The organism is Chryseobacterium sp. MEBOG07 (genome assembly GCF_021869745.1).
GTDB lineage: Bacteria > Bacteroidota > Bacteroidia > Flavobacteriales > Weeksellaceae > Chryseobacterium > Chryseobacterium viscerum.
The window spans coordinates 5,072,918-5,130,588 of sequence record NZ_CP084579.1; the positions used below are offsets into that span (position 1 = coordinate 5,072,918).

The 57,671-nt window shown below is 36.3% G+C and carries 45 protein-coding genes and 2 pseudogenes (2 of these 47 running past the window's edge); 36 read left to right on the plus strand and 11 right to left on the minus strand.

Features of this window, described 5'->3' with window-relative positions:
* The 3 genes from LF886_RS23410 to LF886_RS23420 form a co-directional block, all read left to right on the plus strand.
* On the plus strand, positions 1–660 hold the 3' portion of the coding sequence (locus LF886_RS23410; protein ID WP_236852025.1) for a glycosyltransferase. The gene continues 489 nt to the left of window position 1, outside the view; only the last 660 of its 1,149 coding nucleotides appear in the window; the start codon falls outside the window, past its left edge; the stop codon is at positions 658–660.
* An 11-nt stretch (positions 661–671) separates the two neighbouring features.
* The gene (locus tag LF886_RS23415; RefSeq protein WP_236852026.1) at positions 672–1,226 is read left to right on the plus strand and encodes a serine O-acetyltransferase; all 555 of its coding nucleotides are present in this window, start codon (positions 672–674) and stop codon (positions 1,224–1,226) included.
* Positions 1,227–1,762: 536 nt separating this feature from the next.
* The gene (locus LF886_RS23420) at positions 1,763–3,256 is read left to right on the plus strand and encodes a phosphoethanolamine transferase (RefSeq protein WP_236852027.1); all 1,494 of its coding nucleotides are present in this window, start codon (positions 1,763–1,765) and stop codon (positions 3,254–3,256) included.
* A gap of 7 nt (positions 3,257–3,263) precedes the next feature.
* Here the strand turns inward: LF886_RS23420 and LF886_RS23425 are convergent, their stop codons facing one another.
* The gene (locus LF886_RS23425; protein WP_236852028.1) at positions 3,264–3,875 is read right to left on the minus strand and encodes a DUF2306 domain-containing protein; all 612 of its coding nucleotides are present in this window, start codon (positions 3,873–3,875) and stop codon (positions 3,264–3,266) included.
* 121 nt (positions 3,876–3,996) lie between these two features.
* Positions 3,997–5,025 carry an AraC family transcriptional regulator gene (locus LF886_RS23430; protein ID WP_236852029.1) on the minus strand — a complete coding sequence of 343 codons (1,029 nt, stop codon included), beginning with the start codon at positions 5,023–5,025 and terminating at the stop codon, positions 3,997–3,999.
* 488 nt (positions 5,026–5,513) lie between these two features.
* Here LF886_RS23430 and LF886_RS23435 point away from each other — a divergent pair, with 488 nt between their 5' ends.
* The 7 genes from LF886_RS23435 to LF886_RS23465 all read left to right on the plus strand — a co-directional run bounded on the left by LF886_RS23435 (position 5,514) and on the right by LF886_RS23465 (position 17,156).
* Positions 5,514–6,182: a carbonic anhydrase gene (locus LF886_RS23435; RefSeq protein WP_124532389.1), complete on the plus strand. Its 669-nt coding sequence runs from the start codon at positions 5,514–5,516 to the stop codon at positions 6,180–6,182.
* Between the two features lie 21 nt (positions 6,183–6,203).
* On the plus strand, positions 6,204–6,503 hold the full coding sequence (locus LF886_RS23440) for a hypothetical protein (RefSeq protein WP_236852030.1): 300 nt from the start codon (positions 6,204–6,206) through the stop codon (positions 6,501–6,503).
* Positions 6,504–6,649: 146 nt separating this feature from the next.
* The gene (locus LF886_RS23445) at positions 6,650–8,242 is read left to right on the plus strand and encodes a SulP family inorganic anion transporter (RefSeq protein ID WP_236852031.1); all 1,593 of its coding nucleotides are present in this window, start codon (positions 6,650–6,652) and stop codon (positions 8,240–8,242) included.
* 51 nt (positions 8,243–8,293) lie between these two features.
* Complete coding sequence (locus LF886_RS23450) at positions 8,294–8,929, plus strand: carbonic anhydrase (RefSeq protein ID WP_236852032.1); 636 nt, start codon at positions 8,294–8,296, stop codon at positions 8,927–8,929.
* 800 nt (positions 8,930–9,729) lie between these two features.
* A complete protein-coding gene (locus LF886_RS23455; RefSeq protein WP_236852033.1) occupies positions 9,730–10,251 on the plus strand; it encodes a hypothetical protein in 522 nt (173 codons plus the stop codon).
* Between the two features lie 6 nt (positions 10,252–10,257).
* Positions 10,258–16,623: an RHS repeat-associated core domain-containing protein gene (locus tag LF886_RS23460; RefSeq protein ID WP_236852034.1), complete on the plus strand. Its 6,366-nt coding sequence runs from the start codon at positions 10,258–10,260 to the stop codon at positions 16,621–16,623.
* An 11-nt stretch (positions 16,624–16,634) separates the two neighbouring features.
* On the plus strand, positions 16,635–17,156 hold the full coding sequence (locus LF886_RS23465) for a hypothetical protein (protein WP_236852035.1): 522 nt from the start codon (positions 16,635–16,637) through the stop codon (positions 17,154–17,156).
* A 127-nt stretch (positions 17,157–17,283) separates the two neighbouring features.
* On the opposite strand, the gene pth is transcribed toward LF886_RS23465, so the two are convergent.
* The 7 genes and pseudogenes from pth to mfd all read right to left on the minus strand — a co-directional run bounded on the left by pth (position 17,284) and on the right by mfd (position 26,142).
* Entirely contained in the window at positions 17,284–17,847 is a 564-nt protein-coding gene (gene pth / locus LF886_RS23470; protein ID WP_236852036.1) for an aminoacyl-tRNA hydrolase, read from the minus strand.
* 87 nt (positions 17,848–17,934) lie between these two features.
* The gene (locus LF886_RS23475) at positions 17,935–18,876 is read right to left on the minus strand and encodes a hypothetical protein (protein ID WP_236852037.1); all 942 of its coding nucleotides are present in this window, start codon (positions 18,874–18,876) and stop codon (positions 17,935–17,937) included.
* A 98-nt stretch (positions 18,877–18,974) separates the two neighbouring features.
* Positions 18,975–19,850 carry a hypothetical protein gene (locus LF886_RS23480; RefSeq protein ID WP_236852038.1) on the minus strand — a complete coding sequence of 292 codons (876 nt, stop codon included), beginning with the start codon at positions 19,848–19,850 and terminating at the stop codon, positions 18,975–18,977.
* A 151-nt stretch (positions 19,851–20,001) separates the two neighbouring features.
* Complete coding sequence (locus LF886_RS23485; protein ID WP_236852039.1) at positions 20,002–20,739, minus strand: hypothetical protein; 738 nt, start codon at positions 20,737–20,739, stop codon at positions 20,002–20,004.
* Between the two features lie 7 nt (positions 20,740–20,746).
* The gene (locus tag LF886_RS23490) at positions 20,747–21,577 is read right to left on the minus strand and encodes a hypothetical protein (protein ID WP_236852040.1); all 831 of its coding nucleotides are present in this window, start codon (positions 21,575–21,577) and stop codon (positions 20,747–20,749) included.
* 4 nt (positions 21,578–21,581) lie between these two features.
* A complete protein-coding gene (locus LF886_RS23495) occupies positions 21,582–22,400 on the minus strand; it encodes a hypothetical protein (protein WP_236852041.1) in 819 nt (272 codons plus the stop codon).
* A 374-nt stretch (positions 22,401–22,774) separates the two neighbouring features.
* A pseudogene (mfd, locus tag LF886_RS23500) lies at positions 22,775–26,142 on the minus strand (transcription-repair coupling factor).
* Between the two features lie 244 nt (positions 26,143–26,386).
* Between mfd and LF886_RS23505 the strand changes: the two are divergent.
* From LF886_RS23505 to LF886_RS23600, 20 genes are all read left to right on the plus strand, one after another.
* Entirely contained in the window at positions 26,387–26,782 is a 396-nt protein-coding gene (locus tag LF886_RS23505; protein WP_236852042.1) for a hypothetical protein, read from the plus strand.
* Between the two features lie 181 nt (positions 26,783–26,963).
* Entirely contained in the window at positions 26,964–27,257 is a 294-nt protein-coding gene (locus tag LF886_RS23510) for a hypothetical protein (RefSeq protein WP_124532414.1), read from the plus strand.
* Between the two features lie 135 nt (positions 27,258–27,392).
* Positions 27,393–28,892 (plus strand): GH3 auxin-responsive promoter family protein, encoded by a 1,500-nt coding sequence (locus LF886_RS23515; RefSeq protein ID WP_236852043.1) that lies wholly within the window; start codon positions 27,393–27,395, stop codon positions 28,890–28,892.
* A 69-nt stretch (positions 28,893–28,961) separates the two neighbouring features.
* Positions 28,962–29,324 (plus strand): hypothetical protein, encoded by a 363-nt coding sequence (locus tag LF886_RS23520; RefSeq protein ID WP_236852044.1) that lies wholly within the window; start codon positions 28,962–28,964, stop codon positions 29,322–29,324.
* 92 nt (positions 29,325–29,416) lie between these two features.
* The gene (locus tag LF886_RS23525) at positions 29,417–30,652 is read left to right on the plus strand and encodes an MFS transporter (protein ID WP_236852045.1); all 1,236 of its coding nucleotides are present in this window, start codon (positions 29,417–29,419) and stop codon (positions 30,650–30,652) included.
* Between the two features lie 299 nt (positions 30,653–30,951).
* Entirely contained in the window at positions 30,952–31,554 is a 603-nt protein-coding gene (locus tag LF886_RS23530; protein ID WP_236852046.1) for a hypothetical protein, read from the plus strand.
* A 103-nt stretch (positions 31,555–31,657) separates the two neighbouring features.
* Positions 31,658–33,727 (plus strand): T9SS type B sorting domain-containing protein, encoded by a 2,070-nt coding sequence (locus tag LF886_RS23535; RefSeq protein ID WP_236852047.1) that lies wholly within the window; start codon positions 31,658–31,660, stop codon positions 33,725–33,727.
* Between the two features lie 98 nt (positions 33,728–33,825).
* Complete coding sequence (locus LF886_RS23540) at positions 33,826–35,973, plus strand: T9SS type B sorting domain-containing protein (protein ID WP_236852048.1); 2,148 nt, start codon at positions 33,826–33,828, stop codon at positions 35,971–35,973.
* 155 nt (positions 35,974–36,128) lie between these two features.
* A complete protein-coding gene (gene dnaB / locus LF886_RS23545; RefSeq protein WP_236852049.1) occupies positions 36,129–37,718 on the plus strand; it encodes a replicative DNA helicase in 1,590 nt (529 codons plus the stop codon).
* Positions 37,719–37,784: 66 nt separating this feature from the next.
* Positions 37,785–38,261: a ribonuclease HI gene (gene rnhA / locus LF886_RS23550; protein WP_236852050.1), complete on the plus strand. Its 477-nt coding sequence runs from the start codon at positions 37,785–37,787 to the stop codon at positions 38,259–38,261.
* A gap of 164 nt (positions 38,262–38,425) precedes the next feature.
* Positions 38,426–40,684 (plus strand): lectin-like domain-containing protein, encoded by a 2,259-nt coding sequence (locus tag LF886_RS23555; RefSeq protein ID WP_236852051.1) that lies wholly within the window; start codon positions 38,426–38,428, stop codon positions 40,682–40,684.
* 160 nt (positions 40,685–40,844) lie between these two features.
* On the plus strand, positions 40,845–43,103 hold the full coding sequence (locus LF886_RS23560) for a gliding motility-associated C-terminal domain-containing protein (RefSeq protein WP_236852052.1): 2,259 nt from the start codon (positions 40,845–40,847) through the stop codon (positions 43,101–43,103).
* A gap of 121 nt (positions 43,104–43,224) precedes the next feature.
* Positions 43,225–43,851, plus strand: a complete 627-nt coding sequence (locus LF886_RS23565; RefSeq protein WP_236852053.1) for an NAD(P)H-dependent oxidoreductase — start codon at positions 43,225–43,227, stop codon at positions 43,849–43,851.
* Positions 43,852–43,882: 31 nt separating this feature from the next.
* A complete protein-coding gene (nadB, locus tag LF886_RS23570) occupies positions 43,883–45,454 on the plus strand; it encodes an L-aspartate oxidase (protein WP_103232002.1) in 1,572 nt (523 codons plus the stop codon).
* 14 nt (positions 45,455–45,468) lie between these two features.
* A complete protein-coding gene (locus LF886_RS23575; protein WP_236852054.1) occupies positions 45,469–46,101 on the plus strand; it encodes a hypothetical protein in 633 nt (210 codons plus the stop codon).
* Between the two features lie 10 nt (positions 46,102–46,111).
* Positions 46,112–46,972 carry a carboxylating nicotinate-nucleotide diphosphorylase gene (gene nadC / locus LF886_RS23580; protein WP_236852055.1) on the plus strand — a complete coding sequence of 287 codons (861 nt, stop codon included), beginning with the start codon at positions 46,112–46,114 and terminating at the stop codon, positions 46,970–46,972.
* Positions 46,973–47,180: 208 nt separating this feature from the next.
* Positions 47,181–49,721: a TonB-dependent receptor gene (locus tag LF886_RS23585; protein ID WP_236852056.1), complete on the plus strand. Its 2,541-nt coding sequence runs from the start codon at positions 47,181–47,183 to the stop codon at positions 49,719–49,721.
* Positions 49,722–49,807: 86 nt separating this feature from the next.
* Positions 49,808–50,248, plus strand: a complete 441-nt coding sequence (locus LF886_RS23590; protein ID WP_109737796.1) for a hypothetical protein — start codon at positions 49,808–49,810, stop codon at positions 50,246–50,248.
* A 67-nt stretch (positions 50,249–50,315) separates the two neighbouring features.
* A complete protein-coding gene (locus LF886_RS23595) occupies positions 50,316–51,308 on the plus strand; it encodes an aspartate-semialdehyde dehydrogenase (protein WP_103231998.1) in 993 nt (330 codons plus the stop codon).
* Between the two features lie 56 nt (positions 51,309–51,364).
* The gene (locus LF886_RS23600) at positions 51,365–52,363 is read left to right on the plus strand and encodes a cation diffusion facilitator family transporter (protein WP_236852057.1); all 999 of its coding nucleotides are present in this window, start codon (positions 51,365–51,367) and stop codon (positions 52,361–52,363) included.
* An 18-nt stretch (positions 52,364–52,381) separates the two neighbouring features.
* Here the strand turns inward: LF886_RS23600 and LF886_RS23605 are convergent, their stop codons facing one another.
* Both LF886_RS23605 and xrtF read right to left on the minus strand, forming a co-directional pair.
* The gene (locus LF886_RS23605; RefSeq protein ID WP_236852058.1) at positions 52,382–52,819 is read right to left on the minus strand and encodes an exosortase F system-associated membrane protein; all 438 of its coding nucleotides are present in this window, start codon (positions 52,817–52,819) and stop codon (positions 52,382–52,384) included.
* Positions 52,806–53,336 (minus strand): exosortase family protein XrtF, encoded by a 531-nt coding sequence (gene xrtF, locus LF886_RS23610; RefSeq protein ID WP_236852059.1) that lies wholly within the window; start codon positions 53,334–53,336, stop codon positions 52,806–52,808. Before xrtF ends, LF886_RS23605 begins: the two co-directional genes overlap by 14 nt.
* 241 nt (positions 53,337–53,577) lie before the next feature.
* Here xrtF and LF886_RS23615 point away from each other — a divergent pair, with 241 nt between their 5' ends.
* The 6 genes and pseudogenes from LF886_RS23615 to LF886_RS23640 all read left to right on the plus strand — a co-directional run.
* Positions 53,578–54,597 (plus strand): aminoglycoside phosphotransferase family protein, encoded by a 1,020-nt coding sequence (locus tag LF886_RS23615; protein ID WP_236852060.1) that lies wholly within the window; start codon positions 53,578–53,580, stop codon positions 54,595–54,597.
* 106 nt (positions 54,598–54,703) lie between these two features.
* Positions 54,704–55,111: an RNase adapter RapZ gene (locus LF886_RS23620; RefSeq protein ID WP_236852061.1), complete on the plus strand. Its 408-nt coding sequence runs from the start codon at positions 54,704–54,706 to the stop codon at positions 55,109–55,111.
* A 93-nt stretch (positions 55,112–55,204) separates the two neighbouring features.
* Positions 55,205–55,917: pseudogene (locus LF886_RS23625) on the plus strand (nucleotidyltransferase family protein).
* Between the two features lie 9 nt (positions 55,918–55,926).
* Positions 55,927–56,679 (plus strand): TIGR00730 family Rossman fold protein, encoded by a 753-nt coding sequence (locus LF886_RS23630; protein ID WP_124532449.1) that lies wholly within the window; start codon positions 55,927–55,929, stop codon positions 56,677–56,679.
* A gap of 58 nt (positions 56,680–56,737) precedes the next feature.
* The gene (locus tag LF886_RS23635) at positions 56,738–57,208 is read left to right on the plus strand and encodes a DUF6702 family protein (protein ID WP_228447802.1); all 471 of its coding nucleotides are present in this window, start codon (positions 56,738–56,740) and stop codon (positions 57,206–57,208) included.
* Between the two features lie 275 nt (positions 57,209–57,483).
* On the plus strand, positions 57,484–57,671 hold the beginning of the coding sequence (locus LF886_RS23640; protein ID WP_236852062.1) for an inclusion body family protein. It continues 364 nt past the right edge of the window; only the first 188 of its 552 coding nucleotides appear in the window; its start codon is at positions 57,484–57,486; its stop codon lies off the right edge, out of view.

Sequence of the window (57,671 nt, forward strand, 5' to 3'; positions counted from 1 at the left end):
CAGGAAGGTATGCACAACTTGGCCAAAAACGAAGCTGAAAAGGAGTCTGTCATCAAGATCTTTAATCCGATTGATAAGAATGATACCTTAAGGAAAGCGGATATTGAAATTAATGATTACCCGTTCAACACGGATCTTCCCACTTTTGTAACGGTAGGCACTGTATATCCGCAGAAGGGCTACGACCGGCTTTTAAATGTTCATAAAAAACTGATTGATGAGGGATTGAAACATCAGCTTCTGATCATTGGTGATGGTTATGATTTTAACAATATTCAGGATCAGCTTAATCAACTTGGGCTTCAGGATACCGCAAAAATGCTGGGTTTCAGCAGTAATCCGTATCCTTACATGAAAAAAGCAGATTTTTATATTATGTCTTCACGCCATGAAGGGTTCCCTACCATCATTGCCGAAGCACTTATTCTCAACAAACCTATTTCTGCAACGGATATTTCCGGGATCAGAGATCTTCTGCAGGACGGAAGACTTGGAAATATCACCCCAAATTCCGAAGAAGGAATCTATGAAGGAATGAAAAAGTTTCTTACCGATAAAAATATATCTGAAGGGTACAAAAAAGAGATCTCAGAAACTGAACTTCCGTTTGTTTTAGAGAAATCTGTAGAGCATCTTCAGAAAATAATTGATGAAGTATAAAAATAGTTACGATGGCCAATTATTCTATTATTCAAAAAGACTTTTACCGAGAAAGCGGAAAGTGGCTTTCAAAGTTTGAAATCTGGAAAAAGTGCATTAATCCTAATCTTCATTTTGTATATGTCTTAAGAATGGCTCAGAAATATCAGAAGAGCCCTGTTTTGAATACTTTTTGGAGAATTGTATTAAGACATTATCAAATCAAATACGGCTTTCAGATTTATCCTGAGACCCAAATCGGGGAAGGTTTTTATCTGGGCCACTGGGGAAGTCTTGTCATCAACCCAAAAACCATTATTGGAAAAAACTGTAATATCGCACAGGGAGTCACTATAGGCCAGCAAAACCGTGGGAAAAATGCAGGTTCTCCTGTTATTGGCGATGAAGTATGGATAGGCACCAATGCAGTAATTGTAGGGGGTATCACAATTGGCGACAACGTATTGATCGTTCCAAATTCCTATGTCAATTTTGATGTTCCTTCCCATTCTGTTGTCATAGGAAACCCCGCTAAAATTATCCCTACAGAGAATGCCACAATGGATTATATCAACCGTAAAGTGTAGTAAATCCAACAGTTATAGTAAAAGTTCTACTTGCATTTATCGGTAATTTCGTTTACATTTGTAAAAAAAGTATTGTTTGGCTATGAAATAGCAACATAATCATCTGATTTTATAAAAAATATAATGTTTTAGAACTCAGCTGACATCAATCCCTCAATACTGCTATTTCTGAAAAAAAACCACTTAATATTAAAAACACAACCCAGCTCTTATTATTAATTTTAAAAAATAATTTTTGATGAAAAAAATACATCTTTACCCCTCCCATTCTTTATCTGCATTATCAACTCTATAATTAGATTTTCTACAGTAACTTAAAGTCTGGCGGAAAAAGCAGCTCTCCACACGAAACTGTAACACCCCCTCTTTAAAAGTTTTCTTTTTGAGTTGATATCATACTCCAACCTTTAGAATGAGTATCTTATATAAATTCTTTTCATGCAATACATGATTATGATATTCGGCAGACTCTTATCCGGAGGACTTTTGGGAAAGATTATTTAAAAAATTTATCTTAACAGAAAGCACATACAAATATGTTCAAAAAAATAATTCCTATTCTTCTCATTATAATATACCTCACAGGTTTTCTACTTTCTTTCCCTTATATTTTTGATAATCTGTTCGGAGCGGAAAAACTGGACAGCATCCGAAATATTATTGAATACGGGATTATGTTTTGTTCTTTTCTTGTATTTAATGCCCTTCTTTTTAAGAATAAATTTACTTCCGTCATCGCTGTTGTTCTCTGTTTGTTATTGAGTATTAACTTTCTGATATCAGCATCCTGTTTTCTCATCTACCATTCCGGGTTTAATGTAGGAATGGCCATCAGTATTCTTGAATCTAATCCAGATGAAGCAATGAGCATGTCTTATATGTTTATTCTTCCTGGTATTTTATTTTTTGTTTTTCTGGGAATGCTACTATACTCCGTGAATTACCTTAAAAAAGAGGTAGTAAAATTCGATGCTAAATTTATCATTATCGCTTTATTATGGCTTATTTTACCATTTGGATATCATCTAAAACACAAATACATAAGTAATAAAGGAGGAGGAAAAATGATTAAAAATGTATATTATCATTTATCCGATTTCAATACTGCATTGAATATACAGAGAGATATTAACGCAATTAAAAAGAATATCCCTGTTTTCAACATTAAAAAAATACAGCCAGGGATAGAAAATGTAATTCTGATCATCGGAGAATCAGAAAGAAAACAGAATATGTCATTGTATGGATATTCTAAAAAAACTACTCCTTTTACGGATCAGCAAGCTGAAAATATGATGATTTTTGATCATGCTGTTTCACCTGCGGGAATCACCAATCTAAGTGTTCCTCTAATGCTGTCGAGCATCCATCCGGATGAATTCAGATACCGTTATGACAAACTCTCCGACAATGTTATCAACATGGCTAATCAAGCCGGCTACAATTCTTTCTGGCTGAGTACACAAGCAAGTGCCAGAGGAATAACCGCTATGGCTTCCCTATCCAAAAATAAAAAATGGGTAAACGGCTATGATGAAGAAATTGTTCCTGAACTCAAAAAAGTCATTCAGAACCAAGGAGATAAATTTGTGGTTCTTCATATCATGGGAAGCCATCCCAATCCTTGCAACAGGCTCCCTCCTAATTGGAATTCTGAAGGCCTGAACTGCTATGACAGCTCTATCAAATATACAGATTATGTCTTCAAAAATATTTTCAGCACACTGAAAAATACCAATTCTGTAGTCATCTACGCATCAGATCATGGACTGAAGATACAAGGAGACAAACTATTGCATGTGGACTCAAAAGAATCTACCCAGGTTCCATTTTTTATATGGTATGGTGATAAAGTCCCGGCAGATTACAGAGTTACCGGACATGAAACCAAGCAAACCCAAACCACTTATGTGTATCCTCTCATCATGAAATATATGGGTCTTGAACCTCCTCAGCATTATAAAAATGAAGGCAAGAAATATTTAAACTTAGAAATGAAGAGTATGGAATATGATAAATTGCCTGAGTAAATAGCCGTTAAATTTGTATTGCTGCCTTTTTTCTATTGATAAAATAGGCAAACAGCAGATTAGGAACCCAGCAAAGCCATGCTACGGCAATATAAGAGTTATCAGGATCTCCGGTAATGCTTTTTAGTAAAGGATACCACAGCCTAAGGGTCACCGCTGCAAAGGTACAGGCATAACTATAAGTCATCAATTGCTGATGCTGGATAATATTCTTTTGTTTAATCTGTGCCACTGCGGCAAGAGTTGTCATGAGCCAGATGCATCCCAAACAGATAAACCCTATTGCTGAAACCAGTCCTCCATTGGCATAAAAACCCATATAAATAGCTGAAATAGAGCTTATGATCACAGCGATTACATAAAGAGCTCCTATTTTCCGGTGTATTCTTATATATTTATTTCTAAATGAGCTTCCAAACTGGCGCCAGCCTATAAAAAGTGCCAGCCCGCCAAAAATAATATGTGCAAAAAATGCTGTTTTCCAAATGATATTATGAAGTACTTCAGCAGATTTTGAACCCAGAAAAGTATATTTATGTTCGACGAAGGCATAAAGAAGAGGATAGGCTCCGATAAGCAATGCCAAAATACACATGATTACAAATAATAATTTTTTCATAGTGACTGATTAATTTTTTTGTAAAAATGAGGATTTTAAAAGCTCCAACTGTTCCAACATGAAAGGTGGAACCTATTTATAAGTTACTAAAATACAACAAACTACAAAACACCAAGCCAAATTATTCCATATTAATAGTAATGCTTTGGCTTTTTAGAAATTCTCTTGGTGAGCAGTTCATGTACTTTTTAAAATTTCGGTTAAATGAAGTTTTTGAATTGAATCCGCTCTCAAATGCCAGTGAAAGAATGGTAAACTTTTCGTTTTCGGGAAGCACTGCTATCCTTTTGAATTCATCAATCCGCTGACGATTGATATAATCATAAAAGTTTTTATTTTCTATTGAATTAATTGCCTGAGACAATACATTAGGGTGAACGTCTAATAGTGCCGCAGTATAATTCAGATTCAGCTCTGGATCCTTATAAAGCTTTTCCTTCTCCATCTTATCAACAAGCTTTTCATAAATAGTCATTATAGCATCCTCTCCGGGGGAATTTTTCTGATACTTCACCGTCTCTTCATCAGCTGCTTTTCCATGTATGGCCTCTGCTGCAATAGGCAAATCCAGAATCCCGACACGACTTATTCCAAAGTAAGCAGCCACTACAATAAAAAGAACCACGATGGAAAAAATAAGAATATCATTTCTAATAATCACGGCAACCCATATCAACGCTATCCCGGCAATAAGATAATACAACCAGTTAAGATTAATTTTCTCAGTGTTGGAATATTGGTTGGAAATTCTTTTCGTGTATTTTCTAACAGCAAAAAGGCTTAAAGCAACATATACTATTCCCGATAGGATCATCATGTATTTGAGAACCTTACTTATGAATGCATACTCTTTGTTTCCGCTTTGATAAACGGAAAGCTTATCCCAGGGAGATAAAATCAACAGTCTAAAAAGCATCAAAAAGACAATCAAAACAGGAATAAAATGCAGCAACCAGATCTTTTTTCCCGGATTTCTCCCTGTAACGCACAAAACATATACATACAACATAGGCCCATGGATAAATGGAAAGATAACTTCATAGCCCAGGAAATGAGGAAACTTCACATAGCTACCCGAAAAAAATAAGATGAATAAGATAAGGTGCAGTCCTATAATCAGAAACCATGCTGCCAGTACGTAATCAGCCATTATTTTTCTACGTTTCCCCATAATCAGAAATGAAGAAAAACAGGCAATAAAAATTCCTGACAGATAAAATACCGAGGATAAAGATTGCAGACCAAAATCAGACATTAGATGGATAGATTAATCAGGTGGTTAAATTATTCATTTTTCGACATATCTACGGCCTTTTTAATTAATTCTCGTGAGGTAAATCTCTTCTCTGGTAAATAATTAAGAATATTTTAATTCTCAAATCTCAAATTTTAATTTATACTTCGTAATTTTATCTTAGCTTTTAAACGTTTGGATTGCCATATAGATCTCAATAACAGCATAGCAAATCATATCGAAATACGAATATGATTTTAAGCATATTTTAATATTAAACTTTGTTAAAAGTGATTGAATCTTTAACAAATATTATATTTTTGCATAATTATTGATTTAGTCTATTGATTTTGGAAATAATTTAAACGAAATAAATAATTATAAACTTTTAAAAATTTAAAATTATGTCACAATCGTACGAGGTTATTTTTGAAAACAATAGAAAATGGGTAGAGTCCAAAGTAGCAGAAGATCCAAACTTCTTTCAGGAACTTGCAAAAACTCAGCATCCAGAATATCTGTACATCGGATGTTCGGACAGTAGAGCCACTGCAGAAGAATTGATGGGAGCAAAACCTGGAGAAGTATTTGTTCACAGAAACATTGCTAATGTTATTAATACTTTAGATATGAGTTCCACAGCGGTTATCCAATATGCTGTAGAACATCTGAAAGTAAAACACATTATTGTTTGCGGGCATTACAACTGTGGCGGTGTAAAAGCAGCGATGACTCCTCAGGATTTAGGATTATTAAATCCATGGCTGAGAAACATTCGTGACGTTTACAGGCTGCATCAGGTGGAACTGGATTCTCTTCAGGACGAAAACAAGCGTTATGACAGACTTGTAGAACTTAATGTTCAGGAGCAGTGCATCAACGTGATCAAAATGGCCTGCGTACAGGAAAGGTATATTTTAGAAGAACAACCTATTGTACACGGCTGGGTATTTGACCTTAGAACAGGTAAGATCATTGATCTGGAGATTGATTTTGAGAAAATCTTAAAAGACATCCAAAAGATCTACAACCTTACGGGTTCTGATTGGGTAATGAGCAGAAAGACTGAATAGTTTTTCTAAAAAGAAGGTAAGATGAAATTCTGGAGTATTATTGTATTAACGTTTTTTCTCAATTTTACAGCGCTGCCAAGCATTGCTGCGGTAGCAGGCTGGGATATTGCAAGAACGAATATAATAATCAATGAAGAAGAACCCCATTCTCACCCAACCTCATTTATTGTTTACGAAAAGACGATTCCGAAACCTTTGGATGTTTTCGATTATCTGAAGTTTTCTGAACCTGATGTTCAGGGTGTATCTTTTGTACTGATCGATGATTCTTTTCATCTGTCACCTTTACTTACTATATTTTCTCCCCCTCCGGAAGCGTAACTCCTATAGTTAGATTTTTTTGATACTTATTCCATATCATTTTTGATATCGGATACGCACGTACTTTAAAAATTATTTTTTTCAACTTCTTTGTAATTGACTTATTTAAAAACAAATAAGCCGGTTATACTTTACAGCTTCACATTATGAAAAAGACATCATTAATAGGAGGAATCAAGGAGAATTTTCCTTCAGGACTCGTGGTATTTTTAGTAGCACTTCCGTTGTGTTTAGGAATTGCTTTAGCATCAGGTGCTCCCCCATTATCCGGTATTATTTCCGGTATTGTAGGCGGCCTGGTAGTAGGAACATTGAGTAATTCAAATATTTCAGTTTCCGGACCTGCTGCAGGTTTAACGGCAATTGTTTTAACAGCTATCACTGATCTTGGCGCATTTGAACTCTTCCTTTGTGCGGGGATCATCGCAGGACTTATTCAATTGGTTTTAGGGTTTGTAAGGGCTGGAAGTATTTCCAACTATTTCCCCAACAACGTTATTGAAGGAATGCTTGCTGCCATTGGGATCATTATTATTTTAAAACAGATTCCGCATGCTTTAGGATTCGATAAAGATTATGAAGGTCATGAATCCATCTTTGATAATGGCTTGAATTTCGGATATTTTGCAGAATTATTTGGGGCAATCCATCCGGGAGCCATCGTTATCACTTTGATTTCTGTAGCAGTTCTTATTGCATGGGATAAAATACACGTACTGAAAAGGATGAAACTGCTTCCAGGAGCATTGGTTGCAGTAATTATAAGTATCCTTTTAAACCAACTTTTTAAAATGTCCGGAAGTTCTCTGGCTATTGAAACCCAGCATTTGGTTTCTTTACCTATTCCAAAGACTTTTGATGATTTTAAAAACCTGATTACAACTCCAGATTTTAATGGTTTTACCAATCCTAAAGTATGGATTGTAGGAGCTACGATTGCTATTGTAGCATCTATTGAAACGTTACTTTGTATTGAAGCATCAGACCGATTAGACAGACAAAGAAGAATTACGGATACCAATCTTGAGCTTAAAGCCCAGGGAATAGGAAATCTTATCAGTTCATTTATTGGTGGTCTTCCAATGACCTCTGTTGTGGTAAGAAGTTCTGCTAATGCTAATGCAGGAGCAACCTCTAAAATATCAGCTATCATTCACGGGATATTCTTATTGATCTGTGTACTTTCTATTCCTGTTATTTTAAATTTAATTCCTCTGGCTACTTTAGCTGCGGTATTAATTTTAGTTGGGTACAAGCTGGCAAAACCGGCTACGTTCAAACATTTCTGGCATTTGGGTAAATTCCAGTTTATACCGTTTGTAGCAACAGTTGCAGCAGTTGTAGCAACAGACTTATTAAAAGGAGTAGGAATTGGTCTTGCCATTTCTGTTTTCTATATTCTTCAGGGAAATATGAAAAGAGCGTATTATTTAAGCAGAGAAAGACTGGATAATGCAGATGGAATCAACATCAAGCTGGCTGAAGAAGTATCATTTTTAAATAAAGCAGCTATCAAAAAAACACTTAAAAATATAAAACCAAATTCTACGGTTATCATTGATGCCCGAAACACTTCATACATTGCAACAGATGTACTGGAAATGATTCAGGATTTTGCCAATATCAGGGCAAAGGAACAAGACATCAATGTTGAACTACTAGGCTTTAAAACTTCATACCGAGATTACGAAAGAAGTGAGGACTCTCATATTTTAGTTACTCACAATAGAGCCATGTAATCTCATTCATCAATAATTTTTTTAACTTTAAATTCGAAAACAATACATTATATGAAAGCACATACATACGAAACTCAATCTACTATTACACCTGAGAAAGCTTTAGAATTCTTACAAGAAGGGAACCAGAGATTTGTAAACAACCTTAAGGCAAACAGAGATCTTCTTGAGCAAGTGAATGCTACCCGTGAAGGGCAGTGGCCTTTTGCTGTAGTTTTAAGCTGTATAGACAGCCGTACTTCTGCAGAACTTATCTTTGATCAGGGATTAGGAGATGTTTTCAGTATCAGAATTGCAGGTAATTTTGTGAACCAGGACATTCTTGGATCAATGGAATTTGGCTGTAATGTTGCTGGTTCTAAACTTATCGTAGTTTTAGGTCACACGAAATGCGGAGCCTTAAAAGGAGGTCTTGACGCTGCGCAGATTGAAGGTCTGGGAATGGATAACCTGAACCACCTTATCAATCATTTTGACCCAATCATCAATGAGATTATCGAAGAGAATGAAGAGCGTTCATCTAAAAACAGCTCACTTCTTGAAAGACTCAATCAGCAGAACGTAAGAAGCGCGATTGAAGACATCCGTAAACAAAGTTCAACACTTAGAAACCTTGAAACTGAAGGTAAAATTAAAATTGTTGGAGCTAACTATGATGTTGAAACAGGTGCAGTAAGCTGGTTATAAAAAGTAAAACTCATTAAATTTCAATTATAATTTACAGAAAATGCCATCGAATTTCGGTGGCATTTATTTTTTGTTATTTTTTGCTCTAAATAAAGTAAATAATAAATCTATTGATCTGTTAAGATGCTAAAAATAATGAAATATTTCATTTTGAGGAGATTTATTTTTCATTATCAAACATTAATTATATATTGGCATTATTATTTTTTAACAATACAAAAGTTTTCTATATCAGATTGGCACTACAAAACAATAAATATAGATTCAATCAAAGTTCTTGTTTTTGCACATTCCTTTTTGTGTAAAGAGAAAAAAGATACGACATGATTTGTCGCTATGAAATTATAGTTTTGTTATTGAGAAAGAAACTAAAAAAAATATTTCAAAAATAAAAGAATATGAATATAACCTGAAGTTCTTGTTGCAAAAAAGACAAATTTAAAATACCAAATTTATGGGGTGTAGGATTATTACAGAGAATGTAAGCCCACCCAAAAAAAAACTATAACATATGAATAAAAGAAATTATGTTTCTATACCTAATTTCTTATATGCACAATTTAAAGATTCTCCTTATATCTTTATGTGCAGGGCTTATAAAGCCTAAAGTCTACCAGACTACTTATTTTAATACCCTGATTTCCGTCGGGTTATATTCCTACACCCTAAAAACAAATTGTATGAAAAAATTCTATCTATCAGGATAACAATTTCCTGTCGCAAAAAATACCGTTAAATATGGCGGTAATTTCCATTCATTGGGATAGCCAAATCTACTTTTAACTTTAAAACAAAAAACAATGAAAAAACATTATTTGAGTACATCTTCAGGGTGTACCACTCCGTGCATGTCGGCCCGGAAAATCAGATTACAAAGGAAAATCTGTCCTTTGTTTTGCCTCCTGATCGGATTTTGGGGATATTCCCAAACTGAAGTCTATTTCAAATATGATGAAGCAGGCAATCAGAAATACCGTGGTCCTGAAGACCTTGCCGGAAAAGCTTCAAAACAGCTTAAAACCGCCTCTCTGACCCAAACTCCGGTGTTGGATGAAAAGAATTTTTGGAAACAGGTACGGTTGTATCCGGTTCCGGTCAATGATGTTTTAACCATTGATTGGACCGAGGAAACAGACAAACTTATAGAGTATGCTTCTCTTTATCAACATAGCACGGTACATTGGAAATTCCAGCAGCAGAATATTCCCGGACTTAACAGACAGTTAAAAATTAACATGACTGGATATGATTGGGGAGTATATATCCTTCGCTTTACGCTGAAAGACGGAAGAATTTTCAGTAAAAACATTACTAAAAGATAATGCATCATGAAAAAGTACAATCACAAGAAAATACAAATATTTTCATCGCTCGTATTATCTTTCTTTTCAATATTCTCCATTGCCCAGAACTTCCATGATACTAAAGGAAATATTGAAGTCAACAGAGTTGGGCAGCTTCAGTTTTCTTTACCCATAGATTTTCCTCCGGGAGTAAAATCAGTATCACCACAGCTGAGTTTGGTTTACAACAGTGAATCAGGCAATGGTATAGCTGGATATGGATGGAGTATCTCAGGAATAACCACTATCAGCAGAACAGCTAAAAACATAGAAAATACTGGAGAGGTAAAGGGACTTCAGATGGACTTCTCTGATTATTATAGTTTTAATGGTAAAAGACTGGTACTGAAATCAGGAGAATATGGTAAAGACGGTGCAGAATATGTAACGGAAAAATATTCCAACACGAAATTCAAATCTATAGGAACTGCCGCTGGATGGTATGGCCCGGAATATTGGGAAGTGACTTTTGAGGATGGTTCCCAGGCATGGTATGGCCGTGGTGCAGATGCCAGAATTCCAAATGAGTATAATATAAGTGAATGGAAAGATCCACAAGGAAATTACATTTCATACAGCTATGTACAGGGAACCCGTACTGCCATGATAAGCAGTATAAGCTGGGGTGGTAATAAGGATATGAATACACCTTATATGAACACCATACAGTTTTCCTATAATGACAGAGACTTAAAAGAAGAATCTTATGTACAAGGACTTAAATCTTACCAAAACAAGATTCTTTCAGAGGTAAAGGTACTTACTAATAACAATCAATTTAAGCGATACAGTATAGAATATACAGGCAATGGAACCAATTATCAGTTTGTGGGGAAGATTACCGAATATAATGCCAATAATGAAACTGCCAATCCTGTTACCTTCACGTATCCGGCCATGGTAAATTCTTCTTATGCAGAATATACGGCAGAGCCTGAGCCATTTAATGACGTTAAATTGGTTGGGGATTTTAATGGGGACTCTTATCTGGATTTCCTGATGAATAATGGCACAGTAAAGCTTGGTGCTTTTAATGAGACTTTTTCAACCGTTTCTACAGGTAAAGTTTTTGCAGGTAATGCCAAAGTAGTCAGTACATTATTAGACGAAGAAGGTCAAGTGTATAACGGAAATGGAATAGTAGAAATTAAAAATAGTAGAGTCTATGGCTATATTTTTAGAAATAATGATTTTGTAAAGGTATTTGATAAAAGTCTGGGTAATACAGTTTTTTATGGACAAGATGATAATATTATCCTTGAAGTAGGAGACTTCAATGGAGACGGCATACCAGATGCTTTTCTTGATGATGGAGCTCCGGTTGGATTTAATTCAAAAGGTATAATAGACCTTAAAAATCCGACTATTCCTTTAATTAGTCTGCTCCTTGATGCTGGAATTAATGAAAATGATTATAAGGAACGTAAGTTCATGGATATAGATGGGGATGGAAAGGTAGAAATTATTAATGTATCGGGTACGCAGTATACTGTTTTTGAATTTGTAAAATACGATGCCATACAATACCTGCAGAAAATAAGATTTTCAGGAAACCTTATGGAAACAAAAGATCCCGAATTTCCGGTATTATTTGGTGATTATAATGGAGACGGAAAACTTGACTTCGCAATTCCTATTACCGATTATGCGATAGGAAAACCTGACGACTGGAGATTTTACATGGGAACAGACAAAGGGTTTATCCATTTTCTAAAGCAAGAATTTTTCACCTATAGAAAGTTTCAGAAAGAAATGACGGGGAATTATGCCAAATTTGCCAAACAATATTTCTTTTCGGTTACGGATATGAACAAGGATGGGAAATCTGATATTGTTCAGGTATTCTCCTATAACCAGATCAATATGTTCAACGCAGGCGGCTCAAGAGATTTCGGTTATGTTGTAAGTGCAAAGATGGCTAATGGATCAGATGTTAATGGAACGCCGAACTTTACTCCCAACTGGTTATTTCAAAGCCCGTCATATAGCACACAGGATCTGCTTGATCTTACTCTCTTTACTCCGATTACCAATTCTATAAAATCCGGGAATAATTATTATAATGTCTTTTTATACTGGAAGCAGTTCCTGAAAAAAATAAAAGGACCTACTTCTGTTTCTGAATTGGCCAGAATGACTTCTATTACACAAGGAGGAGTGACTACCAATGTAAAATACCTGGAAGTAGTTCCTGGCAATACCACAACTCCTGATTTCTACAAGAAAGAAAAGAAAGAAATTTATCCTAACTATGCCATGGCAAGGGTAGATCAGGCATATGCCGTATCACAACTTATAGAAGAAGGAAGAAAGCAAGATTTCCGTTATAGAGGACTTGTAGGAAACCTGCAGGGTAAAAAATTATTAGGCTTTCATCAGATAGCCCGTTCTTCATGGTATGCCGATGGTTTTGAAAATACGAAAATATGGTCGGGATCACAAATAGATCCAAAATTAGATGGTGCGCCAGTAAAAGAATGGAGCATCAGAACCAATAATGAAAATAGTATTTTTCCGACAGATATTTCAGAGAACAATACCCACCTGTTAAGCTTTGAATCTGTAGACTATAAGGCAGATAAGCTTCTGAACGGCCAAGTAGTTACCTCTGTACCTCCGGGATATCAATCCAAAATTGTTACGGCCATTGTTCCTAATTTTACTAAAACAAAAGATTTTTTAACCGGAACATTCGTCCAGAAAGTAACTACGTATGAAAACTATTATCTGCCTTCTAAAATAGAAATCAATAGCAATTACGGTTACGGTGTATCTACCACTGAGTTTGACTATACCCATAATATCTGGGGAACAGGAAAAGATTATTATGTGGGCAGGCCCACCAACAAGGCTGAAAAAATAGAAGCTTACGGTGATATACAAAATATCTTCACCACCTATACCTATGAAAACAACCTTTTAAAAAATAGTCAGTTTTTCCCGGGAAATAATACTACACAAGCTATAACGGAAGAATATTCATATGATGGCTTTGGGAATATTATATTCAAAAAAACCGCCTCTGGTATTGACGGGAATTCAAAGGCTCAGAAAGATGCGTATGATCCAACAGGAAGGTTTGTTATTAAAAAAACTGATAATCTAGGACGAGAAACACAGTTTACCTACAACAGTCTGGGACAGATTTTGACCCAAACGGATACCGATGGCAATACTCTTACCAATACCTTTGATGTATGGGGTAAGCCTCTAAGCTCTGCTTCCAGCCTTACAGGTGCTACAACTTACCTGTATGAAAAGGATAACCTGTACAATGAGACCATTACCCGTAATGACCCTGATGGAGATGTTGCAAAAGTTTTTATCAATAAGCTGGGACAGGAATATAAAACATCATCCAAAGCTTTTGCACAGGGAAAGTATGTGTCTAAAGACGCTCAGTATGATGTCCTGGGTAGGAAGATAAAGGAATCTGAACCTTATTTCGAAGGACAAAGTGTCAACCAGTGGAATACCTTTGTTTATGATGATACTGTATTTCCTGCTAAGGTAAAAGCTACAGCATTTACCGGAAAGCAGACAGAAACTATTATATCAGGCTTTACCACAACGTTGAAAGAAACCAGTCCATTGGATTATGGCAGGATAAATTCCCAGACGCTGGATGCTTTAGGAAATGTGATATCAACTACCGATAAGGGAGGTACAGTACAGTTTTCTTACAATGCATCGGGTCAACAGATCCAAGCCAAATATGCAGAGCATATTGTGACCACTATGTATGATGACTGGGGAAATAAAATACGGGTAGAAGATCCTTCTACCGGAGTATATGAATATCAATACCTTGGCTATATGGGGGCTCTGTCAAGAGTAATAAGCCCAAAGGGTGAGAAAAGATATCAGTATAACAACCTTGGGCAGCTTGTAATTCAGAATGAAAAATCCACTACAGGAAACGAAACGGATAAAGCAATAAGCTTCTTCTATAACAATAAAGGAAGGCTTACTGAAAAAACAGGAATATCCAATGGAAAGAGTTATACATATAATATAAACTATGACCCTCAGGGAAGAAACACTTCTTCTTTCCAGGATACTCCTGACGCTTACTTTTCGCATAAAAATGTTGTTTATGACAGCAAAGGAAGGATAAGCTCTTATGAAAAAGCAATACAGACTTCAGTGGGAACCACTAATGTTTCTGTAGAAAACCTATACAATGCGTGGAATGGTGAGTTATACCAAGTTAAGGATAAGACTTCTGGGAAAGTTTTATGGGAACTGAAAGAAACCAATGCAAAAGGACTGCTGGTAAAGGCTAAATTGGGAGCTGCTGAAATTAATAATGAATATGATGGTAACGGATTTTTGACAAATGCTAATCATTCCTCACCTATAAAGCCAGATATTCTTAAAGCTTCATACAATTTTGATGCGATTAAAAACGAGCTTAAAAGCAGAAAATCAGTATTACCTTTTGAAACAGAATTTTTTGATTATGACGATAACAACCGTCTGGTCAACTGGACAGACCCGATTTCAGGAGATAAGCCTTCCACCAATAGAAATATATATGATGTAAAAGGCAGAATCTTGGTAAATGACCAGGTGGGAACCATTAAGTATGAAAATACAAACAAGATCTATCAGGCTACCGGAATGACTCTGAATAGTGATGGGATGCAGAATTATGATCAGGATTTGGTTCAGACAGTTCTTTATAATGAAAATAATGATCCCGTATACATTGCAGGAGAAAAAGGTTCTGTAGGATTTGAGTATGGATTAACCGGAATGAGACAAAGGGCAACCTATAAAGGACAATTCTCTCCGGAAAATGACGGAGAATTCACCAAACTATACAGTGAAGAAGGAAGCTTTGAAGTAATAAGGAATAATATCAATGGAAAAGAAAAACACATCATTTATATTGAGGGTAATACATATGAAAGTAATATTGTATTTTTGAAGAACTACGATGAGAATAGTGGCTCTTTTAAATTTTTGCATAAAGACTATCTGGGAAGTATCTTAGCCATTAGCGATGAAGCAGGAAATATGCTGGAGCAAAGGCATTTTGATGCATGGGGTAACTTGACTCATCTTCGCATTGGAAAAAGTAAATTGGCTGTTGGTAAAGCCAGCATTGATGTTCTTCTAAATGTTTCCGGAGGGTTATTAATAGACCGTGGATATACCGGACATGAGCACTTTACAGAAGTGGGGCTCATCCATATGAATGGAAGGCTCTACGATCCACTTCTCAGAAGGTTCCTGAATGCTGATGAAAATATCCAAGACCCATTCAATACCCAAATTTACAATAGGTACGGGTATGTGATGAATAATCCGATGATGTACAATGATCCTAATGGAGAATTTGTATGGATTGCTGTAGGAGCAGTTATAGGAGGCTATTTAACAGGAGTAAAAGCCAATGGTGGCTCATTAAACCCTTTCAGTTGGAACTGGGGTGCTACCTGGGGGAAAATTGCAATGGGAGCTGCTGTAGGTGCATTTACCGGAGGTGTAGCTACTGTTGTGGGCTCGGCTGCTCTTACCACTGCTGCTGCATATGGAATACAGGGCGGTCTATTGGGTGGAGCTATTGCAGGAGCTTCAGGAGGAGCTGTTGCAGGAGCGATTAACGGGTTTGCCACAGCTGTAATGTTTGGTGAAAATATAATTGAGGGAACTGTAGTAGGGGGGATATCCGGTGCAGTTATAGGCGGAGCTGCGGGTGCAATAGCCGGCACTATAGGTCAGATTGCCCAAAATGCAAAAGCAGCTCAAATAGGTGCTCCACAAGGAACAATCTTAAAGGGCGCTCCCATTGCTGTAGGTAGAGGTGCATGGACTTTGAACAACACACCAAAAACTACCACAGTAGGAACAACTCCTGGAAAAATACCTCCTGTTGTAATTGGAGATGTAAATGGTGGTTTTGCTGATGAAGTTATTGGTTACCAGCTTGCTAATGAGGGGGCAACCCAAATACCTATATATAAGGAAACACCTAAATTCAGCTATAAAGGTGAGTATACAGGTAAAACTATTAGTGAGGAAATGGTCAAAGTACGTCACCACACATCATATAATGCTCTTAAAGGAATTAAGAAAAGTGGAGTAATAAATGCCTCTAGGGGTGAGCCATATGGAGTTGATGTAGAAATTCAACCCTTTATAAAAGCAACTGATGTTCAATTAGGCCAAGCAAATAAAGGATCATACATTGAGTTTTCTGTTCCAAAAAGTCAAGTAGGACCTCCTGTTTCTAAAGGCATTGGAGGACAAGGAAAGCCAGGGCGAATTGTAACTGGTGGAGCTCCATTAAAAATATCAGATTCTGCTCCAAAGTTTGTAAGATGGAATTGGTTAGGTCTTTAATTTTTTTTATTATGAAAAACATTCAATTAAACTATTCACAATTATTGTTTTTATATGCTTACTTAAGATTAGTCGATCTTTCACTTGATAGGAATAAGTGGACTACTTGGGATGAGCTACAAGATTATTTTAAAAATATCATATCACCTTCTCAAATCGCTCAATATCTTATTAATACTTTTAATTTACCTAAAACAGATTTTAAGAATTTTCATTTTATCCCTCAAAATAAATCTTTGTTTAATAGGCTAAGACCAATTGTATTTAAAACTTTCCCATTAAAGCAGGACGAAGTCTTATATTGTTGCAAACTCTTATTTCAATTTGATGAAGCACTCCATTCAGATATTCAAAAATACCATTTAGGAATTGAAAGAATAAGAATAGATATTGCTGAATACTATTCATATGTTTTAGGCAGAATGATTTTATGGAATGATTTAGAGAGATTGATGAAAATTGAACACTTTTGGCAAAGTGAGAAAATTGACATTTCTAAATTAGAGGAATTTATACCTAAAGATTTTAGATAAATTTAATATAGATTTTAAGCAATAAAAAATAATTCTTAAACGATAATTAGATGGCTACCTCAAAAACGGGGTAGTCATTCTTTTAGATACTATTACAATCCTAGATGTTTCTTATTTCAATCTGAAATTATTTCCCATTAAATGCAGACATTGTATTGTTCAAGCCTGCAAATACGAAAGAAAGGCTAGCCTTGGAAAAAGTTTCAATTCTCTCCGAAAGTTTTTCTGTTTCTTCGTCATTCCACGTTCCTAATACATAATCTACCTGTCGCCCAGCAGAGAAGTCAGCAGAGATTCCGAAACGAAGTCTTGCGTAATTCTGAGTCTGTAATACTTCATTAATATTTTTGAGTCCGTTGTGACCTGCATCAGAGCCCTTTCCTTTCAATCTTAAAGTTCCGAAAGGCAGCGCAAGATCATCAGTAACAATCAATACATTTTCCAAAGGAATATTTTCTTTCTGCATCCAGTATTTCACTGCATTTCCGGAAAGATTCATGTAAGTGTCAGGTTTCAGAATAAAAACTTTTCTCCCTTTGTGTTTTCCTTCTGCCAGCCAGCCAAAGTTGGACGTATTAAATGATGCCTCAAGAGTTTCCGCTATTTTCTCAGCTACCTTAAAACCTATATTGTGTCGTGTATTTTCATATTCTGAGCCTTTGTTACCAAGCCCAACAATTAAATATTTCATCAGAAATTTTTTGCAAAATTAAGGGATAAAAAATAAAAAACTCAATCTTATGAAAGATTGAGTTTGAATATTGTTAAAAAAATTCTTCTATTGTGGTTTATAGATGTAATTAACACCATATCCTTTCGTCATGTAAGTCTGAGGATCATACGAGTAATTCGTACTTTTTACAATCGGAGTTGGGATAGGTGGAGTAAGATCTGTCACCGACCATCTCTTAGGATTGTTTGGAGATAAGATAAGACTTTCCTTATCATTAATTACCGTAGATAATAGTCTTGAAATCTTATATACATGTGGTAACAATGTGAAAGGGCTCACCTGATCATCATATGCATAATATTCATAGCTATATTTTCCTGTAACGGGTCCAAATACATTCCCTGTAGTACCTACCATTTTACCATAATATCTCAATACTTTAGACACATTGTCTCCTACATACGTGTACGCTGTTCTAGAATAATCAGTAAAAATAAATTGGGTTCCTGGAGCGTCAGGACCATTTTTCATAACAATAGAATCCAACTTTCCTGTAGAAACGCTGTAAAATGTTTCATAAGATGTCTTCTCTTTTCTCAATAGTGTCTGTGGCCCTGGAGTAGTTGCCGGCGGTACAGGCGGAGGTCTTCTGAAGATAGAACGGTTTTCAGAAATTTTCTGCAATTTGTTATTATTTGCGTAAGTGAATAACTGGGTGTATGATACACTGTCCTTATCCAGTTTTCCGTTTCCATCAAGATCCAGAAATCCGTTAAAATTGATCTGGCTGATTTTATCACCACTGTACATGATGTCAGTAATTGAAGCACTGTCTGTGATTACTTTAGTCACAAGAAGCCCGCTATAGCGATATTCTGCGATTGTATCTTTATCTGTAATTTCTCTATATAATGCTCTGGGACCGCTTAATCCTCCTGTATTATTAAGATCCAACAATGGATTCCCATCCTCATCCAATAAACTCTTGCAGGAATGTATTGAGGAAAAACCTGCGATTAGTAAAATAAAATAGAAAATTTGTTTCATTTCCTTGTAATTGATTATTTTTTTGACAAATATAATTTTTTTTGCCTAAAAGTTGTAAAATTATTTATATTCCGGTAAGATTAATAACTCTATTTCTCCTATAAATTTTTATAGGTAAAAGTTAAATTCTTGTTTTTCTCAACAACTACATACCCTTGATTATCATAAGAATAACTCTGATCTGTATTAACAGGCGTAGCTGGTGACGGCAATTCTATGAACATTGACGTAGGATTGTTTGGAGAAACTTTGTAGAAATTAGCCGGAGTGATCAGACTTCGTGCAATGAAATATACTGATGGAAGTGTAGAATATGGGCTTTTCTGAGCATCATAGTTTTGAAAGCTGTACTTGCTTACTGCTGCTGTAGTCATATTCGGGTTTCCATTGATGTCTAATATTCCTTTGGAACAAACCACCTGGATCACATTGTTTCCGTTATACACAAAGCTATAGTCTATAAACCTGTTATAAGCGCTGATACCTCCTTCTTTTCTTTTCTCCAGAATTTTGGTAAGCTTACTCGTTACCGAATCATAGGTAAATGCATAATCACTTACAATAGAAGCTGATGGAGTTGCCCCGGTTGCTGTAGAAGTAGCATTATAAATCTTTTTACCTGTATCATCCGGAACAATATTGAATTCATAAGCAAGACTGGATGTTACAGAGCTTACAAATTTAATTTTAGTGATATTTTTGTTGGTATACGTTACCGTTCCTGTATAATAAGCACTACTGGAAGTAGATTCATCTTTAAATACTGCGGTCTGTAAATCCCCGGTTCCGGCAGTAGTAACGTATTCTTCCTGAGAAACATTATTTGCAGTAACCTTTGCTAAAACTTTTTTAGGGGGCGGTCCGCCATCCGGATTAGGGACAGATTCTGTAGGATCTGAGGTAGTATTACATGCTGTCAGCAGTCCTAGAAAAGCAATACCGGCAAACATTTTAAGAAAATAGTTTTTTACCATATAAATTTTTTTAGCTTGTTCAAATATAATTCAATTTTCGATAATACACTTCACTTTATCTGAACAAATTCACAAGAAATAGAGTTAATCAACAAAAAAAATCTAAAAACATAACGTTTTTAGATTCTTAATTATTGTATTATTATGAAAATTAATAAGGCTGTAGTATAGATGTTGTCAAAACAGACTGTGACATATCACTATTAAGGGAATTATTATCAACTGCTCTTCCTATCCCAAGTGTCACCCCTGTAATAGATCTTTTTACACAGGCAACTTTAACGCTATAGTTATTTTTAAGATCAAGATTAGTAAGAGTGGCATTAAGGTTAAAAATCTTATATACACCACTTTCTCCAAGCAATACATCTGTTCTCACGGCTCTAAGTTTATCATCTATAAAAACACCACATGCAAAACTCGCAGAATTTGTTCCGGTTTTTTGAACAGTAGTCTGAAATGAAAAGGTAGCTTTATTGTTTGAACGGGTCACAGAGAATGTATCTACAGCTCCTGGGAGTACTGTCCAGTTACCCGTCAGCGCATCTCCTTCATCATAAGCTGATGTCGATCCATTATTCCCAGAAAAAGCAACTCCTGTTTTGTCTGCAACAGTGTTAATAGAAAACACAGACATACTCCCCTGCCCATTTGCAATTTTAACAGCCTTCCAGTCATTTGTCCCCAATTCTGCACTATTGTGAAAAATATCACCTGCCGTTCCTGCAGATCCTTTCAATAGATCTGTCCCTCCTGTTCTTAGTTCTTTTCCAGTATTAAGATCTCCATTTACATCAAGCATATTGGTAGGGTTCGGAGTATTAACTCCTACCTGAGCATTTGTTGCAAAAAATAACAGGAAAGATATTATAAATACTATTTTTTTCATAATCTGCTTAGTTAATAATTGTGTTAAACGATTGTGGAACTTCATACACATCTACTTTAAGAGATGATTGTGCAATAAAACTGTTAATATTGCTGGCTCCATTAATTCCTATAGCAAGATTAATGTTTGATGCTTCATAAGAACCCAATCTTGTACAGGCAACACTTACATTATGATCTCCTTGAGAAAGATTTTCTACAACACCAATCTGAGTGTGGGTAATAAAAGGAAAGGAGGCATTGTTTGCTTTTAGGTTTCTTTGTCTTAAATTCACAAGTTTATTATCCACAAAAATACCGCAGGCATAATCTATTGAATTATCTGTTGGATTATTACCACTGACCGGTGAAAAATTAGCCTGTACCACAGTTTCAAACTGAAAATAAGCTTTACTTTCAGTACTGAAAACTTTTATAGTCTGAGAAAGACCATCAATTTGTTTAAATTTTGTAAGGGTACTATATTCTTTTCCTTTGGTAAAAGTAGTTCCTCTGGAACTATAGGGTACCGAAGAATCATCAGAGTTTGTGAAGGTTATTCCAACTTTATCTGAAAAAGAGTTGTTGTAAATAAGATAAAATTTATTCGGTTCATATTCAGGAATACGAAGTGACTTCCAGATGGGAGCATATCCTTCTCCCTGAGAAACCAGAAGCTGATCATTATTTCCTTGAAAAACAGAGCCATCAGCACTATTATAAACAGCAATTTTATTTCTGAAGTTTACATCTCCGTTCACGTCTAGTTTTGCTTTTGGAGATCCAGTATTAATTCCCACTTGAGCAGATAGCAAAAGTCCCAATGTAAAAAGCAGGGCAGATAGTGTTTTTTTCATCATTCAATTAGTTTTTATACGTAACATATTCAATAACATCCGTTTTCAGGTTTGACTCTAGGGTAAATGCACTGGAAGCCCCGTTAGGAGTTGCCACACTACGCCCTATTGTAAATTGTGAATTGGTATTGGAAGTACTAATTTTTCGACATGCGATCTCAATAACATGAGGTCCAACGGGAACGTTCTGCTCTGTATAGTTAAGCGTAAAGATATAATCCATCAACCCTTCCTTTGCACTATTGTTGTTGGAAGCAATTCTATCAGGACGTACAGCTACCAATAATCCATTTCTGAAAACACCACACGTAAATTTGATATTTTGGGAAGTAGTAGCTACAGGGGCCTTAATCTCAATTCCAGTCTGGAGCTGGTAGATCAGTCTATTTTTCCCGTTTTTAATTGTAAAACTATTTTTAAGACCATCTATTTTCACCCATTTACCTTTGGCAGCATCGGTAATATTGTCACCAATATTGTTTAGGTTAACATCATCACCCGCAAAATTAGTAGAGAGTGAATTAATACCCACTTGATCCGATGTAAGATAAGAATTGATCAGTTTATACTGTCCCTCTTCCATAAAGGAAACGTTCAAAGATTTCCACACGGGTGGCAAACCTTCTCCCTGAGAAACCAAAACCTGGCCATTTAACCCGGCACTTCCGGCCTGATTTGAAGTCCCGCCTACTCTAAGTTCTTTTCTTAAAGTCGTTTTTCCATTCACATCAAGAATGGATTTTGGTTTCGCAGTGCCAATTCCCACCTGAGCGTTGGCATAGAAAGAAAGAAATCCAGCCGCGCAGCAATATATAAGTTTTTTCATAATTAAGGACTGCAAAGGTACGCAATGATGCCTTAAAAATTCCAGTTATACATTCATAAACCTATAGAAATAAACACATTAGGAGATAGAATAAATAATACGAAAAAGTAGAATTATTTCTACATAACTCTACTTTTTATATTTTAAAAAATAAGTTTAACATCTCAAACCCTTACTGTACGGGGATTTACAGGATATTTTTAATCATTAAAAAGTGATTTCAAACCCCTCAAAAGGGCTATAACTCTCTATTACAGGAGTATTCCTAAATAAAAACATGATAATAATCACAAAAAAAGTCTATGGAAATTTGAGATTTCCATAGACTTTTCACATTTTTTACAAATTTGTTTACAATAAACAAAAATTACAATCTAATTATGTTCAATAATAGCTTTCAGCAACATATTGACCTCATCTACATTCTTTACTCTTTCCTTCCTCATCATTAGTTGGTTCCCTTCTTTTCCAGCTTTTTCTTTAAGTTGAGCCTCTGAAGGATTCCGGGTCAAGTAATTAATAATATGCCTGAATCTATCTGTCTGGTAGAATTTATCCTGGGGGTTTCCAGGGAAATACCCCAAGAATACACCATTTTTCATAACAATCTTCTCAAAACCAATATCTGCTGCAAGCCATTTCAGAGAAACACTCTTCAAAAGATTCACTGCTTCTTTTGGCAATGCCCCAAAACGGTCAATTAATTCAAGTTCAAATTGATGAAGATCTATTTCATTATTGATTTCCGCAATTTTCTGATATAGCAGCAATCTTTCTTCCGTATTGGAAATATAGAAGTCTGGTAACATCAGTTCTAAATCAGTATCGATATTGACATCTTTCACAGATTTGAAAAGTTTCTGTCTGTCTTCTTCATTATCAAACAGGTTTTCAAAATCAGCATCATCTTTCAGTTCTTCCAACGCTTCCTGCATCAGCTTCTGATAGGTTTCAAATCCCATTTCATTGATAAACCCACTTTGTTCGGCTCCCAAAAGGTCACCGGCACCACGGATCTCAAGATCTTTCATCGCAATCTGGAAACCGCTTCCCAGATCAGAAAATTGTTCAATTGCTTCCAGGCGTTTTCTGGCATCTGAAGTCATCATATCATAAGGAGGAGTAATCAGGTAACAAAAAGCTTTTCTGTTGCTACGTCCTACCCTTCCCCTCATCTGGTGAAGGTCTGCCATCCCAAATCGTTGGGCATCATTAATGAAAATGGTATTGGCATTCGGGACATCCACTCCACTTTCTACAATGGTTGTAGAAACAAGAACATCATATTTCCCTTCCATAAAATCCAAGACATTCTTTTCCAGCTGCTTCCCTTCCATCTGCCCATGCCCTGTGATGACTCTTGCATCCGGAACCAGTCTCTGGATAAGCCCCGCAATATCTTTCAGATTTTCAATCCTGTTGTTAATAAAGTAAACCTGACCATCTCTCTGAAGCTCATAAGAAACGGCATCACGAAGAATTTCTTCACTAAACCCAATCAGCTGTGTATCTACAGGCTGCCTGTTAGGCGGTGGTGTTTTGATTACGGATAAATCTCTTGCAGCCATCAAAGAAAACTGTAAAGTCCTTGGGATAGGAGTTGCCGTAAGCGTAAGCGTATCAACATTATTTTTAAGTGTTTTCAGCTTATCTTTTACTGAAACCCCGAATTTGTGCTCTTCATCTATAATCAGCAGTCCCAGATCCTTAAATTTAACAGAACTGCTTACCAATTGATGGGTCCCAATAATGATATCGACTTTCCCATCTTTCAGAGCGCTTAAGGTTTCTGATTTCTGTTTAGCCGTCCTGAATCTGTTGACATAAGCAACATTTACCGGAAAATCTTTAAGCCTTTCTTTAAAACTTCTGTAATGCTGAAAAGCAAGAATTGTTGTAGGGACCAATATGGCAACCTGTTTACCATCTGTTGCCGCTTTAAATGCCGCACGGACCGCAACCTCTGTTTTACCGAAACCTACGTCACCACAAACAAGCCTGTCCATAACCGTATCCGCTTCCATATCTTTCTTAACATCTACGGTAGCCTTTTCCTGATCCGGAGTATCTTCATAGATAAAGCTGGCCTCCAATTCATTCTGCAGATAAGAGTCCGGAGTATAAGCAAAACCTTTTGCTGTCTTTCTCTGGGCATATAGTTGAATAAGGTCAAAAGCAATCTGCTTTACCTTAGCTTTTGTTTTCTGTTTTAAGGATTTCCAGCTTGGAGATCCGAGTTTGCTCAAAACAATCTCTTTTCCATCCGGTCCGTTGAATTTCGAAATCTTATGCAAAGAGTGAATACTTACATATAATAAGTCCCCGTTTTTATAAGTCAGTTTAAAACATTCCTGAATTTTACCGTCATTATTTACTTTTACCAACCCCATGAATTTTCCAATTCCATGGTCGATATGAGCAATATAATCCCCTATTTTCAAAGACATCAGGTCTTTCAGGGTAAGCTGCTCTGATTTAGCAAACGTATTTTTAGCCTTATATCTCTGATAACGGTCAAAGATCTGGTGATCTGTATAGACCATCAATTTGTGTCCGTTGTCTACAAATCCTTCATGCAGCTCAGACTTAAAACTCTTAAAAGGAAGTTCATTTTCGAGCTCTTCAAAAATAGATTCCAGTCTTTCTTTTTGTTTTTCTGTTGAAAAGGAAATCCAGGTATCAAATCCTTCATTCTGCTTCTCTTCAATATCTTCAATCAGCAGTTCAAAGTTTTTATGAAAAGAAGGCTGAGGAAGCTGTTCCATTTTAACTTCTGTGATTTCTTTCAACCCTTCAATCACCATTCCTCCAAAATCAACCGTCTTAAATTTTTTATAATCAAATAAAAATTCCTGATCAGAAATGAAAAGTTCCTGCGGAGTTCTGTGGGCAATATCTTTATTTAATGTATCATATTTCTCCAAAGATTTCTCGTAAAATGTTCTGATCTTCTGCATCCCCACCATTCCGTTTTTGGAAATCACAAAACTTCCTTCAGGTAATAATTGCAGCAATGACACTCTGCTTCCCGTTACAGAAAAGTTCATATTGGAAACCAATTGAAAATCTTTTACTTTATCTACAGAAAGCTGAGTTTCGATATCAAAAGTTTTGATACTTTCCACTTCATTACCAAAAAATGTTATTCTATATGGCTTTTCGTATGAATAGGAAAATACATCTACAATTCCTCCTCTTATAGAAAACTCTCCAGGTTCGGAAACGAAATCAGCCTGTTGAAAATGATAATGATTAAGAAGTTCATCTACAAAATCAAAATCCAACTGATCACCTACTTTTATATGATGAGAAATAGCTTTAAAGTCTTCTTTTTCAATACTTTTTCAGACAGAGCTCCGGCATAGGCTACAATAACTTTCGGAGATCTCCCGGAATTGATCTTATTTAAAACTTCAGTCCTTAAAACAAGATTGGCATTTTGGGTTTTCTCAACCTGATAAGGTTCAAGATGGGTTGCCGGGAAGTACAACACTTTTTCCTTTCCCAGAAGGTCTTCCATCTCTGTATTGGCATACAACGCATCCTCTTTATCATCTACCAGATAAAGAATATTTTTCTTTTGAACCAAAAAAAGCTCAGCTACAAAAATAGAAACTGAAGATCCAGCACTTCCTTTTACGGCAATATGCTGACTGTTTTCTAACTGGGTAAAAATTTCTTTCCCGAACTCTTTCTGCATAAGATCTGGAAGAAACTTTTCGTTGATGGATTTTAACTGCATAAATAGTAATGGTATAAACGACAAAAGCGATTTCGGGAGTTTTCCGAAACCGTTGATGGTATACAAAGGTACGGATAATTTTTTCTTTGATTAAAAAAGGAAATACTTTCAGATTTAAAATGAATGACTTAGCTCAATAATCTTAATTTTTTACAAATTTATGTAATAACCCGTTAAAAAAATTCCATAATCTCCCCATGGCACAGTGTTTGGCCATTTAAACCTAACCAAACATTTAAGTATTATGAAAAAAGCAATGAAAATCCTGGGAGTTATGACGCTGTTCTTATTTACAGCATTATCTTTTTCGTCGTGCAGCAAAGATGATGACCCTGTAAATAACGAATTCTTTGCAGGAACTTATAAAGGAAAAGTTTCCTACAATGACGGTGGCTCCACCAACATCAGTACAGATAACGGAAGTGTATTTGTAACAAAGATTGCCAGCGGTACCAAGTATAATTTCGCTTTCTCAAACAGTATTCCGGATCTTAACGGAATAGAGTTTAATCAGGAAGGTGATCACACCCTTGTGATGATAGGTTCTACAGGAACCTCTTATATAAGAATTGACAACAATACTTTAAAAATCCTATTTGCAAAAGATGGCAAAACGTGGACAGCAAACTGTACACGCTAGCCATGTCTATTTATATATTATTACCTAAGCCCGTTTTCACTCTGAAGACGGGCTTTTTTATTGACAATGAACCGTTTTAATTTTTTTTAAGCTGTAATAAACTTTAGTTAAGGTTAAAAATCTCATTTTTTTAGCCTGCTTTTTGTATATCTTTATTCAGCAAAAAACAAACAGTATTCTTATGAAAAAATTATTATCTGCAATGTCATTAATCTTGGGATTAGGACTTGCAACTGCTCAGCAGACTGCTCCCGCTACAAGCGCAAAAGCTCAGCCTCCTGTAAAAACTACAGTGAAAGCCGCTAAACCTGCAGAAGTAAAAGCTGCAAAACCAGCGATGGATGCTAAAGCAGCAAAACCTGCCCAACCCGCTGTCAAAATGAAAAAAGACGGCACTCCGGACAAAAGATATAAAGAAAACAAACACGTAAAAAAAGACGGTACTCCAGATAAAAGATACAAGGAGAACAAATAAGCATAACATTAACATATAGTTGTTATTTTCATAATCAAATTTCGAAAAGCCGATGGAACTTGTTCCATTGGTTTTTTTTATGTGAAGCTTCGCAAAAATGATTCCAGATTCTCTACTTATTTATAAATTTGACGCATGTTAAACTTCTTCAAGAAAAATGCAGCGCTTATCTGGGCCAAGAAACATGTTCAGAAAGCGGAGCACTTCAAAAAAAATGCTGGGAAAAACCAGGAGGATTTATTACTTTCTTTAGTGAATACGGCTCAAAAGACACTTTTTGGGCGGGAACATGATTTTGAAAACATCCATTCTGTAAAAGAATTCCAGAGCAGAGTTCCTGTTGCCGACTATGAAGATCTGAAACCTTATATTGAAAGAGTAAAAAAAGGACAGTCCAATATTCTATGGACAGAAACTCCAGAATATTTTGCCAAAACTTCGGGGACGACTTCCGGATCCAAATACATTCCGATTTCTAAGGAAGGAATGCCATTCCAGATTGCAGGCGCCCAAAGTGCTCTTTTTCATTATATCAGTAAAAAGGACAACGCTGACTTCGTCAACGGGAAAATGATTTTTCTGCAGGGAAGCCCTGAGCTGGAAGAAGTCTTTGGGATAAAAACCGGAAGATTGTCTGGTATTGTAGCCCATCACATCCCCAATTATCTTCAAAAAAATCGTCTTCCAAGCTGGGAAACCAACATGATTGAAGATTGGGAAGCTAAAGTAGACAGAATTGTTGAAGAAACAGAGCGTGAAAACATGACCCTGATTTCCGGAATCCCGCCATGGCTGATTATGTATTTCGAGAAGCTGATTGAAAAACAGGGGAAAAAGATTAAGCAACTGTTCCCTAATCTACAGCTTATTGTAACCGGAGGGGTCAATTATGAGCCTTATCGTGATAAAATGGAAGATTTATTAGGCGGAAAAGTAGATATTGTTCAAACTTTTCCGGCTTCTGAAGGTTTTTTTGCTTTTCAGGATGACTATACAAACGAAGGACTTCTATTATTGACCAACCATGGAATTTTTTATGAATTTATTCCTCTGGAAGAATATGGCAAGCCTGGAGCAAGAAGATTAACTTTAAAAGAAATTGAGCTTCATAAAGATTATGCGTTGATTCTTACTACCAATTCCGGGCTTTGGGCTTATTCTATCGGAGATGTTGTGAGATTTATCAGTAAAGATCCTTATAGGGTTCTGGTAAGCGGCAGGACTAAACATTTCACTTCGGCATTTGGAGAACATGTGATTGCTTTTGAGGTGGAAGAAGCCATGAAAGCGGCCCTTGAAAAGCATCCGGCACAGATTACTGAATTCCATCTTGCCCCACAGGTAAACCCTGGAGAAGGACTTCCTTACCACGAATGGCTGATTGAATTTGAAAAAGAACCTGAACATTTAGAAGCATTCAGAGATGAACTGGATCAGCAGCTGAGGGCAAGAAACACTTATTATGATGATTTGATTTCCGGGAATATTTTACAGAAACTACAGATCTCCAGACTCAAAAAGAATGCTTTTCATGAATATGCCAAATCCCAAGGGAAATTGGGAGGTCAAAACAAGACTCCAAGATTGGCTAATGACAGAAACATTGCAGATCTCTTAGAAATTTACAAATTTTAATCATATTTTTTCAATTCCAAAAACGTATATTCGAAAAAAATTATAAATTTGAAAAACTAAAAGAAAATAATGAAAGCATCTGTACTGTTAAAATCATCTTTATTAACGTCTTTATTTGTTATTACATCTTGTGCTACTACAAAATACAGCGATGATATTTCAAAAAACAATTATTCTAATCTGGAAGCCGGGAAGGTATATAAGGTTACGATGAGAGACGGTTCTCCGAAACAGACCATATTATTCAGAAATGTCGTTGGTGATAATCTTGTAGGTACAGCTGGTAAAAAAGACAGTACAGAAGTGGTTATCCCTAAAGCTAATGTAGCGGCTGTAAAAGACAGAAGAAAAGCAAGAATTGCCGCTGGAGCTACAATTATCGGAGCTGCAGGTGTTGCTGCCATTGTAATCAGTTCTTCAAGAGCTGACTAAAATAGATTTTATCTTTCAGGATATATTTAATATATCTGTCAGAAATCAACATATGAATAGTCCTAAATAAATTTTTAGGGCTATTTTTGTTCATGATTTCCTTTACCCCGTTACAAACATTACAAAATGTTGAATTTAGAAATCTTCTCACCGGGAGATTTTTTATTGTTTTAGCTTTCAGAATGCTGGCCACACTACTAGGATGGTGGGTATATCAACTAACAAAAGATCCTTTTTCAATAGGCCTTATCGGGCTTTCGGAGGTAATACCTGCCGTAAGCTGTGCATTGTACGCCGGACATGTTATCGACATGAATGAAAAAAAGAGGCTCCTTCTTATCTGCAATTATGCTTATATTTTTCTGATCGGACTCCTGTTGGTCCCTGCGTTTTTAGATGTAAAAATGCATTTCACCGGACATCAGATCACTTACTATATTTATGGAGTCATCTTTTTTACAGGAATAGCGAGAGCTTTCATCGGTCCCATTGTTCCATCTATGATTCCTAAAATTGTAAAAAAGGAAAACCTTCCCAATGCTGTAACGCTGAATCAGGCAACTTTCCTTATATCTTCTGTATGCGGGCATGCCATAGGTGGTATCCTTATCGGATATATTGGAGTAAAATGGACCTTAGTAGCTATTTTATTATTAATCTTTGTTGCTTCTTTATTTTTCTGGCAGCTTCACAAGCAGTATTCGGAGTATAAAAAAGAAACAGTAAATGTTGTGGAGAGTATGCGTGAGGGAATTTCCTATATTTTTAAAACTAAAGAAATATTAGGGGCGTTATGCCTTGATATGTTTGCTGTACTTTTTGGTGGTGCGGTAGCGATGATTCCTGTATTTGCTACGGATATTTTAAGTTCAGGGGCTGAAGGTTTCGGATTGCTGAACGCGGCTTCTGATATTGGGTCCATGTGTATCATTACTATTTTGTCTATTGTTCCTCTTCGAAAAAACCAGGGGAAAATCCTTCTTGCCGTTGTGACCGGATTTGGATTTTGCATCATTGGATTTGGCTTATCCAAACTCTATTGGTTATCGTTCATGTTCCTTGTGATGAGTGGAATGCTTGACGGAATTTCTGTGGTTATACGAGGTACCATTGTACAGCTAAAAACCCCTGATCATATAAGAGGACGTGTTCTTAGTGTCAATTCAATTTTCATTATGTCCAGCAATGAAATGGGACAGTTTGAAAGCGGAGTTATGGCCAAACTATTGGGTGTTGTACGCTCCGTTGTATTTGGAGGGTGCATGACTGTTTTGGTGGCATTATTGGTAGGAAGCACCAATCCTAAACTAAGAAAAATGCAATATTAACATATTGATTGATAATATCTTTCAAATTTTATTTGAAATTATCCATAATTCGAAATACTTAAAATCAGAATAGAACGTTTTCTATTCTGATTTTTGTTTTATACGTGTTTTTTTTAAATATATTCAAGAATTAAATCTTAAATATTCAGCTAAAACATCAATATCTTTACGATCTTGATATAATTATGCCAAAAAATAAAATACAATATTAAAAACCAATACATTAGTTTCATTAAATATATCTTAAAATCTTTAATTTAACGTTAATAATTTTTATATTTGCTTCATAAAATATCCCTATGAATAAACTTTTACTAATTTTGAGCTTTTTAGTGACAGGTTCACTAATGAATGCTCAATTTTTTTCAGATCCTACCTTACAGCAAACTGCTTTGCAGCTCGATAATGCAAAGACAGACAGTGACTACGATACTGTTTTCAAAACATTTTCTGAAACAAAAACTTCTGAAAAGTGGAAAGCTAATTACTATGCTGCTGTTTCTATGTATCTTAAGACACAGTATTTGTTGAAATACACTACAAACAGACCTATGGCTGAATCTAATGAGGCTGCAGGAAAATTTGCAGCACAGGCTCTTGCTTCAGAAAAAAACAACGGAGAAATCAATACGCTTTTAGGACTTATCAATACACAGAAAATCAGAATAACGGCTGCAGCAGAACCTCAGAAGACTCTGAAAACAGCTGTTGCATATATGTCGAAAGCCGAGACTCAACTTAAGGATAATCCTAGACTTACATTCCTGAAAGCTGAGATAGCTGAATTGTCTAACAATAAATTGGAAGCTGTAAAACTGCACCAAAAGGCAGCGAATGAAATTAATGCAGCCAATCCATCATCTACTTCTCCAAGCTGGGGCAAGCAAATGATTAATCAATAAAAAAGAGAGCTATATCACAACAATACTATTCTCAAAAATTATATAAACGTGATAAAGCTCATTTAATCATCAACGTTTTAATATTTGTTTAAAACCTTATCCTATGAAAAAAACACTACTCCTTTTCTTAATAATATTCTCACGTATTCTATATGCGCAGTCTGACTGTGCAACAGCTATGGCTGTCTGTGGTAACACAGATATTTCATACACCCCGAATGGTTACGGTGACACCCTGGAAACCATTGGTGGATGCCTTAGTAACGAAAGATACTCAGTATGGTATACTTTTACCATTGCTACAGCAGGAACGCTTACATTCGAAATTATTCCCAATGATCTGGGCAATGATTATGACTTCGCAGTATTCGGTCCTAATAAAACATGTGCCACCAGAGGTGCTCCACTCCGCGGTTCTTATGCGGTATCCCCTGGTATCACAGGACTTAACATGCCTTCTACGGACTTATGTGATTTAGTGGGTGGAGACAGATGGGCAAAATACATAGATGTATTACCCGGAGAAACCTATTATCTGATTGTAAACAACCATAGTGAATCTGCAAATGGTTTTAAAATGTCATGGGGCGGAACGGCTACACTATCTTCTCCGTTCTCTGATCCTAATATACAGCCACATCCATTTATTCCACCAGGAATACCGGCTGCAAACCCAGCAGATCCAAGAGAAGTTGTTATCTGTACAAATCCTGCTACTTTTGATTTTGCTTCATTATCAACAGGCATTCTTAATGGTAATCCTAATTTCACCGTTACTTACCACACAAGCCAGAATGATGCTTTAACGGCCAACAACCCAATCACTGGGCCTCAGACCGTAACGACTACAGGGATATATTATTACAGTATCAGCTATACTGATCCGGCGAATGCAAACAATCCGATCAATAAATGTAGACAAATGGGCACCTTTAAGTTTAAAGATGGAACCATCACAGCTGCAGATGTTACTTTAACCAGCTGTAATAATAACAATGCAGGAACTGCAATGTATGATCTTACAACAGCAAATGTTATTGCAGACCCTACAGTCACAAAAAAATATTATCATACTTTATATGATCTGAACAACTCAATCAATGAGATTACAAACATCTATCAGTTTGTTTCTGCTGAAGGTAAAATATATGTAAAAGTAACTTCTGTATTTGGATGTACTGATATTGCAGAAATTACGCTTAAGTTTTATCCTCAAATCATTGCAAAAGATGCTGAGCTAAGATCATGCTTTATAGAAACTAATCCTTCTACAGCTTTATTCAACCTTAACAGCGCAGCTGTAATTACACCACAAGCTGGTATCACGAAGAAATTCTTCCCTTCATTAACTGATGCAATAGATTCAACTAATGAGATTGTAAATGCTAATTATATTGCACCAAACGGTGTTGTATACGTAAGAGTATCTGACACCAGAGGCTGTTATGTGGTTGTAAAAATCGGTTTAACGGTAATTCCTCCTGTGACATCAAGCGTTCTGAAAGATAAGATCATCTGTATGGAAGATACTACAACTCTTGATGCAGGACCTGGGTTCAGCAGCTATGAATGGAGCACAGGAGCAACTACTCAATCTATCAAAAATGTTGGCGTAGGAACTTACTGGGTAAAATTAAAGACAGGAGAATGTATTGCTACTCAAAAGGTAACGATTTATCCTTCTGAGCAGCCAGTAGTAACAGGCATTGAGGTATCCAATACTACATTAACGATTAATGTTATAGCAGGTACACCGGATTATCAGTATTCTATGGATAAAATCATATGGCAGAACTCCAATACATTCTCTAATGTAGCAAGAGGAACTTACAAGGTATATGTAAAAGATGCTTACGACTGTGAGCCTATTGAAGTTACCGTAGTAGTTCCTAACCTTGTCAATATGATTACGCCAAACGGAGACGGTGTGAATGATGTCGTAGATTACTCTGCTATGGCAGACAAACAGAGTCTTGTATTGAGCATTTTTGACCGATACGGAACAAAAATCCACCAGGGAGATAAATCCAACGGATACAAATGGGACGGAACTATTGCAGGTAAGAAAATCCCAACGGGTACTTACTGGTATTCTGTAACATGGAATGAAAATGACAAAAAGAATACTCCTTTCAAGTTTTCAGGTTGGATTGTTGTAAAAAACAGAGAATAATACATAATATTAAAAGCCGCTTTGGCGGCTTTTTCTTTTACAAATTGTGATAAAAATTTATTGATCTTCAATTTTGTTTAACAAAAATAGTTTTAACAATGAAAAAAATACTACTTCTTTTTATTTTATTGGTAACACAAATGGCTTACTCCCAGTCGGATTGTGTCACAGCAATTCCCATCTGTGGTAACTCTGACATTTCTTATACCCCTTCAGGACCTGGAAATATTATAGAAATTCTTAACCAAAACGGAGGGTGTCTTAGTACCAATGAAAGATATACCGTTTGGTACACTTTCACGATATCTACACCAGGTACACTTGCATTTAAAATAAAACCTAACGACCAAACCGATGATTATGATTTCGCAGTCTATGGGCCAACAGCAAACGGATGTGCATCTTTACAGAACGCGGATCATGTTTTCATACAGCCAATAAGATGTAACTATAGTGGTACTGCAGGAGATACAGGTCTGGATCTTGCCCTTGCTCCACCTGCAGTATTCCCTACCAATCCTCCCGGTACTACAGCCAGTATGAACAATGGCAAATGGAGCCCTTATATGGATGTGTTAGTAGGCCAGACCTATTATTTGGTCATTGATAACTTCAGTAGATCCGTGAATGGTTTCTCTTTAGAATGGACAGGTACTGCAAGCTTAAGTTCTGCATTTAACGATCCTGTTCTTTCTCCTTACCCGTTCATCACTCCGGGAATTCCAGGAACTACTCCTACTGATCCTAGCCAGGTGATGGTTTGTGCGCTACCTACGCAGTTTGATTTTTCAACACTTACTGCATCTATCATTAATGGTAACAGCTCGAACTTTAAGGTTACTTATCATAAAACAACCAACGACGCTCTTACAGGAGAAAACCCTCTTACAATAGCAACTGTAGACGCGGTAACAACATACTATTACAGAATTGTATATAAAGATCCTGATAACCTGAACAACCCTATCAACGGATGTTTCATAACAGGGAAATTCAAGTTTGTTAATGTAGGCATTTCAGCAAATGCTGCTACTTTATACTCTTGTAATAATAACGGAGCTGGTACTGCAAAATATAATTTGACAACAGCCAATGTATTTGGAGGAACCGGAGCAACTATTAAGTATTATGCTACTGTTGCTGACATGAATGCAGGGATTAATGAAATTACTGATCCTACCAACTATATTTCTCAGGAAACAACGGTATATGCAAAAGTAGTTTCTACTTTCGGATGTATAGCAACGACTACAATCAGACTATTATTCTTCCCAGCGGTTGTATTAAAAGATGCAGTAATTGAAAACTGTTATATTGATAAAGATATTACTCGTTCAACATTTGACCTTTCTAAGGCAGATATAGGAATAGCTGTTCCTACACCTACAGGAATTATCATTAAATATTATACATCAGTAGCTGATGCTAAAACTCAAACCAACCCAATTGCTACACCATTTAATTATCTTTCAGAAAGCAAAACGGTATATACAAGAGTAGACAATGACAAACAGTGTTATTCAATTTCTAAAATAGACCTGAAAGTATTACCTCCTGTAAAATCAACTGTATTAAAAGATAAAACGATTTGTGCTGAAGGTAAAACAACTTTGGATGCAGGACCTGGATTTGTAAGCTACGAATGGAGCACTGGTGAAAAAACACAATCTATCAGCAACGTAGGAGTTGGTGTATATTGGGTAAAACTTCAGACCGGAAAATGCTTCACTCTTCAGGAAGTACGCGTGCATGCGAGTCTTCAGCCTGTGATCTCAGGAATAGAAATTACCAATAACAACATTACCGTTACCGCTACAGGGGGAGTTCCTCCTTACAAATATTCTGTGGATGGTGTAAAATGGCAGGATTCCAATATATTCACAGGACTTCCTAGAGGTGAGAATACAGTGTATGTAAAAGACTCTTACAACTGTACGCCTATCCAGGTGACTGTGACGGTTCCTAACCTTATTAATGCCATTACGCCAAATGGAGATAATGTAAACGATGTTATCGACTATTCTGCACTGGCATATAAGAAAAATCTTCTCTTCATCGTGTATGACAGATATGGAAACAAACTTCATGAAGCCAACAAAATGAAAAATTTCACATGGGACGGAACAGCCTTTGGCAAGAAAATTCCAACCGGAACTTACTGGTATTCTATCTCTTGGAATGAAAACAATAAAAACAGTACCGAAACCAAGTATTCTGGATGGGTATTGGTAAAAAATAAAGAATAAGTTGTACTACATCTTTTTTGAAAAATCACCTCAGACTGAGGTGATTTTTTTTATCAACAAGGCGAATCTCCTGTTTACAGTATTTTCCAAAAGACTGCTAACAATTTGTTGAATACTATTTTTTTATTATTTTTTAAATAAACTATCTTTGCACCATGGCGCAGAAAGAAACATTATCATCCCTTACACACGGAAACTTTGCAAAAGAATTGTCTATTGCGGATGGAAAAATGCCTCCCAATGCAGTGGAATTTGAAAGACTTGTTATCGGAACTTTTTTGATTGACAAAAAAGGTCTTGACCATTCCATTGATCTTCTTACCTCAGAAGTTTTTTACGATCCCAGACATCAGGTCATCTTTTCAGCCATCTTGAAGCTTTATGAAGGTAACCATCCGGTAGACTTAATGACCATCATTCAGGAATTAAAAAAAGGAGACAAGCTTAGCCAGGCAGGCGGTGACCATTATATCATCGATCTGACGATGGGAGTAAGCTCATCTGCCCATATTGAATATCATGTACGTGTTATTCTTGAAAAATATATTTTAAGAAGCCTTATTAATGTTTCTGCTAATGTTATTGATTCTTCATACAAAGAGTCAACCGATGTTTTTGAACTTTTAGATAAAGCTGAACAGTCTTTCTTCGAAATCACCAACGGAACGATTAAAAAAGGATTCGACACTGCCAATTCATTAGTAAAACAAGCTATTGATACGATTAAATCTTTAAAAGATAAGGAAGGACTTTCAGGGGTTCCTTCAGGATTCCGAGATGTAGATAAAGAAACCGGTGGATGGCAGAATTCTGACCTTATCATTATTGCCGCACGTCCGGCGATGGGTAAAACGGCATTCCTTCTTTCCATGGCAAGAAATATTGCAGTAGGACACAAAGTCCCTATGGCTCTGTTCTCACTCGAGATGGCATCTGTACAGCTGATTACCAGAATGATTGCTTCCGAAACAAGGATTTCTTCTGAGAAATTAAGAAAAGGAACTTTGGATGATGAAGAATGGCAGAGACTATTCTCCAATGTATCTGAATTGGAAAATGCTCCTTTATATATTGACGAAACACCTTCCCTTTCCATATTCGACTTCCGTGCAAAATGCCGAAGACTTGTAATGCAGCATGGAGTAAGAATTATCATGGTCGACTACCTTCAGCTGATGACAGCAGGAAGCAGCGGCGGAAAAGGAGTCGGAAACCGTGAACAGGAAATCTCCATGATTTCACGTTCATTAAAAGCGATTGCAAAAGAACTTAACGTTCCGGTAATTGCCCTTTCTCAGCTTTCAAGAAGTGTGGAAGCGCGTCCGGGAAAAAGACCTCAGCTTTCAGATCTAAGGGAATCCGGAGCGATCGAGCAGGATGCGGATATTGTATCTTTCATCTTCAGACCGGAATATTATAAAATTACCGTTTGGGATAATGATGATGAAGGACAGGAAACTTCTACTGAAAACCAGGCCGAGCTGATTATTGCAAAACACAGAAATGGTGCTACAGCAGATGTCAGATTATCTTTCTTAAAACATTTTGCAAAATTTGCTGATATTGAAGCAGCATTTGATGGAGGTGCAGGAGGTGGATACCCTTCCAACTTGAATGAACCGAGCGGCTTTGATAAAATCAAGACAACGATTCAGCCAGGGGCAGCATTTGACCTTCCGGACAGTTCAAAACTTTCCGGCTCCTCAATGAATGACTTTGATGATGACGATGATTTTCCATTTTAAATAAAGACTGAAGTTTAAGACAATTCAGTTCAATTTCACAACCAGCAATTCAATTAAAAAGCAGATTTGAGAATCGAAATTTATACCGACGGGGCTTGCAGCGGAAATCCGGGAAAAGGCGGATATGGAATTCTCATGCGTGTTCCGGAAAAAAATTACCAGAAAACATTTTCCAAAGGTTATCGAAAAACAACCAACAACAGAATGGAACTTCTGGCTGTCATCACCGCATTGGAAAAACTGAAATCCACAGAAAATGATATCCATGTGTATACAGACAGCAAGTACGTCTCTGATGCAATCAACCAAAACTGGATTGCCGGATGGATCAAAAGAGGCTGGAAAAATGTAAAAAATCCTGACCTCTGGAAAAAATTCGTTGAGCTATACAATAAACACACCCCTAAAATGCACTGGATAAAAGGGCATGCCGGACACTTTGAAAATGAGCTTTGCGACAAATTAGCCGTAGCTGCAGCAGCCTCTTCAGATCTCGAAATTGACGCCTATTTTGAAGGTCTTGACGCCAATTCTCTCTTTTAATTTTAATTAAAACAAATACAAAGCGACTACCCAAAATTTGCTATTTCATCAGAAGAAGCTGTGTTTATTAAAATATAATTAAAACTTTTAACAGAATTAACGTTAAATACATATTATTTGATCGGGATTTAATATCTTTACATATTAATCTAAGTCCCATCTAAATGAATAAAAATCTATTATTGTATTTATCTGTTTTTTTACTCTGTATAGCCGGGAAGTCCTTTGCACAGACTTATCAGCTTATCGGAAACCCAGTGACTACTACTGGCTGGACGATGGTTTCCCCCACGCAAGTAAACACAGACTTTATTCAGCTCACTCCGGACACCAACAACCAATCCGGTTCTATCAGGCTGAACGACCCTATTAACTTAAAGTATTGTGACAAATGGAGAGTGGAATTTGATTTCAGAATGGATTCCAATCAAACCTCCAACGGAGATGGTATCGCCTTCTGGTATCTGGCCAATCCACCTGTTGCAAGTGTATTAGGATCAGGTCTTGGAGTATCCCAGAATGCAGTTGGTCTTGTCGTAGGACTTGATACGTACAACAACACTACGACTGCTACGATGAGTAAAGTACACGTTGCTTATGGACTGGTCCAAAATACCTCTGACACCAATAACGTTGAATTCTTCAATGTTCCGGGAAGCTCATTCCATTCTCCGGATCTGAATACAACCCAACCTTTTCAGGGAACAACATTTAAGCACGTTGAAGTAACGGCACAGGTAGATCCTGCAACTCCTACCAACTGGATATTAAAAATAACAATAGACGGTAACGTAATCTGTAACCAATCTTTTGCTCCTTCCGGAACAGCGGCTGCAATGACTGTAGGATATTTCGGATTTTCGGCTTCCACAGGAGGTGCAAGATCAAGACATTCTATTAAAAACGTAAAGATTTATACTGACAAAGTTCCTATTTTGCAGAATTCAGCAACTCAGTCTTTCTGTCCAAATCCTACTACCGGATACGGATCTGTAAACCTGACTTCTTTCAATTCGCAATTCGTCAGTAATCCTTCAAATTATACATTTACTTATTATCCATTCGGAAGTTCAACACCTATTGCCACTCCTACCAATTATCAATTCAATGCGAACGCAACCGTTACCGTTGTTATTAAAGATAATGCGGGACTGCTGTGTGATAACCCCGATGGTAAAATCTTATTGGTTCTTGCTCCTTTTAAAGCGGAAGACAAAACCATTACAGTATGTAATAATAACAAGGCAGGAACTGCCGCTTTCAATCTGAATACAGCACCTGTTACAAGTGTTCCGGGAGTTACTAAAAAATATTATAAAACGTTAGCAGACCTCAATGCAGATACGAATGAAATTCAAAACCCTGACAATTACATATCTGCTCCTGGAGTTGTGTATGTAAAAGTGACAACGCCACAGGGATGTACTGGTTCAGCAAAAATCACATTGGCGTTCTATGCAGACACTCCAGTGAAAGAAGCTACGCTAAGATCATGTTTCATTGAAAACAATATTTCCAGTGCTATTTTTAATTTGACAACAGCAGATGTGACTACCTTAACTACTGGTGCTGCCAAAAAGTATTATACATCGATAGCGAATGCTCTGGACGGAACCAATGAGATCATGAATCCTCTTCAGTATTTGTCAACAAGCACTGCCGTATACGCAAAAGTGACGGATACCAACGGATGTTTCAATATTGCTAAAATCAATCTTATTGTATTGCCTCCTGTAAAATCTTCTGTGCTGAAAGATAAAATCATCTGTATCGGCGAGAAAACAGATCTGGATGCAGGTCCCGGATTCAATGGCTATGAATGGAGCACCGGAGCAACAACGTCATCCATTAAAGATGTAGGAGTAGGTACTTATTGGGTAAAACTTAAAACCGGAAACTGTATCACTACACAGATTGTTAATGTAAAAGCATCTGCCAATCCAGTGATTTCCAGTATTGATATTGATAATAATAAGATTACGGTTAATGTATCAGGAGGAACTCCTCCATACCAGTTTTCTCTGGATGGAGCGCATTGGCAGACCAGCAATATATTCACCGGGCTCGCAAGAGGAGAGGTAAGAGTGTATGTGAAAGATTTTTATAACTGCACTCCTGTTGAAGTTCAGATCACTGTACCCAATCTGATTAATGCGATCACTCCAAACGGCGATAATGTAAATGATTTCATTGACTATTCAGCACTCGCCTACAAGAAAAATCTGGTATTCATTGTTTATGACAGGTACGGAAATAAATTGTATGAGGCTGGAAAAATGAGAAACTTCACATGGGACGGAACAGCTTCCGGGAAAAAAGTTCTTACAGGGACTTACTGGTACTCTATCTCATGGAACGAAAATAATAAAGACAATACTGAAACCAAATACTCAGGCTGGGTATTGGTTAAAAACAGAGAATAAACTTTACCATCAGAAACTACCTCATTTGGGGTAGTTTCGGTATTAAAAAAGGCACTGCTCAGTCAGAGATTGACACCTTGCGTTGCCTTTTAAGGCCCTATTAAATATTAAAAAAAACAATTTTATATCTAAGAACAAATAACATCACAATCCATCCACTATGAAAAAAGATATACTCATTTTATTGCTGGCTATCTTATTATGCTTGCCGGGAAAAATACTTTCACAAACATATCAACTTACCGGAAACCCTGTAAATATAACGGGCTGGGATCTTGTCTCTGATGCTATAGTAAGCGGAGACTTTGTAAGACTTACCACCGATCAGACCAGCAGATACGGGGCCGTAAAACTATCCACTCCTATCACCCTAAGCTATTGTGATAAATGGAAAGTGGAATTTGATTTCAGAATTGACGGAAACGGAACTACACAATTTGGAAAAGGGGACGGTTTTACCTTCTGGTATCTGGCCAACCCTCCTACAGGATTCGTTTCGGGAGGAGGACTAGGTATTCCTGCCAATGCTTCCGGGCTGATGGTTGGTTTTGATATCTTCAACAATACCACCGAAGGCCAGATGAGTAAAGTTCATATTTTGTATGGCACCAATAATACAGCAGGTAACAATATCGAATACAATACTACTCCCGGAAGTACATTCCACTCTCCGGACCTTATTGCCACTCAGCCTTTTGTAGGAGATACCTACAGACATGTTGAAGTAAATGGAGAAACAGACCTTACCAACCCGACAAACTGGATCATCAAAGTAAGAATAAACGGTGTACTTATCGCAGATCAGTCTTTTGCTCCTTCAGGGGGTGCAGTAGGAATGTCACAAGGATATTTTGGCTTCTCTGCAGCAACCGGAGGTGCCAGTGCAAGACATTCTATTAAAGATGTTAAAGTATTTGTAGATAAAGTTCCTATCTTAAGCAATACACTCACTCCATTCGTGTGTACAAATCCTGCTACCGGAAACGGCACTGTAGATCTTACTTCTTATAATTCCCAATTTGTAAATAATCCAGGAAATTATATTTTCACTTATTATGTATTGGGAAGCTCTACTCCTATCGCCAATCCTACGAGTTTCCAGTATTCAGGAAATACAACGATTAAGGTGGTTGTAAAAGATCCTACTTCTACTCTTTGTGATAATGGTGACGGAGTCATTCAGCTTAATCCTACTCCATTTGCAGCAACGGATGCCAGCCTTACCGGATGTAATAATAACAATGCAGGAACAGCAACCTTTGATCTTAATACAGCCGCTGTAACAACTGTTGCCGGCGTAACCAAGGAATTCTATCCTACATTATTCGATCTTAATAATGACACCAACAAAATTACGAACCCTTCAGCTTATGCTTCTGCAGCAGCGGTAATATATGTAAAAGTAACCACTCCTCAAGGCTGTGTAAGTACAGCTAAAGTTACCCTGAACATTTACCCCGTTGTTGTTGTCAATGATGTCGAAATAAAATCATGCTTTATTGAAAGCAACCCATCTATGGCTTCTTTTAATCTTGTAGCAGCGGTAGTTTCTCAGGGCGGGCTTACAAAAGAGTATTACCCATCATTGACCGATGCTATCAGTGGAACAAACGCAATCGCTACTCCAACTGCATACATTGCCCCTAACGGAGTTGCATATATTAAAGTATTCAGCGCAAACGGATGTTATTCTATCGCTAAAGTTACATTAACTGTAATAGCTCCTGTTTACTCAAGAACCTTACTTGACAAAACTATTTGTATAGAAAATACAACCACATTAGATGCAGGAGCAGGCTTCAAAAGCTATGAATGGAGCACAGGAGCAACGACACAATCAATCAAAAATGTGGGAGTAGGCACTTACTGGGTAAAACTTAAAACAGGAGATTGTATTGCTACACAAAAAGTAACCGTATATCCTTCCGACAATCCAGTTGTTACAAGTATTGATATTTCAGGAAGCACTGTCACTGTATATGCCAATGGGGGAACTCCTCCTTACCAGTATTCTATGGATAATATCAGCTGGCAGGATTCTAATATCTTCACCAATATTGCAAGAGGAGAAGCGAAAATATATGTAAGAGACGGTTATAATTGTATTCCTGTTGAAATCAACATCACTGTACCTAATCTAATCAATGTGATCACTCCAAATGACGATGGTATGAATGATTTTGTAGATTATTCTGCTCTTGCCAATAAACAGAATCTGGAAATAGCCATCTTCGACAGATATGGTTATAAAATGTTCCAGGCTGATAAAACAAATGGCTACAAATGGGCAGGTACTACCAATGGAAGTAAAAAAGTTCCTACAGGAAATTACTGGTATTCTGTTTCATGGAATGAAAATAATAAAAACAGTACTCCGATAAAATTCTCGGGCTGGATTGTTGTAAAAAACAGAGAATAATTACACTTTCCATCACATCAAAAGAATCACTCCGCCAGTCGGGGTGATTTTTTGTATTAACAAGCGGGAGATATTTCATTTTAACGGCTCTTTATTCATATTCAATTCTTAAATTTGTCATATGAATTATTTGGAAGCTTTAAGCAGAAGATATTCTGTGAAAAAATTCAATCATCAGATTATTCCTCAGGAAACTCTTCACAACATTCTTGAGTCAGGAAAGCTGTCTGCCAGTTCGCTGGGACTTCAGCCCTATAAAATTGTCATTGTTGAGAGTGAGGAAATGAAGCAGAAATTGATTCCCGCTTTCTATAATCCATCTCAGATTTCCACCTGTTCTCATCTTGTTGTCATTATTTCAAAGAAAATCATTGAAGAGAATTATATCCGAGGCTATTTTAATCATATTTCTGAAGTAAGGGATACTCCCGTAGAAAAGCTGGATCCTTTCAGAAATAGCATTAATCAGCATATCATCCAAAAAACACAGGATGAAATTTTCAACTGGGCAGAAAAACAGTCTTATATTGTATTGGCTAATCTTATGTACGCTGCCGCTATTGAAAGTATAGACTCTTGTCCTATGGAAGGCTTCCGTCAGGATCTTATAGAAGAAATTCTGAATATTGATTCTGAAACAGAGAAAGTAACTGTTACCCTAGCTTTAGGTTACCGTTCTGAAGAAGACCACTTCCAGCACATGAAAAAAGTAAGAAAACCAAACGAAAAATTGTTTAAATTTATTTAATATTTTAAACGATTGTACCTAAAGTAAGCATATGATAAAAGCGGATGTATTAGTAATCGGTTCCGGTATTTCCGGACTTTCCTATGCCATTAAAGTTTCTGAACAGCTCCCTGATGCCAAAATCATTATTGTAACCAAATCTGACGAAGACGAAAGCAACACCAAGTATGCACAAGGTGGTCTGGCTGTTGTTACAGATTTTCAGAATGATAATTTTCAAAAACATATTGATGATACCATGCGTGCCGGTGACGGAGAAAATAAACGCGATGTTGTAGAAATGGTCGTAAGAGAAGCTCCCGCAAGGTTCAACGAAATTGTAGAATGGGGTGCTCAGTTCGATATGAAGAACGGCAAATTCGCTTTAGGAAGAGAAGGAGGCCACACTGAAAACAGAATCGTCCACCATAAAGATATTACAGGTTTTGAGATTGAAAGAGCTTTATTGGAAACAGCCAAAAGCAGCCCAAATATTGAAATCCTCGACCATCATTATGTAATTGATATCATTACACAACACCATGTTCCCGGAAAAGAACTTAATGAAGGAGACATTCACTGCTATGGTGCCTACATTCTGGATGAAAAATCCAAAACAATCAAAAAAATCACTTCTAAAATAACACTGGTTGCTACAGGAGGAGCAGGGCATGTTTATAAAAACACAACCAACCCTACCATTGCTACAGGAGACGGAATTGCTTTCGTAGCCCGTGCCAAAGGAAAGGTTTCCAATATGCAGTATTATCAGTTCCACCCAACCGCTTTATACAGCAAAATGGATGGAATGCTGTTTTTAATTTCAGAAGCAGTACGTGGAGACGGCGCCAAATTAAGAACAAAAAGAGGCGAAAAATTCATGCATAAATATGACGAGCGTGAAGAATTAGCATCCAGAGACATTGTTGCAAGAGCTATCGATGCCGAAATGAAAATTACCGGAGACGAATTTGTAGGCTTAGATTGTAAGGAAATGAATCATGAAAAATTCTTAGAACATTTCCCAAATATTTACAAGAAGTGCAGAGATGAAGGAATTGATCCGTTCACTCAATTGATTCCTGTTGTACCTGCCTGCCACTATTTAATGGGTGGTATTGAAGTAGACAGAGACGGACAGTCCTCCATCAGAAATCTTTTTGCTGTAGGAGAATGTACCAACTCAGGACTTCATGGCGCTAACAGACTTGCTTCCAACTCATTGCTTGAAGGATTGGTTTTTGGACACAATGCTGCCATGAAAACGGTAGCACTTCTGAATGAAAACAGCTTCAACTTTGATGACCTGAAAGCCGTTCCGGAATGGAATGAAGAGGGAATGAAAATCATGGATGAAATGGTCATCGTCAGCTACCTCAGAAAACAGCTTCAGGAAATGATGAGTGACCTGGTAGGTATCGTAAGAAGCAACAGACGTCTGAATATGGCTTTACAGAAACACCAGGAGATTGCAGCAGCAGTGGATGAAATCTACCACTACTCTATTCTTTCTCCACAACTTTCAGAATTAAGAAACTTAACAACCGTTGCCCATCTCATCATTAACCAGTCGATGGAAATGACCGAGAATAAGGGAGCGTTTTATAATAAAGATTTGGTTTAATTTTAATTAAACTAGTGAAAACCCTGAATTTAAATATCCTTACAACAGTCAATATTTTATTCTATTCAAGAATGATACTTTCATTGATTTGTGGTTTTGTATTATTGAATTTTTGGGTGAAAAATGGAAAAAATGATGATTTCCCAAATATAGTCATCCTTGCAGGAATACTATTTTTAGGACTGATTTTGGGATTATATGGAGTAACTTTATTAAAAAAAATTATTGTTCCCGGATCCAAATATCCTTTAGTTTTAAATCTTTTATGCAATATGAAAGGTTTAGGAAAACCAGATTATTCTGGAAGTTTAAAATTTGATTTAAATAATATAATTATAGATAATAAGCTACGCTTAACTCTTTATTATGTCAACAATCCTCAATATCCAATTTTAACATTCAATAAAGAAAAAATCATTTACTACACTCAAGAGTATGATTGGGATAATTTTAAATGGAGCTATAAATTGATACCGCAAGGACGAAAAGAAAAACAAGTATTAGAGTTTCAAGGTATTAATCAAAATAATATAAAAATAAAAGACATTATAGATTTTGAAAAAATAGATGCGAAGGAAAATGAAGTCCTTTTACTCTTCATCATTCATGATATATTGTTCGGAAAAAGATCTTCCTTTTATTACTAAAATCAAAAATATGAAAAGACCAAGCTACGTAACCGATAAAGCATTAAAGACATTCATAAAAAATGCGCTTGAAGAAGATATTCAGGATGGTGATCACTCTACGCTGTCTACCATTCCGCAGGATCTTGTACAAAGTGCAAAGCTTTTAGTAAAACAAGATTGTATTCTTGCAGGTGTTGAGCTCGCAGAAATCATTTTCAATACTTTTGATAAAAATTTAAAAGTTGAAGTTTTTATTAAAGACGGAACTCCATGTAAATTCGGAGATGTCGCACTTATTGTAACAGGAAGCGCAAGATCTATCCTTTCTACAGAGAGATTTGTTCTTAATTGCATGCAGAGAATGAGCGGTATTGCAACCCTTACCCATGACTGGGACTCAAGATTAGTAGGTACAAAAACTAAACTTTTAGATACAAGAAAAACGACGCCTAACTTCAGAATGTGTGAAAAATGGGCTGTTGCAATAGGTGGAGGAACCAATCACAGATATGGTCTTTATGACATGATCATGCTGAAAGACAACCATATTGATTACAACGGAAGCATCACCAATGCCGTGGCAATGGCAAAGGATTATGTTAAAAAGAATAAGAAAAAGCTAAAAATAGAGGTTGAGACAAGAAATCTTGAAGAAGTTCAGGAAGCTATCAAAGCAAAGGTTGACAGAATTATGCTTGATAATATGGATGTGAAAACAATGGAGCAAGCTGTAAAAATGATCAACGGTTCATGTGAGTCTGAAGCTTCAGGTGGAATTACCCGTGATATGCTTAAAGAAATTGCATCCACTGGTGTAACATTTATCTCTGTAGGAGCCCTTACACACTCAGCTGAGAATATAGATTTGAGTCTCAAAGCAGTGAAATAGCGTTGAATTTTTAACAAAAACACACGCACTTTATTAAAAATACAATAACATGACTTTTTTCATATTAAAATTCGATTTTTACCCAAAACACTGAATGTCAATAAATTAACATTATTAAGACTGAGTAAAAATTAACATTGAGTTAATAATAGTTAAATTTAATTTTGCGAATTTTGCAGAAAATTAAATCTAACTATTACTAACGATTATGAAATTAATCAACAAATCAATGCTATCTGCGGTTATTACTTTATCTACAGCTAGTGTTTATTATGCTCAACAAGTTCAGGATACTGTAAAAACAAAATCCAATGATATTGAACAAGTTGTATTAACTGGTGTTGCTGATATCGCTAAAGATAGAAAAACTCCAGTAGCAGTTTCAACAATTAAGGAAGCTCAAATTGTTGAAAGATTAGGAAATCAGGAATTCCCTGAAATCCTGAATACAACACCGTCTGTATACGCAACTAAAGGTGGTGGTGGATTTGGAGACTCTAAATTAAACATTAGAGGATTCAGTCAAAACAACATTGCTGTAATGGTAAATGGTATGCCAGTTAACGACATGGAAAACGGTTCTGTTTATTGGTCTAACTGGGCTGGGTTATCTGATGTAACTTCAGCAATGCAGGTTCAAAGAGGTCTTGGTTCATCCAAATTAGCAATTGCTTCTATTGGAGGTACCGTAAACATCTTGACAAGAGCTTCTGATAAAAAACAGGGAGGGATTGTTTCTTTAGGAATAGGTAATAATGACTATGTGAAATCTTTATTTGCTTATAACACTGGTAAATCTGCAAAAGGATGGTCTTCTTCATTCTTAATGAGTAGAACAGCTGGTTCTATGTATGCAGATGGAACTAAATTCGAAGGGTATAACTATTATTTTGCATTAGGGTATCAGAAACCTGGAGGTAACCATGATTTCCAATTCACAATCACTGGAGCTCCACAATGGCACAACCAAAGATCTTATGCATCAACAATTGACAACTATATTCTTTACAACCAGGATCACGATGGGACACCAGATAGAAAATATAACTCTGACTGGGGATATTTAAACGGTAGAGAATACTCTGCAAGAGTAAATTATTATCACAAGCCGGTAATGTCTTTAAACTGGGATTGGAATATAAGTGAAAAATCAAAACTTAATACAGTTGTTTATGCTTCTTTTGGTAGAGGTGGTGGTACCAATACAACAGGTACAGCAAATGGTAAAGCTCTAAGTACTTTCAGAGATCCTAATACTGGACTTTATAACTTTGATGCAATTTATGCAGCAAACCAAGCTTCAAACCCTACAAAAGGGATATTAATTAGAAACTCTTCTATTAATTCTCACAACTGGTTTGGATTGATCTCTTCTTTCAATCACCGTTTCAATGAAAATTTCAAAATCAGTGCTGGTGTTGACGCTAGATACTACCAAGGATACCACTATCAGGTAGTTAGCGATCTATTAGGAGGATCTGGTTATCTTGATAAAAACAATAAAAACGTTGGTAACAATACTGTAACTGCCACTGAAAGTACAGATCCAAAATGGAATCCTTTTGGAGGTAAGCTAATGGATATCAATAACAGAATCGGTTATAGCAATGATTCTAATGTACTTTGGTATGGAGCATTTGGACAATTGGAGTATACAAAGAATGATTTCTCTGCATTTGTACAGGGATCAGTTTCTAACCAAGGATTCCAGAGAATAGATAACTTTATCATTGATAATGTTACTAAATCTAAGAATGGTACCATCATGCCTACAACAACTGATTACAAAAACCTAACTGGTTACAACATCAAAGGGGGATTAAACTATAACATCAACGAACACCATAATGTATTTGGTAACGTAGGATATTATGAAAAACAACCTTTCTTTAACTCTATTTATAGAAGTAATGAAAATGTGGTTTCTCCAGATGCAACCAATGAAAAAATCTTTGGAGCCGAACTTGGATATGGATTTAGATCTTCTAAATTCAATGCTAATGTAAACATCTACAGAACTACTTGGGATGACAGATATCAAAGAAAGACAGGATTATCTTATACAGATCCAGCAACCAAGGTAAGAACAACTTATTATGCTGAAATCAATGGCCTAAGTGAAATTCACCAAGGTATTGAATTTGATGCTAATCTAGTTATTAACAAATTCTTATCTGCTTACGGTATGTTCTCAATAGGAGACTGGCGTTATAAAGGAACTGCAAATGCTACCACTTTCAACGATACGGATAATTCACCATATATTATTCCAGGAAATACTTCTAATGAACTAACACTTAATTTAGATAAAGTAAAAGTAGGAGAATCTGCTCAGATGACTGCAGCTCTAGGTATTACAGTTACTCCTGTTAAAGATTTAAAAGTAGATATGAACTGGAGATATGCTAACAAGCTATATTCTTCACTAGATGTATACTCTTACAGCAGCTCATCTGCTAAAGGAGCTCTTCAGCTTCCTGATTATCATTTGTTTGATCTAGGGATTTCTTATAAAATTAAATTAAAAAACCCTTCACAGTTCTTTACAATTAGAGGAAATGTATACAATGTGTTTGATACAACTTACATCGCGGAATCTCTAACAGCTATTCATGCTGATGATAAAGCAACAGGTGCTACACAAACATACGAACAAGCAGGTAATTTATATAAAGGTGTTGCAACAGCGAATCAGGTGTATTTCGGATTCGGAAGAACTTGGGCAGCAACCTTATCATTCAACTTCTAATAATATCATAATATTAGATTTTATAAATATCAATCCCGGCTTCGAGCCGGGATTTTTGTTATCTTTGTGTACAAAAAAATAGGATTATGGATTTTTACAAGATTTTTCTTAGTGCACACAAAGGATTTGGATATTTAGAACTTCTTTTGGTTGCATTATTTATCATTGCACTTTTAGCTACTATGTTTGGCTTCAGTGGAAAAGTGAACAAATTTCTAAAGAAGACAACGCTCTTCACGATGATTTTCTTCCACGTTCAGTTTTTATTAGGAATATGCTTGTTATTCATATTTTCTCCAGGTTTCAAAGCTGCTTTAGATGCAGGAACATTAATGAAAGACCCTTACAGCAGACAAACATTTGTTGAGCACCCTTTCTCTATGTTAATCGCAGCAGTGTTGATGACCATTATTAACAAAAAAGTAAAATCCAACGACACGATCTCTCTGGGAATCGTTATTATGGGATTGATCGCAGCAGGTTTATTTGCATTTGCGTTCCCTTGGGTAAGAGTCTTTGGAGCTTAAAATAGATAAAGAAATTATATGTGTTATAATTTATAAATAGTTTAATCTTAAATTTTTAATTAAATCAATGAAAGTAGCTGTAGTAGGTTCAACAGGAATGGTTGGACAAGTTATGCTTAAAGTTTTGGAGGAGAGAAACTTCCCTGTAACAGAATTAATCCCGGTAGCATCCGAAAGATCTGTAGGCAAGAAGGTGAAGTATAAACAGAAGGAATTTACTATTGTAAGCATGAAGGACGCTATAGCTGCCAAACCGGATATTGCAATCTTCTCTGCAGGTGGTTCTACTTCTCTTGAATTCGCTCCGTTATTTGCAGAAGCAGGAACAACAGTAATTGATAATTCTTCTGCATGGAGAATGGATCCTGATAAAAAATTAGTCGTTCCTGAGATCAATGCTGATGTTTTGACTAAAGAAGATAAAATCATTGCAAATCCGAATTGTTCTACCATTCAGTTGGTAATGGTTCTTGGACCTTTGAACAAGAAATATGATTTAAAGAGAGTGGTTGTTTCTACTTACCAGTCTGTAACAGGAACAGGTAAAGCTGCTGTAGACCAGTTAAATGGTGAGATCAGCGGAAATGACTCTATCGAAAAAGTATATCCTTATCAGATCTTCAAAAATGCATTGCCACACTGTGATGTATTTTCTGATGATGATTACACAAAAGAAGAGATCAAACTGATGAAGGAACCTAAGAAAATTTTAGGAGACGATACCTTTAACTTAACAGCAACTGCTGTAAGAGTTCCGGTACAGGGAGGACATTCTGAAAGTGTGAATATTGAATTCGAAAATGAATTCGAACTGGATGAAGTAAGAAAAATCTTAGCTGAAACCCCTGGTGTAATTGTAATGGACGATGTGAAAAACAACCATTACCCGATGCCGCTGTACTCAGAAGGGAAAGATGAAGTTTTCGTAGGAAGAATAAGAAGGGACCTGTCACAGCCCAAAACGCTCAACCTCTGGATCGTAGCAGACAATCTGAGGAAAGGAGCAGCAACAAACGCTGTACAAATCGCAGAATACCTTGTAGCAAACAACTTAGTATAAACTAACAAAATAAAAAAGAGTCTCAGAATTGAGATTCTTTTTTTATCAAACACTTTATGAATACCCAGAAAAATACCCACAAAGAGAAAATAGGATTTCAAAAGCTGATCGCAGCATTTGGAATCATCCTTTTCGTAGGAAAGATTATTGCCTGGAAGCTCACCAATTCTGACGCTGTATTTTCCGATGCTATGGAAAGTATCGTCAATGTCATCAGTGCATTCATGGGACTCTATTCCCTTCATCTTGCTGCCAAACCCAAAGATGAAGACCATCCGTACGGCCACGGAAAAGTAGAATTCGTTACCTCCGGGATTGAAGGCGCCCTGATTGCTATTGCCGGCATTATGATTATTTATGAAGGGATTCACAGTCTTATCGTAGGAAAAACGCTCAGCAAAATAGATCTGGGTATATGGATCATTGCTGCCACTGCCGTTATTAATTATCTTCTGGGATATATTTCCATAAAAAAGGGGGAAAGAGAAAATTCTTTGGTTCTCATTTCATCAGGAAAACATCTACAGTCTGACACCATTACAACCCTTGGTGTGGTAGCCAGCTTAGTGATCGTTTATTTCACCAAAATCTATTGGCTTGACTCTGCAGTAGCATTAACTTTTGGGCTTTATATCATCTTTGTAGGCTATAAAATCGTCCGAAAATCGTTAAGCGGTATTATGGATGAACAGGATCCTGAAATACTAAACCAGGTGATCAGAATTCTTGAAGAAAACAGACACGTAGAATGGATTGATGTACACAATATGAAAATTCAGCAGTTTGGTTCTTCTCTTCATATTGATGCTCATATTACTCTTCCGTGGTATTATGACCTTCGTGATGCTCATGGAGAAATGGAAAAAGTAATTATCCTTCTGGCTAAAAACATGAAGCGCAGTATTGAGTTCAATTTTCATATGGATGATTGTAAACCCATTTCATGCCCGGTCTGCCAGATCAAAGAATGTCCTGTCCGTGAAAAAGACTTCGTAAAACGTGTACAATGGACTCCGGAAAATATCACCAGTGTTGATAAGCACACTGCAGAATAGGTCACGCAATTCACATTCTCAGCTGCCTTTACCAATCATCTGCTTTCTGTAATAAAACATGGGGACAATCAATAGTATAATCAAAGGTTGAATTACAAATCTTCTCATATAAAAAGAAAAAAGATACCCTATTTCAAATTGATCATGAATACAATACAGATAAATCGGCAGAGCAATTGCAAAGACAATTAGCATCATCACGGCTCCCTGTACCGTCCATTGTTTGTTTTTAAATAAGCCATAGATAATCAGGCAGGAAAACAAAAGATTTAAAACAAATCTGAAGACATGTCCAAGAACCAGTTTTCCCCATTCAAATGCAGGGTATTCAATATTTTTATTCGCTTCATGAAAGTAAGTAAGGAAAGGATCATAAAAAAGACGGTCCTCCAGAACTCTTACACTTATCAATCCGCAGATTCCTGCAATAATCAGAAGCCAGTTAAGAATTTTCATGTTTTAATGCAAAAAATTTAATCCAGATCAGCCAAAGTACAACAACAGTCCCATAAATGATGGCAGGGAAAATAAAATCATGGAACATTTTACCATACTCTTTATAATCTGACATTACGATATTCAATCCGATGATTCTCAGAAGATTCATTATATACAGAATAACCAATCCTACTCCAACAAAGACAAAGGTCTTCATCCCTTTATAAAAAGCAAAAACAAAAGAGACAAATAGAATGATGACAGAAACAGCATTGCAGCCCTCTACCATTCTCGTCTCATAGCGTTGGTTAACATAAAACCAAACCTGTTCATTCTTTACGTCATCATAAAGTTCCGTAGGATAGCCTATGGCATTCTGCAGAACAACCACCTGATTGGCAATGACTCTTGAAAAAGAATCCAGCCCGGAATCTTTACCACTATTCAGGTAGAACTGATAAGCAAAAAGCAGCACCAGATAAATAATAATAAAACGCAGTAAAATACCTAAAACAGGTTTAAAGTCTTTCAGCATAGTACAAAGATAAAAATTAGACTGTAATATCCTGAATTTGAATTAAGAAAGTTAAAAACCAAAGATGATATGCCATTATTACGGGATATACAGTTGAAAATTTTCTTAAAAATAGGCAGTAAAACTAATATTCAACAATTCATTTTATATCATAATGATAACATTCTTTTCCTTCATACATTCCACTCCTTTAAACTATAATTTCCAACTCATGTTAATTTAGTATATTTGTTTCCATATTATGACTTCTGAAAACGCAAAACGATTTTTTGAAAACCATTTGGGTAAAAAATCTTCCGAATTCGTCACATTAGCTCAAAGCGGTTCAGCGAGGGTAAACTTCCTCGCCACTGTCACTTCTGAAAAATATATCATTACTTACAATGAAAATATTCCGGAAAATGAAAGCTTTCTTTACTATTCCAAAATATTCTCAGAACTGAGCCTTAACACTCCTACCATTCTTGCTGTTTCTGAAGACAGAAAAATGTATATCCAGGAGTTTTTGGGCCAACATACACTTTCAGAGGTGATTGCCAAAGAACAACTATCTCCCACCGTAAGATCTTTGGTAAAGCAGACATTAGAAAAGCTTTTCCGGATGCAAATACAAACTCAGGGGAAAATTGATTTTTCCAGAACGTTTGAATATGAGAGCTATGATGAACTTCCTGTGATTCATGATCTTTATTATTTTAAAAACTTTGTAGCCGATGTCCTTGAGCTCGAATACAACAAGTCTACTCTTCTGAAAGAATTCAAAAAGATTGTAATACTTATTGAAAATATTGAAACTAAAGGAATTATGATCCGTGATTTTCAGGCAAGAAATATCATGGTAGATGAAAAAAATGAAGTTTCTTTTATCGATTATCAGTCTGCAATGAAGGGACCATTAATGTATGATGTCATCTCTTTCCTTTTTCAGGCTAAAGCTAATTTCCCGGAAGATTTTAAACAGGAAATGCTGGATTTTTATATTCAGCAGTTTGAAAACCCTGAAACGAGAATCCAGTTGAGAAATGCAGTTATGCCTATTCAAATGATGAGATTTTTACAGGTTTTAGGAGCTTATGGGTTCAGAGGATTGATTCAGAGGAAACAACACTTCATGACCAGTCTGGAGAAAGGAATTCAAAATATAACACAGTTTGCCGACTCCTGGGAACAGATGAATAACTATCCAGAGTTGAAAAAAGTAATTCAGCAGTTGACATCAGAGAGGACAAAACAAAAAATTGAGGAGATATTAAATAACTAAGTCTTCAACTCGGCTCAGACTTCAAGATTGAAATATTTGAGCAAAGTAGAAAGTACTTACAACATCACTAAATAAACCTTAATGGTTTAAAAATTAAAAAAAGAATATGCTACACATCGAGATACACAGTTTTTCATACAAGAAAGGAGGAATTCCTAAAGACAATTCAGGAAACGGCGGAGGCTTCGCTTTTGACTGTCGTGGAATTTTAAATCCCGGAAGAATTGAAGAATATAAAATCCAGACCGGAAACGATATAGGAGTTCAGGAATATCTGGAAACAAAAACCGAAATGCCAACGTTTTTAGAATTGGTAAAATCTCTTGTTTCCATTAATATTGACGATTATCTTGAAAGAGGCTTTGAACACCTGCAGATCAATTTCGGATGCACAGGAGGACAGCACAGATCGGTATATTCAGCAATAAAAATCGCAGAATTTATCAGAGAAAAATATCCTGAAGGAACTGAGATCACCCTTCATCATGATGAACAACCACAACTGAATAAATAAATGATAAGCGATCATTGATAAATGATTTAATTATCACTTATTTATGATACAAAGTATTATCATTCATCAATTACCATTTATCAATTATAAAAAATGAAAGCTCTAATTTTCGCAGCAGGGAAAGGTACCAGGCTTAAACCGTTTACAGATCATCATCCGAAAGCATTAGCAAAGGTGAATGGTATTCCACTTCTTGAAAGAAATATCAATTACCTGAAAAGTTTTGGAATCACGGATTTTGTGATCAACATTCATCATTTTGGGAACCAAATTGTTGATTTCTTAAATAAAAACAATAATTTCGGATGTAAGATTGAGATTTCTGATGAAACCAATGAACTTCTTGAAACAGGTGGCGGCTTGATTTTTGCAAGAAAATTTCTTGATCATGGAGAAGATTTTTTAATCATGAATTCTGATATTCTAACCGGGCTGAACATCAATGCATTGGTAGAATACCACAAAAAGATAAAAGATTTTGCTACTTTAGCGGTTTCGGACAGAGAAAGTTCGAGAAAACTCCTTTTCAACGATGATATGGTTTTGAGAGGCTGGCTGAATGTACAATCAGGAGAACAGAGACTGGCAGAATTCAACAAAGGTTTTAAAGCTCTTGCTTTCAGCGGAATTCATTGTATCAATCCTCTCATCTTTGAAAAATAAAAAGAACAGGCAAATTTTCTGTTATGGAAGAATATCTGGATCTGATGCAAACCGAGCATATACACGGTTTTGTACATGACAGCATTCTTATCGATGTCGGAAGACCGGCATCCGTAACAGAAGCCGAAAAACATTTTAAATAAAATTTTGCAATGGAAATTGATGGAACTAGGGATGAAAGTTTAGTAAATCCAGAACTTGACATAAACGAAACAAAACTACATAATAGCTTCAGACAAAAAACCTGGGACGAAACCATCGCTAAAGACAGCTGGATGGTTTTCAAGGTGATGGCTGAATTTGTAGACGGCTATGAAAAACTGGCTAAAATTGGCCCATGTGTTTCTATATTCGGTTCAGCACGACTGAAGCCGGAGAACAAATACTATGAAATGGCTGTAGATATTGCTGAAAAGATCACCAAATTAGGGTTCGGAATCATTACCGGAGGCGGTCCGGGAGTGATGGAAGCTGGAAATAAAGGAGCATTCAATGCTAAAGGAAGATCTATCGGACTTAATATTGATCTTCCTTTTGAACAGCATTTTAATCCTTACATCAATAAATCCTATTCCATGAATTTTGATTACTTTTTCGTAAGAAAAGTAATGTTTGTAAAATATTCTCAAGGTTTCGTGGTTATGCCGGGAGGTTTCGGGACATTGGACGAGCTGACTGAGGCAATGACTTTGATTCAGACCAACAAAATTGGAAAGTTTCCTATCGTTTTGGTAGGAAGTGAATTCTGGGGAGGATTATTAGATTGGTTCAAGGCAACGCTCTTGAAAGAAGGAATGATTGCTGAAGATGATTTGGATCTTTATCGTGTGGTAGATACTGCTGATGAGGCTGTAGCACATATTAAAGCTTTTTATGATAAGTATTCTGTGAATGTAAATTTTTAATTGGCATATTATTTGTGACTTATAACTAACAAGTATGATTGTAAATCTATTAATTAAGATGAAAAAACTTTTATATATATCAGGTATTTTAACATTTTTTGTGTTAACGAGTTTTATGTATGTAGACTTTTTCTCTTCAATGACCAAAGTTGACTATATTGATGGAAGCAAAACATTGAAGTTTACCACAAAAATGAATACAAGCCATATCTCTGACGCTATTAAAATTAACCCTAACACGGCTGGATTTGAAGCAGAGGTGAAAAAATATGTGAACAATAATTTTGATGTATTTGTCAATGGGTCTCCTAAAACGATTACCTTCACAGGAAGTCAGGTCAGTGGAGAAACTGTATGGGTGTATTTTGAGACCGGAGGCGTTTCGGATATCAGCACCTTAAAGATTAAAAATACGATCCTTTTAAGCGCTTTTCCTAAGCAGATCAATCTGGTAAACATTGCCTACAAAGGCAGCCAGAAAACAATGAATTTTCAAAGAGGAAAAGAAGTGAACGAGGTTTCTTTTTAAACGTGAATTAGATTTAACCATTATAAAATGGGTACCCTGGAAAGTTGAACTTTTCAGGGTATTTTTTTGCATTCCAAAAAATCACATCCAAAAGATAAGTTAAGTACAAATACCTAATCTCAAATTTCAGCATTTCCACTCTAATATTTTCATTTTCAGCAATGTACATTTGTATTGTAATTACAACCAAATACGTGAAGCCGTATCACTTTAATAACGGGGCGAAATCTGAAAAGCCAAATGAGTAAGAAAACACCAAACTAAAACTAAGTATCATGGAAGACATAGAACTTAAATCATCCAGCCAGGCAATAGATGTCCTGATTGTAATAGACACGGATTATGTACGAGCAAATTATAAAAGTCCTAGTACAGATCCTAATAGACCTGTAGGAATTGATCATAACAGCCAGCACATGATCGTTTCGAATGCCAACGCTATTTCCGGGCAGGGTTCAGCTGA

Excerpts from the sequence above, each read along its gene's own strand:
- LF886_RS23415 (WP_236852026.1), top strand. The coding sequence starts at position 672 with ATGGCCAATTATTCTATTATTCAAAAAGACTTTTACCGAGAAAGCGGA.
- LF886_RS23420 (WP_236852027.1), top strand. The coding sequence starts at position 1,763 with ATGTTCAAAAAAATAATTCCTATTCTTCTCATTATAATATACCTCACA.
- LF886_RS23425 (WP_236852028.1), bottom strand. The coding sequence starts at position 3,875 with ATGAAAAAATTATTATTTGTAATCATGTGTATTTTGGCATTGCTTATC.
- LF886_RS23430 (WP_236852029.1), bottom strand. The coding sequence starts at position 5,025 with ATGGCTGATTACGTACTGGCAGCATGGTTTCTGATTATAGGACTGCAC.
- LF886_RS23435 (WP_124532389.1), top strand. The coding sequence starts at position 5,514 with ATGTCACAATCGTACGAGGTTATTTTTGAAAACAATAGAAAATGGGTA.
- LF886_RS23440 (WP_236852030.1), top strand. The coding sequence starts at position 6,204 with ATGAAATTCTGGAGTATTATTGTATTAACGTTTTTTCTCAATTTTACA.
- LF886_RS23445 (WP_236852031.1), top strand. The coding sequence starts at position 6,650 with ATGAAAAAGACATCATTAATAGGAGGAATCAAGGAGAATTTTCCTTCA.
- LF886_RS23450 (WP_236852032.1), top strand. The coding sequence starts at position 8,294 with ATGAAAGCACATACATACGAAACTCAATCTACTATTACACCTGAGAAA.
- LF886_RS23455 (WP_236852033.1), top strand. The coding sequence starts at position 9,730 with ATGAAAAAACATTATTTGAGTACATCTTCAGGGTGTACCACTCCGTGC.
- LF886_RS23460 (WP_236852034.1), top strand. The coding sequence starts at position 10,258 with ATGAAAAAGTACAATCACAAGAAAATACAAATATTTTCATCGCTCGTA.
- LF886_RS23465 (WP_236852035.1), top strand. The coding sequence starts at position 16,635 with ATGAAAAACATTCAATTAAACTATTCACAATTATTGTTTTTATATGCT.
- pth (WP_236852036.1), bottom strand. The coding sequence starts at position 17,847 with ATGAAATATTTAATTGTTGGGCTTGGTAACAAAGGCTCAGAATATGAA.
- LF886_RS23475 (WP_236852037.1), bottom strand. The coding sequence starts at position 18,876 with ATGAAACAAATTTTCTATTTTATTTTACTAATCGCAGGTTTTTCCTCA.
- LF886_RS23480 (WP_236852038.1), bottom strand. The coding sequence starts at position 19,850 with ATGGTAAAAAACTATTTTCTTAAAATGTTTGCCGGTATTGCTTTTCTA.
- LF886_RS23485 (WP_236852039.1), bottom strand. The coding sequence starts at position 20,739 with ATGAAAAAAATAGTATTTATAATATCTTTCCTGTTATTTTTTGCAACA.
- LF886_RS23490 (WP_236852040.1), bottom strand. The coding sequence starts at position 21,577 with ATGATGAAAAAAACACTATCTGCCCTGCTTTTTACATTGGGACTTTTG.
- LF886_RS23495 (WP_236852041.1), bottom strand. The coding sequence starts at position 22,400 with ATGAAAAAACTTATATATTGCTGCGCGGCTGGATTTCTTTCTTTCTAT.
- LF886_RS23505 (WP_236852042.1), top strand. The coding sequence starts at position 26,387 with ATGAAAAAAGCAATGAAAATCCTGGGAGTTATGACGCTGTTCTTATTT.
- LF886_RS23510 (WP_124532414.1), top strand. The coding sequence starts at position 26,964 with ATGAAAAAATTATTATCTGCAATGTCATTAATCTTGGGATTAGGACTT.
- LF886_RS23515 (WP_236852043.1), top strand. The coding sequence starts at position 27,393 with ATGTTAAACTTCTTCAAGAAAAATGCAGCGCTTATCTGGGCCAAGAAA.
- LF886_RS23520 (WP_236852044.1), top strand. The coding sequence starts at position 28,962 with ATGAAAGCATCTGTACTGTTAAAATCATCTTTATTAACGTCTTTATTT.
- LF886_RS23525 (WP_236852045.1), top strand. The coding sequence starts at position 29,417 with ATGATTTCCTTTACCCCGTTACAAACATTACAAAATGTTGAATTTAGA.
- LF886_RS23530 (WP_236852046.1), top strand. The coding sequence starts at position 30,952 with ATGAATAAACTTTTACTAATTTTGAGCTTTTTAGTGACAGGTTCACTA.
- LF886_RS23535 (WP_236852047.1), top strand. The coding sequence starts at position 31,658 with ATGAAAAAAACACTACTCCTTTTCTTAATAATATTCTCACGTATTCTA.
- LF886_RS23540 (WP_236852048.1), top strand. The coding sequence starts at position 33,826 with ATGAAAAAAATACTACTTCTTTTTATTTTATTGGTAACACAAATGGCT.
- dnaB (WP_236852049.1), top strand. The coding sequence starts at position 36,129 with ATGGCGCAGAAAGAAACATTATCATCCCTTACACACGGAAACTTTGCA.
- LF886_RS23555 (WP_236852051.1), top strand. The coding sequence starts at position 38,426 with ATGAATAAAAATCTATTATTGTATTTATCTGTTTTTTTACTCTGTATA.
- LF886_RS23560 (WP_236852052.1), top strand. The coding sequence starts at position 40,845 with ATGAAAAAAGATATACTCATTTTATTGCTGGCTATCTTATTATGCTTG.
- LF886_RS23565 (WP_236852053.1), top strand. The coding sequence starts at position 43,225 with ATGAATTATTTGGAAGCTTTAAGCAGAAGATATTCTGTGAAAAAATTC.
- nadB (WP_103232002.1), top strand. The coding sequence starts at position 43,883 with ATGATAAAAGCGGATGTATTAGTAATCGGTTCCGGTATTTCCGGACTT.
- nadC (WP_236852055.1), top strand. The coding sequence starts at position 46,112 with ATGAAAAGACCAAGCTACGTAACCGATAAAGCATTAAAGACATTCATA.
- LF886_RS23585 (WP_236852056.1), top strand. The coding sequence starts at position 47,181 with ATGAAATTAATCAACAAATCAATGCTATCTGCGGTTATTACTTTATCT.
- LF886_RS23590 (WP_109737796.1), top strand. The coding sequence starts at position 49,808 with ATGGATTTTTACAAGATTTTTCTTAGTGCACACAAAGGATTTGGATAT.
- LF886_RS23595 (WP_103231998.1), top strand. The coding sequence starts at position 50,316 with ATGAAAGTAGCTGTAGTAGGTTCAACAGGAATGGTTGGACAAGTTATG.
- LF886_RS23600 (WP_236852057.1), top strand. The coding sequence starts at position 51,365 with ATGAATACCCAGAAAAATACCCACAAAGAGAAAATAGGATTTCAAAAG.
- LF886_RS23605 (WP_236852058.1), bottom strand. The coding sequence starts at position 52,819 with ATGAAAATTCTTAACTGGCTTCTGATTATTGCAGGAATCTGCGGATTG.
- xrtF (WP_236852059.1), bottom strand. The coding sequence starts at position 53,336 with ATGCTGAAAGACTTTAAACCTGTTTTAGGTATTTTACTGCGTTTTATT.
- LF886_RS23615 (WP_236852060.1), top strand. The coding sequence starts at position 53,578 with ATGACTTCTGAAAACGCAAAACGATTTTTTGAAAACCATTTGGGTAAA.
- LF886_RS23620 (WP_236852061.1), top strand. The coding sequence starts at position 54,704 with ATGCTACACATCGAGATACACAGTTTTTCATACAAGAAAGGAGGAATT.
- LF886_RS23630 (WP_124532449.1), top strand. The coding sequence starts at position 55,927 with ATGGAAATTGATGGAACTAGGGATGAAAGTTTAGTAAATCCAGAACTT.
- LF886_RS23635 (WP_228447802.1), top strand. The coding sequence starts at position 56,738 with ATGAAAAAACTTTTATATATATCAGGTATTTTAACATTTTTTGTGTTA.